This window comes from Paraburkholderia bengalensis, assembly GCF_037126505.1.
GTDB lineage: Bacteria > Pseudomonadota > Gammaproteobacteria > Burkholderiales > Burkholderiaceae > Paraburkholderia > Paraburkholderia bengalensis.
In genome coordinates this window covers 1-54,402 of the sequence record NZ_JACFYJ010000055.1, presented here as the reverse complement: position 1 = coordinate 54,402, position 54,402 = coordinate 1, and the positions used below count along the sequence as shown (strand labels likewise).

The following is a 54,402-nucleotide window of genomic DNA, read 5'->3' as shown; positions in this document are numbered from 1 at the left end:
AGAGCATCGCGCTGAAAAGTTAACAGCTCGGCGCCTCGTTTACAACACCTCCCGCGTCAAAAGCAAAAATGCCGTTCAGTGCTTAACTGAACGGCATTACCGGAAGAACCGGGCTTTTTTGCATGCGCGTCGCGATACGTGCTTACTGCACTGTCACCGCTCCGAAATTCTGCCGGCCGAACGGACTGACGCGATAGCCGCTCACGTTCGTCCGCGTGATGGCGGCCGCCGTCGGGTAACCGAGCGGAATCCACAGCGCCTCGTCGTGGATGATCTGCTGCGCGGCTTCATACGCTTTCGTGCGCTTGCTTTGGTCTGCGGTTTCCTTGCCTTGCGCGATCAGCTTGTCGAGTTCGGGGTCGCAGTACCGCGCAAAGTTGATCCCCGACTTCACCGCGTTGCAGCTGAAAAGCGGCGACAGATAGTTGTCCGGGTCGCCGTTGTCGCCTGCCCAGCCCATGAACAGCGTGTCGTGCTGTCCCTGCTTGGCCTGCTTGATCAGTTCGCCCCATTCGATCACCTTCACCTCGGCCTTCACGCCGATCTTCGCGAAGTCCGCCTGCAGCATTTCGGCGCCCGCCTTCGGGTTCGGATTCAGCACGCTGCCGTTCGGACGCACCCAGATCGTCGTTTCGAAGCCGTTCGGGTAACCCGCATCGGCGAGCAGCTTTTTGGCCTTCTCGGTGTCGTACGGCCACGGCTTTACGGCCTTGTCGTAGCTCCATGTATTCGGCGGATACGGATTGTTCGCAGGCGTCGCCGTGTTGTCGAACACGGCCTTCAGATACGACGTGCGATCGAACGCCATGTTCAGCGCGGCGCGCACTTTCTGGTTATCGAGCGGCTTTTTCTGCGTGTTCAGCGCGACGAACGCCGTCATGAACGCGGGCGTCTGCACGACGGCGAGCGACTTGTCTTTCTTCGCGTCGGCGATATCCTGCGGCTTCGGCGACAGCGCGATCTGGCATTCGCCCGCCTTCACCTTTTGCGCGCGCACGGCGGCGTCGGGCGTGATCGCGTAGATCAGCCGGTCGATCTTCGGCTTCGGCCCCCAGTAAGTCGGGTTCACGTCATAGCGGATGATCGAATCTTTCGTGTAGCTCTTCAGCATGAACGGCCCTGTGCCGATCGGGCTCGCGTTCAGATCGGCCTGCTTGCCCGCCTTCAGCAACTGATCCGCGTATTCGGCGGAATAGATCGACGCGAAACCCATCGTCAGGATCGACACGAAGGTGGCGTTCGGCTCGTTCAGTTCGAACTTCACCGTGTTGTCGTCGACTTTCGATACCGACTTGATCAGCTTCACGAGCCCCATCGACTGCGCATGCGGAAAGCCGCTTGCGCCCGCCACCTTGTGCCACGGGTTGTTGTCGTCGAGCATGCGGTTGAACGTGAAGACGACGTCGTCGGCGTTCAGCGGCCGCGAGGGCTTGAAATAGTCGGTAGTCTGGAACTGCACGTTCGGGCGCAGATGGAACGTGTACGTGAGGCCGTCGGCGCTTACGTCCCACTTGTCGGCGAGCGAGGGCGCGACTTTCTTCGCGGCTTCGTCGTACGACACGAGCGAATTGAAGATCACGTCCGCCGACGCGTTCGTCGTGACGAGCGAGTTGTACTGAACGACGTCGAAGCCGTCCGGGCTCGATTCCGTGCACACGGTAAGCGGTTTTGCGACGGCGAGCGCAGGCGCGGTGATAACGGCCGTCAGCGCCGCGGCGGCGGCAAGCAACTTGAAACGCATAAGATCTCCCGGGATTTCGAATTGTTCGTGGCGGGGCGGCGTGCGATGACGTTGTGTTTCACGCGCTCCGGGCGGGGTGCTTTCACGCTGGTCATTCTGATACGGTTTCTGCGCCGGCGCAGCGCGTCACAGCCGCGTGTCGCGGTTTCGCCGGCTCTGGCGCAAGCTTATCGAACGCTTTCAACAGCGACAACAATTGAATCCGCATATCCATATGGCCGCGGATTCCCGGCTAACGGCTGGCGTAATCCCGAAGATACGCGATGCCGTCGATCGCGCGCGAGCCGTACCACGACACCATTTCGCCGTCGATCAATTCGATCCGCTTGCCCTGAAAACGTGCGTGCCGCGACAGTGCCTCGGCGTGCCGCTGCGTGAAGCGATACGGTTCGCTCGACAACAACACGCGATCGGCGTTGCGAATCCACGCGGCGTCGAGATCGAACGAAGGATAGCGTGCCGCGCCGCGCTCGCCGCCTTGCAGGTCCGGCAATGTTTGCCAGTTCACGAGGTGCAGCATCGCGGCGATGTAGGTGTCGCGCGCGACGGTCATCCATGGTTCGCGCCAGATCGCGTAAAGCACGTTTTGCTGCGGCCACGCGCGGGACGCGCACGCGTCGAGTTGCGAACGAAGCTGCAGGCTCAATTCACGCGCTTCGTCCTCGCGGTCGAAGATCGCGCCGAGCAGCGCGTACAAGGCGAAATTGTCGTGAGGCGCGAGCGGGTGCGTGACGACGACATGCGGCACGAACGCACGCAACCGATCGACGGTGTCGCGCTCGTTCTCGTCGATGTTGACGAGCAGATGCGTGGGCTGCAGCGCGCGCACGGCATCGATTTTCACGGCCTTCGTGCCGCCGACTTTCGGCACGTTGCGCACCTTGTCGTGCGGATGCACGCAAAAGCCCGTGCGCCCGACGATCTGCGCATCCAGCTTCAGAGCAAAGAGAAGTTCGGTGAGGCTCGGCACCAGCGACACGATGCGCGCGCCGCGTTGCGCCTTCGCGTGTTCGATACCGGCTGCATCGACGACACGCGTGGCCATACGCTACTGCGCGGCGCGCGGCTTGCGCGGGCTTTTTCGAACACGGCGTCGTAGAGCCAGCGGGGCGCGACGTGCAGCAGCATCGCCGCGAAACGCATCTGCCACGGGAAGATCGCGAAGCGCTTCTTGCGCGCGATGGCATCGGCGACCTTCGCGGCGAAACGGTCGGCGTCCATCAGAAACGGCATCGCGTACGGATTGTGCGCCGTCATCGGCGTTCGAATGTAGCCGGGCGCGATCGTCACGACCGATACGCCAAACGGCCGCATCTCGACGCGCAGCGCCTCCAGATACTTCAGCGCCGCCGATTTCGACGCGCTGTATGCGCCCGAGCCCGGCAGCCCGCGCACGCCCGCCACGCTGCCGATGCCCACGAACGTGCCTTTGCGCGCGTCCACCATGGCCTGCGCGAAGGGCTCGAAGGTGGCGACCATGCCGAAATAGTTGACGTCCATCACGTCGCGGAACGTCTGCAGATCGCCGTGACCGGTGACCGCGCCACGGCTGATGCCCGCGTTCGCGATCACGATGTCAGGGCAGCCGTGTTCGGCGACGAACTGCTGCGCGGCGCGCACGAGCGCATCCGCGTCGCGCACGTCGACGCTATACAGGGACACGGTGTTCTGGGAGTGGGACTGCTGGAACGCGGCGAGGGCGTCGCCGCGGCGGGCGACGAGCCCGAGAATCGCGCCGCGCCGCGCATATTCGGCGGCGAGCGCTTCGCCAATGCCGCTGGACGCGCCGGTGATGAAGACCTTCAGCGGTGAACTCATGCCGGCGCGCGGGGAATTACATCTTCTTCGCGCGGATCTGGGCGACCAGGTAGTCGAGCACCTGGATCGTGCCCGGCAGGCTATTGGTCTGCGCCGGACCCGTTTCGTACTTGCCCTGTACGGCCAATGTGGGCACGCCGTCGATCTTGAAGTCGTCGATCAGCTTCTTGTCGCGCTGAAGCGCGCTTTGCGTCGAGAACGAGTTGTACGCGTCCATGAACTTCTTCGGGTCGACGCCTTTGGTGGCGAGGAATTTGGCCTGATCTTGCGGCGTCAGCAGATAGTTCTTGTTGGCGTGGATTTCATGGAAGATGTCCGGCGTCAGCTGGTTCGCGAGGCCGAGGGCGTCGACGGCGTGATAGAGCTTCGAGTGCGGGATGAAGTCGTCGCGGAAGGCGACGGGCACGCGCTTGAATACGACGTCCGGGCCCTGCTTCTTGATCCACGCTTCCAGATACGGGTCGAACTCGTTGCAGTGCGGGCAGCCGTACCACATGAACTCGATCACTTCGATCTTGCCGGCGGGTGCCTCGACGGGCTGCGGCGTAGACAGCGTCGTATAGTCCTTGCCGGCGACGGGCGCGGCGGGCGAAGCATGCGCCGCGCTCGCGACGATGCCGAAAGAGAGGAACAGAATGCTCAGCAGTTTTTTCATGTCTTGTGAACCCAATCAGGGAGAGTAACGGCGGCGGGCTGGCGCGCCCCCGCCGCTACAAGTTCGTCGGCAGGCGTCTGCCGCACATGAGACTCGCGCCGCGCGCCGAAGGTTCAGCGGCGGCGCGCGACAACCATTACCGCGTGTGACTCATTGCTTCGTGAAGCGGATCACCGCCGTGTCGACGCCCGCATCCGACAGGCGCTGCCGCGTGGTGTTCATTTCCTCGAACTTCGAGAACGGGCCGATCCGCACGCGATAGTACGTCACACCGCCCGCATCGCGCTGCGTGACCTTCGATTCGAAGCCCTGGAAGGCGAGACGCGCGCGCTGCTGCTCGGCATCGGCGGCTGTCTTGTAGGCGCCGACCTGCAGCAGATAGCCCGTGTTCGCGTCGTTGGCGGAAGGCGGCGTGCCGTTCGCGTTCGGCGTCGAGCCGGCCTTGGGCGGCTGCGTCGGGTTATTCGCGACGCTCGGCGCGCTGGTGGCCTGCGGTGGCTTCTTCGGCTGGTTCATCGCCGTGGTCGCGCCATTGTCCTGAGCGGGTTTCGGTGCGACGGCGACGCCGTTGTTGTTCGACGGCGGCACTTCGACGATCTGCGGCTCTTCGAGCATGCCCGACGACTGCGACTGATTGGTGGTCTGGCCCGGCGCCGTGTTGGTCGGCGCGGGCTGCGCGGCTTGCGGCACCGGCTGGCCGGGGCTCTTGCCTTGCAGCGGACGGTTCGGGTCGTATTGCGGCTGGCTCGCGCCCGTATCCGATGCGGCGGGCGGCGCGACCTTCGCGACGAACGGCGTGGGCGCGCGCGTGATGTAGAGCGCCACCACCACCGCGATGGCCAGGCCGACGATCAGGCCCAGCACGATGCCGAGAAAAGTGCCCCCGGTTTGCTTCGACTGCTGCTTTGTAGTGCGGCGTGGTTTTGCCATCGTCTGATTCACCTGCAAAAGGAGGTCTGGAATGACCGTCGATTATAGCGACGGTCATCCCCTCATCGTCCCGGTTTAAGTGCGATTAAACCGCGCGGAGATTACATTTTGGCGGGTGCCGACACGCCGATCACAGCGAGGCCGTTCGCCAGCACCTGACGCGTCGCGGCAAGGAGCGCGATGCGTGCATTGCGCTGCGTCTGGTCGTCGACGAGAACGCGTTCGGCATTGTAGAACGAGTGAAATTCGCCCGCGAGATCGCGCAGATAGAACGCGACCGCGTGCGGCGCAAGCTCTTCGGCCGCGTGCGTCAGCATGTCGGGGAACTCGGCGAGCTTCTGCAGCAGCGCCATCGCGCGCTCGCTGTCGAGCGGCGACAGGTCGAAGGACGGCAGCATCAGCTCATCGCCGGCATAGCGCGACTTCCATTCGCCGATCACCGAGCAGATGCGCGCGTGCGCGTACTGCACGTAATACACCGGGTTCTCGTCGTTCTGCTTGAGCGCGAGGTCGACGTCGAACACGAACTCCGTGTCGGCCTTGCGCGAGATCAGGAAGAAACGCACGGCATCGCGGCCGCGGCGGATGGTTTCTTCGTCGAGCAGATCGGGCGCGGCTTCCTGGCCCGGCGCGGCGCCGCCCGACCATTCGATCAGGTCGCGCACCGTCACATAGCTGCCCGCGCGCTTGGAGATCTTCACTTCCTGGCCGTCGCGCATCACGGTGACCATCTTGTGCAGCACGTAATCGGGATAGCCCTTCGGAATGCCGATGCCGAGACCCTGCAGCCCGGCGCGCACGCGCGCGATCGTGCCGTGGTGGTCCGAGCCCTGGATGTTGATGACCTTCGTGAAGCCGCGCTCCCACTTCGTCTCGTGATACGCGACGTCGGGCACGAAATACGTGTACGTGCCGTCGGACTTGCGCATCACGCGGTCCTTGTCGTCGCCGTCGTCGGTGGTGCGCAGCCACAGCGCGCCTTCCTGCTCGTAGGTCTTGCCCGCCGCGATCAGCTCGTTCACCGTCTTCTCGACGCGGCCTTCCGTGTATAGCGACGATTCGAGGTAGTACTGGTCGAACTTCACGCCGAACGCCCTCAGGTCCATATCCTGCTCACGACGCAAATAAGCGACGGCGAAGCGGCGGATCGCTTCGAGGTCGTCGGCGTCGCCCGCGCCCGTGACGGGCTCGCCGTCGCTGGCCGACACGGTTTCGCCGTTCAGGTAGTCGCGCGCGATGTCGGCGATGTATTCGCCGTTGTACGCGGCTTCCGGCCAGCCGGCGTCGCCGGGTTTGAGGCCGCGGGCGCGCGCCTGCGTCGAGATGGCGAGGTTGCCGATCTGCACGCCGGCGTCGTTGTAGTAGAACTCGCGATGCACGCCGTAGCCCTGCGACGCGAGCACGTTCGACACGGCATCGCCGAGCGCGGCCTGGCGGCCGTGGCCGACGTGCAGCGGGCCCGTCGGATTGGCCGACACGAACTCGACCAGCACGCGCTTGCCCGCTTCGCGGTCCGAGCGGCCGAACGCTTCGCGCTGCGCAAACACGGCGCCGATCACGGCCTGCTTCGAAGCCGCCGACAGGCGCAGGTTGATGAAGCCGGGACCGGCCACTTCGGCGCTCTCGACGAGGCCCTGCGCGAGCGGGTGGGCGGGCAACGCGTCGACGATCTGTTGCGCGAGCTGGCGCGGATTGGCGCGCAGCGGCTTGGCCAGCTGCATCGCGACGTTGCTCGCGACGTCGCCGTGCGCGGCGACCTTGGGTCGTTCGAGCGTGATGGCGGGCGCGACGAACGCGGCTTCGGATGCACCTTGAGTGGCCTGGGCGACCTGCTTGACCACGTCGGTCAACAGGGTTTCGAGAGTGTGTTTGTGTGCAGGCAGCATGCTTGTTGCGAGTCCAGTGAGGCAGTCCGATGAAGCGGGGCAGCGCCGCGAGCGGCGAAAAAACAGCCGCCGACGGCGTGGAAAGTGCTTGAGCGCCCGCTGCGAAACCGGTGTGGCGCGGGAGCGGCGCAGCAGGCGGCTGTCGCGGCGCGCACCGTGGGCAGCGTTGGCACGCGGCCACGATGCGGCGCAGCGTGCCCGGGCGCACGGCAGCGAGCTTTTTCCGTCAAGCCGGATTTTAGCAGGTGCTAATATGTCCAATGAGATGCCCAGCAAGGGCCGTAGCCGTCAGCCCGCCGTCAGAGGGCGGGTGGGCGCGCCAACGGAAACCGTGCGGCTGGCTGTCGCGAGCGTCATGCGGCTGGCCGCGCGAGAAGCCACCATAACGAAAAGGGAACCGTCATCATGCTGATTACTTTCAAATGCCGCTCCGCGCCCGATGTCGTGATGCTGGAGAATCTCGCCCAGTACCTGCTCGGCATCATCGGCAAGCGGCTTGGCCCGCGCGGCGTGATCAATCACGACGAACTGGGCGTGGCGATCTCCAGGCTCGAAGCGGCCATCGTCACCGACAAGCAGGAGCGCGCCGAGCATGAAGGCCACTTCCACGAAGGCGAAGACGGCCACGAGCACCACGAGCTTCCCGTCGGCCTCGCGCAGCGGGCATTTCCGTTTCTCGACATGCTGCGCGCCGCGCAGAAGGAGAATACGGATATCGTTTGGGGTATCTGACGCGTAGCGGATGCGCCGCCTGAGCGGCATGGGTTCGCGGATCGCGTGATTGCGTTGTGCTGCGCTTTACTGCGTCTTGCGGCGCAAGGTTCGCGGCGCCGAAGCGCTCGACGAGTCCTGCAATGCCCGTCCGGAAATAAAAAGCCCGTCGAACGACGGGCTTTTTCATTGCAGCGCTACTGGCGCGCTCCCGCCCGTTATTGGCTGGCGGCTCCCGGCGCGCTCGCATCTTTCTTCGGCTTCTGCTTTTTCGGCTTTTTCACATGCTTCACGGTGGGCGGCGAGTACGAGCTCACGGCGCTCGATCCGCCGGGCGCGCCCGGTTGAGCCTCGGCGATCGTTCCGAGGGCGGCAAGCGATAACGCGGTCAACATCAGCGTCAGCTTCTTCATACGATTTTCTCCGTTGACGGTTGCAAGTCGTTGGGCCGACGCGTTTTTCCCGTCGCGTCTGGCGGTTCGGCAGATACTGCCCGTCCAGTCTACAAAGCCGAAATTATTCGCTGTGCTTTCAGCCGGAAATATTCAGCCTACGGCGCGCGATATAGTCCTGCCGCCCGACGCCGCCTGCCGCCTGACGCCACGCGTCACAGCAGCGGCGCGAGCGCGCGCTGCGCGTCCGCCTTCGACAGCGCCATGCGCCGCGCGTAGTCCTCCAACTGGTCTTCGCCGATCTTGCCGACTGAGAAGTACGTGCTGTCGGGATGCGCGAGGTAAAAGCCGGACACGCTCGCCGCTGGCAGCATCGCGAGCGATTCCGTCACGCTCATGCCGATTTCGCCGGCTTGCAGCACGTTGAACATGTCGCGCTTGACGAGGTGATCCGGGCACGCCGGATAGCCGGGCGCCGGGCGGATGCCGCGGTATTGCTCGGCGATCATCTCGTCGTTCGACAAGTTCTCGCCCTGCGCGTAGCCCCACAGGTCGCGGCGCACGCGCGCGTGCATCGCTTCGGCGAACGCTTCCGCGAAGCGGTCGGCGAGCGCCTTCAGCATGATCGCGCTGTAGTCGTCGTGATCCTGCTCGAACTGCTTTTCCTTCACATCGACGCCCAGACCCGCCGTGACCGCGAACATGCCGATATAGTCGGCGACGCCCGAATCTTTCGGCGCGATGAAGTCGGCGAGCGACCGGTTCGGCCGCATCACGCCGTCCACCACGGGGCGCACGCTCTGTTGGCGCACGTTGCGCCACGTCATCGCAACTTCGCTGCGCGATTCGTCGGTGTAGATTTCGATGTCGTCGTCGTTGACGGTGTTCGCGGGCAGCAGCGCGATCACGCCGTTGGCGGTGAGCCATCGGCCCTGGATCAGCCGCGACAGCATCGATTTGCCGTCCGAGAACACGCGCCGCGCCGATTCGCCGACGATCTCGTCATTGAGAATGGCGGGATAGGGGCCGGCGAGATCCCACGTCTGGAAGAACGGACCCCAGTCGATGTAGTTCGCAAGTTCGTTCAAGTCGAAGTTCTTGAACACGCGGCGGCCGATGAACTTGGGCTTCATGGGCTGATACGCGCTCCAGTCGATCTTCGTCTTGTTCGCGCGCGCTTCGGCGAGCGTGACGAGGGGCAGCGCTTTCTTGTTCGCGTGCTGGTTGCGGATGCGGTCGTAGTCGGATTTGAGTTCGTCGAGATACTTCGCCGCGCCTTCGTCCGATAGCAGATTCGACGCCACCGACACCGAACGCGACGCATCCGGCACGTACACGACAGGGCCTTCGTAATGCGGCGCGATCTTCACGGCCGTATGCACGCGCGACGTGGTCGCGCCGCCAATCAGCAGCGGAATCTTCTTCACGCGGAAATAGTCGTCGCGCTGCATTTCCGACGCGACATAAGCCATTTCTTCGAGCGACGGCGTGATCAGCCCCGACAGCCCGATGATGTCCGCGCCTTCCACCTTTGCCTTCGCGAGGATCTCGTTGCACGGGACCATCACGCCCATGTTGACCACTTCGAAGTTATTGCACTGAAGCACCACCGACACGATGTTCTTGCCGATGTCGTGCACGTCGCCCTTCACGGTCGCGATGACGATCTTGCCTTTCGCGCGCACGTCGCCGCCCGCTTCGGCGAGCTGGCGCTTTTCTTCTTCGATGAACGGAATCAGGTGCGCGACGGCCTGCTTCATTACGCGCGCCGACTTCACCACTTGCGGCAGGAACATCTTGCCCTGACCGAACAGATCGCCGACGACGTTCATGCCGTCCATCAGCGGCCCTTCGATCACGTTGATCGGGCGGCCGCCCCCGTCCATGATTTTCGCGCGCGCTTCTTCCGTGTCTTCGACGATGAAGTTCGTGATGCCGTGCACGAGCGCATGCGCGAGACGCTGCTCGACGGGCTGGTTGCGCCATTCGAGGTTCTCTTCTTTCTTCGCGGCGCCTGCCTTGAACTTGTCGGCGATTTCGAGCAGGCGGTCGGTGGCGTCGTCGCGGCGATTGAGCACGACGTCTTCGACGCGCTCGCGCAACTCCGTGTCGAGGTCGGCATACACGCCGAGCTGGCCCGCGTTGACGATGCCCATGTCCATGCCCGCCTGAATGGCGTGATACAGGAACACGGTGTGGATCGCTTCGCGCACGGGGTCGTTGCCGCGGAACGAGAACGACACGTTCGACACGCCGCCGCTCACCTTCGCATACGGCAGGTTCTGCTTGATCCAGCGCGTTGCCTCGATGAAGTCGACGGCATAGTTGTTGTGCTCTTCGATGCCCGTCGCGACCGCGAAGATGTTCGGATCGAAGATGATGTCTTCGGGCGGAAAGCCCACTTCATTGACGAGAATGTCGTACGAGCGCTTGCAGATTTCCGTCTTGCGCGCGAACGTGTCCGCCTGGCCGGTTTCGTCGAACGCCATCACCACACTTGCTGCGCCATAGCGGCGAATCAGCTTTGCGTGATGGACGAACTGTTCCTTGCCTTCCTTCAGCGAGATCGAATTGACGATCGCCTTGCCTTGCACGCACTTCAGGCCCGCTTCGATCACATCCCACTTCGACGAATCGATCATGATCGGCACGCGCGCGATGTCCGGCTCCGACGCGATCAGATTCATGAAGCGCACCATCGCCGCCTTCGAATCGAGCATCGCTTCGTCCATGTTGACATCGATGACCTGCGCGCCGTTTTCGACCTGCTGACGCGCGACGGCGAGCGCTTCGTCGAACTGGCCGTTCAGGATCATCCGCGCGAACGCCTTCGATCCCGTCACGTTCGTGCGTTCGCCGACGTTGATGAAGAGCGTCCCCGAAGTGACGTTGAACGGCTCGAGGCCGGAAAGGCGCATCGTGTGATCGGTCATGGTTCGTGTGCGTGGTTCGTCAGTGCTGCGGGTTTCGTGCGATGGATCGTGCTGGCGGTGGCTCAGGTGGCCTCAGGTGACGTAATGCAGCTCAGGCGGCGTCGCGGTACTGGCTCGGCCACTTGCGCGGCTTCACGTCGTTCAGCGCTTTCGCGATTGCCGCGATGTGTTCGGGCGTCGTGCCGCAGCAGCCGCCCGCTATGTTCACGAGGCCCGCTTGCGCGAATTCCTTCAGGAGGCCGGATGTGTCGGCGGGCAGTTCGTCGAAGCCCGTGTCGCTCATCGGGTTGGGCAAACCGGCGTTCGGATAGCACGACACATACGTGTCGCACAGCTTCGCCAGTTCGGCGATGTACGGGCGCATCAGCGCGGCACCCAGCGCGCAGTTCAGGCCGAACGTGAGCGGCTTCGCGTGACGCAGCGAGTTCCAGAACGCCTCGACGGTTTGGCCCGACAGAATGCGCCCCGACGCGTCCGTCACCGTGCCCGAGATCATGATAGGCAGACGCTCGCCCGTATCGTCGAACAGTTCGTCGAGCGCGAAGAGCGCGGCCTTGGCGTTCAGCGTGTCGAAGATCGTTTCGACGAGGAACAGGTCCGCGCCGCCTTCCATCAGCGCCTTCGCCTGCTCGTAGTACGCGGCGCGCAGTTCGTCGAACGTGACGTTACGCGCGCCGGGATCGTTGACGTCGGGGGAGATGCTCGCGGTTTTTGGCGTCGGTCCGATCGCGCCCGCCACGAAGCGCGGCTTGTCGGGCGTCGAGTACTTGTCGCACGCGGCGCGTGTGAGCTTCGCCGATTCGCGGTTCATCTCGACGGCGAGATCTTCCATGCCGTAGTCGCCCTGCGCGACGGTCGTCGCCCCGAACGTGTTTGTCTCGATGATGTCGGCGCCCGCCGCGAGATATTGCTCGTGAATCTCGCTGATGATCTGCGGCTGCGTGATCGACAGCAACTCGTTGTTGCCCTTGATGTCGCGCGGATAGTCCTTGAAGCGCTCGCCGCGATACGCGGCTTCGTCGAGCTTGTAGCGCTGGATCATCGTGCCCATCGCGCCGTCCAGAATCAGGATGCGCGATTCGAGCAACGCGGGCAAATTCGCGCCGCGCGTGTAGGCGACGGCGGACGGGGCGGACGTGACGGCGGGCTGGTTCATGGTCTGATCGGGCTCGTGCCGGCTGGCTTTTGCGGGAAACGCAATATTGTAGCCGCATGGGGCGAGGCGCGCCGGCGCATGCGATTACGGCCACGTGACGCGCATATGGCACGCGAAGCAATAAGGCGCGGCAGTTGCTGGCAATGTAGCGCCGGAAGTATTTCTTTCGCTGCTTGCGCAACGAGCTACCCAAGCGGCCATGAGAAACGCGACGATTCGAACGCGGCTGTGATGGAATGCAGCCGTTTCGAACGCATATAAAAAGGAAAAGCCCCGCCCGGCGAAACCGGACGGGGCGATGCTGGAACGTGTCGCCGCGAGATGGCGCGTGTGGCTGAGTGATCGCCTTAGTGAAGAATGACGGGCTGGTTCATCAGACTGTCGAATTGACCGAGAAACTCGTCCACTTCGTCGAGCGTGGGCTCGTCTTCGATCAGCTTTTGTACATGCTCCCGAAAGCTCGCTGCCATTGCACCGTCGATGTAAATCTCGCGCTGCGTGTTCTTGTCGACGATCTCATACCCGCCGGATTTCATCGAGATGTGGCCGTCCTGCGGCGGGAACTCGACGACGCAGTAGTTGGGGCTGTTGTAGATCATTTGCATGGCGACACTCCTTATTTCCGATGGCTCCGGGCCAGTGTTGCACCGTAGATGGAGCCCTTGGTTTGGAATTCAAGGGGTGGGTCCGGCCAGACGCTTTGAATTCTCCGGACCTGTCGGTTAGACCCGTTTTTGCAGAAACGATTCAAGCAAGGCGGTAAACCGTTGCGACTGTTCGATCGGTGCGAGGTGAGCGGCATCGAGCAACTCGAACCTTGCGTTCCGGATGGCATTCGCAATTGCCTGTGTAGCAGCAGGTGGCGTGCCTGCGTCGTGGCGTCCAGCCACAGCAAGAGTGGGAAGAGCAACCTCGTTCAGTCTACTGCGCACGTCGAAATCGCGCAGCGCAGTGCACGCATGCGCATAACCTTCAGACGAAGTGTTCTCGAATACCTCGCGAATCTGCTCGACGACTTCGGGATGCGAATTGCGAAACCCCGCCGTCAGCCAACGCTCCATCGTGGCCTGCGCCAACGCTTTCGTGCCGTCGCGGCGCACCGTCGCGGCGCGCTCGTCCCACAGCGCGCGGCCCTCGGGCGGCGTGGCGGCATGCGTATCGCAAAGCGTCAGCGTGTCGATGCGCGCCGGGTCATCGAGCGCAAACTGCTGCGCGATCATGCCGCCCATCGACATACCGACAATATGCGTTTTCTCGACGCCAAGCGCATCGAAGAGTCCGCGCAGATCCTGCGACAAATCTGCAACACTGAACTGTTGGTTCGAAACAGACGTCTTCCCATGGCCGCGCACGTCATAACGCAAGACCGTATAGTCGTCGCGGAAATAGCCGGCAAGCTGATCCCAGATCGACAGATCGCCGCCCAGCTGATGGATAAACGTAAGCCAGGGGCCGCCGCCTTCATTGCTGAGGACGTAGCGCGTATCGATGCCATTCACATTGATTTGCATGCGGACTCCATAAATGTTGTCGCAAGGGAGAACGATAGATCGATGGGTCGCGCGGCTCAGTTGTGCGGTCCCGTCTTGCAGTCGGGTCGTGCAACTTGTTGGACCCGCACGAACCATCGGCGCGAACGAGCGCGCTTCGTCATGCGACTCGTCGGTGACGGTGGAAGTTTCAGACGTAGCGTCCCATCGCGGCGTCACGGTGTCTTGCCGCGCAAAGACGATGCCCGTGTCAGGGCTTCGCGGGCGCGGCGCCCGGATCGGTGACGGAAGGCTGCGGCGCGCCCGACGGAGTATCGTCGGCCGAGGCTGTACCGTTTGCATCGGGCGGCGCAATTCTGCCGCGCCAGACAAGTTCGATCTGCGTGCCGTTCGGTTCCGTCTGCACGAGCCGCGCAGGCAGCCAGCCGAGCGACGGCGCAAGCCACACATCGATGCGCCGCCGGTCGCCTTCGCGGCGCGGCAATCGCATGAAATGCCGCGCGTCGATCGTTCCTTGCTCCATATGCACGGTTTCGTCGCCTATCGTTTCGATAGGCCAGATCTCGCCGCTATCGTTATCGGTCACGTAAAACTGGCGCGTGACGCCGGGCTGATACGCGTCGGGATCGCCGCGCACCAGGCTGGCAAGCTGCATCACCATGCTGAAGCGGTCCTGCGCGCCGTCTTGCAGCGGCAGCGTGTTTGGCGTGCGCGTGAAGCCGATCTGCTTCGTATCGCGATGGAAGGTCGTGATGTCTTCGCCGCGCCGGCCGCGCTTTTCGACGTACTGATCGGGCGCGAGCCCGAACGCGTCGACATGTCCGCGGCTCGCATAGCTGAACGTGCCGACGAACGGCAGCGGCACTGAAACGACCATGTCGTACGTGCGTCCGTCGCTCGTCCAGTGAATCGTGCCGGGCTGGTTGCGTACGCCGTTGTAGAACGTGTCGTATTGCAGCTCGCCCGAAGGCGGCACGGAAAACTTCACGCCTGGTGCGGACTGTGGCGCAGTGCCCTCGCCTTGCGCGGTCGTGGCGGTCGAGGCCGATGCTGCCGCCGAAGCCGCCGCGCCCGACGCAGATTCAGCCGCAGCCGCAGAAGCGGCGACCGGCGCGCTCGCCGGCTCAGCCGTCGGCGCCGGCTTGGGCTTGGGACCACCCGGCCGCGTCGCCGTCAGCACGTGCTCGCGTGGCGGCTGCGCCCTGCGTTTTGGCGCGGCGGGCCGGCTCTGCGCGGCGGGCGGCGAACCGGCTGCCTGGGTCTCGATCCGCTCCGGTTTGAGCAGCGCGACCTGCACGGGAATATGTTCGGGCGATACGGGCTTGAACGTGTCGTGATGACGCTCGAACCATTGCGCTGCGATGAAGTGCGCGCCGACGACAGCCGCGATCACGCCCGCCCAGCGCAGACGCGATGCGCGGCGCTGCGCGGCGTTGAGCCGCGCGGGCGAGACGGAACGGACAGCGGGTGCAGACGACATCAGCGACAACCGGAACTTGAAGAAGAGAAAGGGCAAACGGCACAAACGCGAACGCAAAAGCAAACGCGGCAGAGCGCGGGCAGTGTGCATATGGACATTTTTCGACCGCACGCGAAGCGCGCGCGTTCCGCACTCTCACCGAGGCACGGGACTATAGCCGAGTTCGTACGACAGCTTCTGCGCGCACTCTCGCAGCGCCGTGTCGACTGCGCCGCCCCACGCGATATCGAACGCGCCTTCATGGCCCAGCGCGATCAGTCCGAGCGCGAGATCGCCGTTCGAATCGAACACGGGCGTGCAGAACGCGTGAATGCTCGGCAGCAGCATGCCTTCGACGCGCGCGGCACCGTGCGCGCGCACGTCCTCGAGCACGCGCTCGACGTCGTCCCACGTGCGCGGACTGTTGGCGGCTGCCCAGCGCTGCGTCTGCGACAGTTCGCGCTCGATCATGCCGGATGTCTTGCCGCGCGGCAGATAGGCGGCGAACAGCAGGCCCGTCGCCGAACTGAGCATCGGCATCACGTCGCCGAGTTTCAGCGAGGCCTTCGCGGGATAGCTCGACTCCGTCCAGTGCACGACCGTCGGCCCCTGGTTGCCCCACACGGCGATGCCGACCGTCATGTCGAGCCGATCGTGCAGTTGCGCGAGCGCGAGGCGGGCGAGCTTCACGCCGTCGACGCGCGCAAGCCGCGCCAATCCCAGTTGCAGCGCGAAGCCGCCGAGTTCGTAGCGGCCTGTCAGCGGGTCCTGCGCGACGACGCCCAGACGCTGAAAACTCACCAGATAGCGATGCGCCTTGGCGGGACTCATGCCGGCGCGTTGCGCGAGATCGCGCAGCATCATCGCCGCCGGCTCATGCGTGAGCACCTCGAGCAGACGAAAGCCGACTTCGATGGACTGGATGCCCGAGCGCAGTTTCTCTTCGGCGGCATCGTCGTCGGCGGAATCGGGCAGATCGGCGGCTTCGACATCGTCCTTCTGAATCGGACTCGGGCGGGAAGTAGGCGGCATAGGCGGGCGGGTTGAACGATGAAAACCAGCGCGGCGCCTCGTCTGGCTCAAGCCATCCGGCTGGGCAATCTGGACTAGGCCAATTGGTCGACTTGGGTCGCGCGGATTCACCATCGTAGAATAGATTCCTCTTATCGTCATCCACACGCTTTTTCCGACATGAAACTAGCCACGCTGAAGGACGGCACGCGCGACGGTCAACTGATCGTCGTTTCCCGCGACCTGCATACGGCCGCCGTCGCCGACGCCATCGCGCCGACGATGCAGCGCATTCTCGACGACTGGACCTTCTACGCGCCGCAATTGCGCGACCTCTACGACGAGCTCAATCAGGGCCGCGCGCGCAACACCTTTTCGTTCGACGCGAAGCAATGCATGGCGCCGCTGCCGCGCGCGTTTCAGTGGGCGGACGGCTCGGCCTATGTGAACCACGTCAACTCGTGCGCCGCGCGCGCGGCGCGCAAATGCCGCCCGAGTTCTGGACCGATCCGCTGATGTATCAGGGCGGCAGCGACGACTTCATCGGGCCGAAGGACGACATCGTGTGCGCGTCCGAAGGGTTCGGCATCGACTTCGAAGCGGAAGTCGCCGTGGTGACGGGCGACGTGCCGATGGGCGTTTCATCCGAGCAGGCGCTCAAGGGCATCCGGCTCGTCACGCTCGTCAACGACGTGTCGTTGCGCAATCTGATTCCCGCCGAACTCGCCAAGGGCTTCGGCTTTTTCCAGAGCAAGCCGGCCACGTCGTTCGCGCCCGTCGCCGTGACGCTCGACGAACTCGGTGACGCATGGCGCGAAGGCCGCGTGCATCGCCCGATGATCGTCCACTGGAACGGCAAGAAAGTCGGCCAGCCGGATGCCGGCACCGACATGGTGTTCCACTTCGGCCAGTTGATCGCGCACGCGGCGAAGACGCGCAACCTGCGCGCGGGCTCGATCGTCGGCTCGGGCACGGTGTCGAACAAGGACGCAAAGCGCGGCTACTGCTGCATCGCCGAGAAGCGCTGCCTCGAAACGATCGAGCACGGCAGCGCGCAGACCGAGTTCATGAAGTTCGGCGATACGGTAAAGATCGAAATGTTCGACGAAGCAGGCAAGTCGATTTTCGGTTCGATCGATCAGGCCGTCGCGCCGCTCGAAAGCGCGGCTTGAAGCACGTTTTCATGCATGACGTCGGGGCGACGCGTCATGCATGTGCCTGATCAGTGGCACGCGCACCTGCATGTGAGGGGCGCGGACGCAGCGCAAAAGGGTTTCGCCCGATGCCGGCCGCGCCGCGCGCGCCGCTACACTGACGCTCGCGCGGGGCCGCGTCGCCTCGCATGCTGTTCCCGCGTGACGTGAACAGCGCCAGCCACGCAGCATCGCAGAACGCACACAAGAACCACCAAAAAGGAGACAAGGCATGCCGCGATACGGGTCATTTGGATTGTCCACGTTGCGCGCGCGCTCGCTCGCGGGCGCGCTTTCACTCTTTCCGGGACTCGCGCTTGCGCAGGTAAAGATCGGTCTCGTGCTGTCGCTGACAGGGCCGGCCGCCTCGCTCGGCATTCCCGCGCGCGACACGTCGACACTCTTTCCAAAGGAAATCGCCGGGCAGAAGGTCGAATACATCGTGCTCGACGATGCGTCCGACACCACGCAAGCCGTGCAAGACACGAAGAAGCTGATCTCCGAAAACAAAGTGGACGCCATCATCGGTTCCTCGATCACGCCGAACTCGCTGGCGATGATCGACGTGGTCGCCGAAGGGGAGACGCCCGCGATTTCGCTGGCGTCGTCGGCGAAGATCATCGAGCCGGTCGACGCGAAACGCCACTGGATGTTCAAGACGCCGCAAACGGACGCGATGATGGCTTCCGCAATCACCGAGCACGCAAGCCAGCATGGCGTGAAGACGCTTGCCTACATCGGCCAGGCAGACGCGCTCGGCGAGACGTTCTACGCGGAAGTCGCGAAGTTCGCGCAGATCCATCACATCAGCGTCGTGGCCAACGAGCGCTTCAATCGCACGGACCCGAGCGTGACGGGCCAGATTCTGAAGATCATGGCGGCGAACCCGGATGCCGTCGTGGTCGGCGCGGCGGGCACGCCGGCCGCGCTGCCGCCGAAGACGCTGGTCGCGCGTGGCTACAAGGGCAAGATCTATCACAACCATGGCGTCGGCAATAACGACTTCCTGCGCGTGTGCGGCGCCGATTGCAACGGCACGTTCCTGCCCGCGAGCCCTGTGCTGGTCGCCTCGCAACTGCCCGCCGAGTATGCGTCGAAGCGTCTCGCGCTCGACTACATCGCGCGCTTCGAGAAGCTGCGCGGACCGGGCAGCGTGTCGGCGTTCGGCTCGTATGCGTGGGACGCGAGCATGCTGCTGAACAACGCGATTCCCGTCGCGCTGAAAACGGCGCAGCCGGGCACCGTCGAATTCCGCCGCGCGCTGCGCGACGCACTCGAAGCAACCAGAGGACTTGCGGACACCAACGGCGTCGTCAACATGAGCGCGACCGATCACCTGGGCCTCGATCAGCGGGCCCGCGTGATGGTCGAGATCAGCAACGGCAAGTGGGTGTATCAGCCGCGCTGAGCGGTTCAATGGCGGCGCAGCGTCGGCGGCGCTGCGCACGCGATGGATGGGTCGACGCCGACGCGTCGCTTTTACGGATGCCTGCCATGTCTCACGAATCGGAATCGCAAACGGTCGAACCCGCGTTCTACGCGCACTACAGGTCGCTGCGCGTGCGGCGGCATGCGCACGGCATCCTCGAAATCGTGATGAGCGGCGAGGGCGCGAACAAAAGCAAACTCGCCACCGCCGATGCGAACATGCACCGCGAACTCGCCGACATCTGGCGCGACGTCGACCGTGATCCCGAAACGCGCGTCGCGGTGATCCGCGGCGAAGGCAAGGGCTTTTCGGCGGGCGGCGATCTCGGCCTCGTCGAGGACATGGCGAACGACTTCGACGTGCGCACGCGCGTGTGGCGCGAGGCGCGCGATCTCGTCTACAACGTCATCAACTGCAGCAAGCCGATCGTCTCCGCGATGCACGGGCCGGCCGTCGGCGCGGGGCTCGTCGCGGGGCTGCTCGCCGATATCTCGATTGCGACGAAGTCGGCGCGCATCATCGACGGGCACACGCGGCTGGGCGTGGCGGCGGGCGATCACGCGGCGATCGTGTGGCCGCTGCTGTGCGGCATGGCGAAAGCGAAGTACTACCTGATGCTGTGCGAGCCCGTGAGCGGCGAAGAGGCGGAGCGCATCGGCCTGGTTTCGCTCGCCGTCGACGACAACGATCTGCTGCCCAAAACCTTCGAAGTCGCGCGCAAGCTCGCGAACGGCTCGCAGACGGCGATCCGCTGGACCAAGTACGCGCTGAACAACTGGCTGCGCTCGGCGGGCCCGGCGTTCGATACATCGCTCGCGCTGGAATTCATGGGCTTCGCCGGTCCCGACGTGCGCGAAGGCGTGGCGTCGCTGCGCGAGCGGCGCGCGCCCGACTTTCCGGACAAGGAGCCGTTCTGACGGCGCGCGGTTTGCTCGTCTGCACGATCGACGCGAAACCGACATCGCGGCGGCGCGCGATAGCAAACTGGCAAGAGCGGAGCACAAGCCACGCACAAGCGACGAACAAGCGTGGCACAAGCGTCTTGCTGCGTCTGACACACGCGGTATGATCGAAGCGCCCATCCACGCCACAGGCCAGAACCGAATCAAGGAGCGCAGCAATGACCGACAATCCCGGCTCGACGCCACCCTTTCCGGGCTTTCCCGGCTTTCCGCCCGCCGAGATGCTCGACCGCATGTGGGGCATGATGCGCCTCACGCCTTTCGGTGCGGCGTTTCCGGGCGGGGCGTCAGGCGCGACGCAGGGCATCATGCCGTCGCTGTCGATGATGTCCGACATGATGGCGCCGCTCACGAACGTCGAAGAACTCGACAAGCGCATCACCGACATGCGCGCCGTCGAGCAGTGGCTCAAGCTCAATCTCAACATGCTGCAGTCGGCGATCCAGGCGCTCGAAGTGCAGCGCGCGACGCTCGCCACCTTGCGCGCGTTCGGCGCGTTCGCGCAGCAATCGATGACGCAGCCCGCGCACGAAACGCCGCCGAAACAGCCCGAGCCACAGTCCGCGAACGCGCAGGATTCGGGCGCGGCAGGCGAATCGACGCCGCCGCCCGCGTTCGATGCATCCGGCTGGTGGAATCTGCTGCAGGCGCAGTTCAACCAGCTCGCGCAGTTCGCAATGGCGCAACCGGCGGCCACAACGGCGACGGGCGCATCGGAAGCGGGGGCGGGCATCGAACCGAGCGACCTCGAGCCCGACGAAGCCCCCGAAGCGGACGCCGAAGCGGACGCAGAAGCTGCGTCGCAGGACAGCTCAGGCGAGGCGCAGCGTCGCGCCGCCAAACGATCGGCGGGCTCGGCAGGCACGCGCCGCACGAGCGGTGCGTCGGCGGCGAAGAAGACCTCGTCGACGTCCGAGTGAGCGCATAGCGAACTTTTTAGCGACACGGCCGCGCATCGGCATCGCATCTGTGGCGAGCAGGCGCGGGCTGACGCTTGATGCGCGCGGCCGCGTCGAATTGGCGCAGCCCGCATTAGCACATTCTGTTGACGCCATGCTGGCAGTACGCGCCCGCGTTGTTTTACGTCAATCCCGAAGCGGTTCGACAGCCCGGTATTCGGACGCGTCAGGCCCGCATGCTATTATTGTGTAAGCTTTTTCTGGCCCGCGGACGCGTGCGAAATCGCCAGATTCGCCGCCTATTCCGGTGCCACGCGGTGCCGGTTCGTCCACAGCGGACCCCAAATGCCGTCGTTCGGGCGGCAAGCTGGCACGACCTCAGGCACAGGTTCCCCCTCACCCACGGTTGGCCGCGCATGCGAGGCATGAAAATCGCGTACGCATACGAACCGCAGTAGTTCTTTTGCCAAAGCTTGCTTCTTGGCAGCCGATTACCGCGTAAAATTGCAGGCTGCACTGACGACGGTGAAAGTTCCCGAAATTCTTCGAATTTTCACGTTCACCGGCAGCACAGTAGCACCAGACATAACAGACGTCGCCTTGCGCAGAACAGGGGTGGGATCATGAACACCATGCTTTATCCGGAACTTTATAAATCGCTCGAATCCGTTCGATGGGACATGGAGAAGGACATTCCCTGGGACAGATTCGACGCGTCGCTGCTCACCGACGAGCAGGCGGCGACCATCAAGATGAACGCGATCACCGAATGGTCGGCGCTGCCCGCCACGGAAATGTTCCTGCGCGATAACCACCACGACAGCGACTTTTCCGCCTTTATGAGTGTGTGGTTCTTCGAAGAGCAGAAGCACTCGCTGGTGCTGATGGAATATCTGCGCCGCTTCAGGCCGGAAATGGTGCCGACGGAAGAAGAACTGCACGCGGTGCGCTTCGAGTTCGATCCGGCGCCGCCGCTGGAAACGCTGATGCTGCATTTCTGCGGCGAAATCCGCCTGAATCACTGGTATCGGCGCGCGGCTGAATGGCACACCGAGCCCGTCATCAAGGCCATCTACGAAACCATTTCGCGCGACGAAGCCCGTCACGGCGGCGCGTATCTGCGCTACATGAAGAAGGCGCTGACCAACTTCGGCGACGGCGCGCGCGCCGCGTTTGCAAAGATCGGTGTGCTGATGGCGTCCGCGCGTCGCACCGAAAAGCCGCTGCATCCCACCAACCTGCACGTGAACCAGTCGCTGTTCCCGCGCGATACCGTGCAGTCGCGCCTGCCCGATCCGGAATGGCTCGAGCGCTGGCTCGACGAGCAGATCCGTTTCGACGACGGCTGGGAAAAGAAGGTGGTCGAGCGCATTTTGCACAACCTGTCGATTCTTTTTGAGCGCTCGTTCACGACGGCTCAGGAACTGAACCGTTATCGCAAGGAAGTGACGACGCGGCTCGCGGCGACGCAGCCCGCGCAACAGCAGCCGGCCTGACGGCGACAACGCCGCATGCCGCTTTCAGTAAAGCGGCGCGCCGCACGAAAAAGCAACGGCCCGGCAGGTGAGAACCGCCGGGCCGTTTTTCTGCCGGACCGTTCCGCCAAATCTTTCTGCCGGACCGTTCCACCTGCGCTTTCCGTCTGAATTCCGGCACGCGCAGGTGTCCTGTGCCCGACGGCGCATCATCCCAACCCCCGCTAAACGATCTTTCTCATGGCCGCTACCTTCGAACGCAAGCTCATGACGCGCGATGCCCTCGCGCAACTTCGTCCGTCGCTGACAGGCCCCGTGGTCTTCACGAACGGCGTCTTCGACATCCTGCATCGCGGGCACGTCACGTATCTTGCCGATGCAAAGGCGCTGGGCGCGACGCTGATCGTCGGCGTGAATAGCGACGCCTCCGTGCGCATGCTCGGCAAGGGCGACGACCGGCCGATCAACAACGAAGCCGACCGGATGGCGCTGCTGGCGGCGCTGGAAAGCGTCGACTGGGTCGTGTGCTTCGAGGAGCAGACGCCCGTCGCGCTGATCGAGGCGCTGCATCCCGACGTGCTCGTGAAAGGCGGCGACTACGACATGGACAAGCTGCCGGAATCGGCGCTCGTGCGCGGCTGGGGCGGCAGGGCGCTGGCGATTCCGTTCGAGCACGACCGCTCGACCACCGCGCTGCTGAAGAAGGTGCGCGCCCAAGGTTGAGCGCCTGGGCGCGTCGTCGAAGCGGGTTATTGACGCAGCGCCGAAGCGGCGATCGGCGCAATGGGTGCCGGACCGCCGACCACGGCCAGATCCGTTGCATCGGCCGCGGCCATCGGCTGCACGCGTAATTGATCCGGACGGACCTGGCGGTTCAGATGATTCGGCTCGCGCGGCCCGGCGGCGGGCGACGGGCCGAACAGCCCGCGCATCGTGACGAATGCGAGGATGTTGGCGAGCAACAGCAGGGCGAGTAGCCAACGCAGCATCATGCAAATTTCTCCAGCTTGCTTGTTCGTTGGCCCGGCGTTCAGGCCGGGCGCGTGTCGGTCGCAGGACCGGCCCGATCGCGGGCTTGCGCCGCGATCAACGCCAGTCCCGCCAGCACGAGCGAGTCGTGACGCGTGAACGGCACGGCTAGCGCCTGCGTCAGCTCGCCCGCGGCGCCGCCGCTCACCACAAGCCGGACGGGCACTTGCCATTCGTCCTGCAGATCGCGCCACATCCGCTCGATCAGTCCCGCCTGAGCCAGCGCGCATCCCGACGACAGCGAGCGCGGCGTGTCCTTCGCGAACCACGCAGCGTGCCTGACCGCGCCGCTCTCATGGGCGCCCGCGGCGTTGCCGGCGAGCAGGCCGCGCGCGGCTGCCGCATCCAGCGTCGGCAGTTGCGCGGTGTTCTCGCCGAGCGAGCGCATCATCAGCGACCAGCCCGGCGCGATCAAACCGCCGATAAACACGCCGTCAGCCGTCAAGGCTTCGAGCGTCGTCGCCGTGCCAAAGGTCGCGATCAGCAGCGGCTCGCCCGGAAACGTGGCGCGCGCGCCGATCATTCCCGCCCAGCGGTCGCTGCCGAGCTGCGAAGGCGTCGTGTACGCGTTGGTCACGCCGCACTGCTGCGCGGCCGAGCGGATCATGGTGCGCGGCAGATCTCGCCAATACCGGTCGATAAACGTATCGATACGGCGCCCCACCGCCTCTCCAGCGACATTCGATAACCATGCAGAACCGGGTGTAGGCAGATGGGACCAATCGGGCTCGTGCCGTGATTGCAACGGATCGCCGGTACCTTTGACCAGTTGACCGCCGTGCGCGAACGCGCCAGAGTGAGTCTGTGTACCATCTTCCTGAGCCAGCGCCCACTTGACGCGGCTATTGCCCGCGTCGATCAGCAGATACGGCGCGGCGCTCATGCCGTCACGCTTCCATCATCGGCGAGACGCAGCGATACGTCTCCCGTCGCAATTGCCTGCGTGCCCGCCGGCGTTTCGAGCAGCAATTGTCCGAGTTCGTCGACGCCGGCAGCCACGCCGCGTCCCACTTCGACGCCTTGCTCGAACAGCACCACATCGCGGCCCGCATAGGCGTGACAGGCGTTCCAGCGCTGGCGGAACGGCGCGAAGCCTTCGGCGCCGAAACGCTGCAAAGCCGGTTCGAGCGCGTTGAGTTCGGCGGCGAGCGTATCGGTGAGATTCGCATTCGGCAGCGCGCGCGACAGCGCCGTGGGCGCCGCGCCGCGCGCCTGCGCGGGCACGTCGGCGTTGAGTGCGCCGACCTTCGCGGCGAGTTCCTCCGCGCCCTTCACGTTGGTGCCGATACCGATCACGACAGCGCTCGCGTCCGCCGTGCTCCAGGCGGTTTCGATCAGGATGCCGGCCAGCTTGTCGCCTTCGAGCAGCACGTCGTTCGGCCATTTCAGCGCGATCTGGCCGGGTCCGGCGACAGGCAGCGAGCGCAAGCCGTCGACGAGCGCGACGCCGACGGCGAGGCTCAGTCCCGCGAGCCCTTCGAGCGGCACGGGCAGCACGCAGGCCACGGAAAACAGCAGCGCGTTGCCGGGTTCGGCATACCAGGCGCGGCCACGCCGGCCGCGGCCGGCCGTCTGGAGATAGGCGACGCGCACGATCGGGCGCGCGAGCGCGCCCGCCTCGCGTGGCAGCGCTTTCATGCGCGCCATCAGGTCGGCATTGGTCGAGCCCGTCTCTTCGACGATTTCGATCGGCCAGTCGTGCGCGGCCGGGCCGAACAGCGCGACGGCGCGCTGCCGGTCGATGCGCCAGTCGCCCGGCGGCTGGAAGGAGGCAGAGGTAGTCATGACGCGTATTTTAGCCACTGCGCCTGACAACGGGAGCAGGACATTGCCGCGCCCAAGGTTGCGTGCGCGCCCGCACGCACGGCGCGCCGGCACGGGCGGTCCACGACGGCCCAATATCGATCCCTTCGATACAATGCCCGTTATTCCGATAACCCCATCAAGCGATCCTTGAACTACGACACTCCTCCCGGACTCGAAGTCGCGGCAGGCAGCCGGGGCAAGATCGTCCGCCTGTCGGGCCAGTGGACGGCGCTCGCGCTCGCTCGCGACCGCTTGCATGGACAGGCGCTGCCGCGTCTGCGCGAGCTGATCGACAGCCGCGCGCAGGTGGCGCAATGGGATCTGTCGCGGGTCGAGCGGATGGATCATGTGGGCGGCCAGGCATTGTGGCGCGTGTGGGGCTACAAGCTGCCCGCCGATCTCGTCGCGTTGAACGACACGCAGCGCGACATCTTCGACCGCATCGCGCTGCTCGACACCGCGCGCGAAAACCCCGAGCCCGTGCAACGCTTCGATCCGTTCACGCAGCTCGGGCTCGGCATCTTCGCGTTCTTCGAGCATCTGTACGGCGGCGTGGCGATGTTCGGCCGCGTGATCCTGGATCTGCTGGCGATCGCGCGCAATCCGAGGCTCGCGCCGTGGAAGGAGATTTCGGCGAACGTCTATAGCGCGGGCACGCAGGCGCTGCCCATCACGGCGCTCGTCGCGTTTCTGATCGGCATCGTGCTGAGCTATCTGTCCGCGCAGCAGTTGCGGCTCTTTGGCGCGAACCAGTTCATCGTGAACATTCTGGGGATGTCGGTGTTGCGAGAGCTTGGGCCCGTGCTCTCGGCCATTCTCGTGGCGGGACGTTCCGGTTCTGCGATCACCGCGCAGATTGGCGTGATGCGCGTGACGGAAGAACTCGACGCAATGCGCGTGATGGGCATCCCGCACGGCCTGCGTCTCATCTTGCCGCGCGTGCTGGCGCTGTCCCTTGCGATGCCGCTGCTCGTGATGTGGACCAATATCGTCTCGCTGGTGGGCGGCGCGCTCGCCGCCAAGATCGTGCTGCAGATCGACATGTCGTACTTCGCGCGCGCGCTGCCGGGCGTGGTGCCCGTCGCGAACCTGTGGATCGGTCTCGGCAAGGGCATGGTGTTCGGCATGCTGATCGCGATCGTCGGCTGTCACTTCGGCTTTCGCATCAAGGCCAATTCGCAGAGTCTCGGCGAAGGCACGACGACCTCGGTCGTCACGTCGATCACCGTCGTGATTCTCGCCGACGCCGTATTCGCGATTCTCTTTCAGAACGTGGGGTTGTCATGATTGCGCCGCTCACTACCGCCGTGCGGGACCAGCCGCTGCCGCAGATCGCCGAAACCGTGATCGAGGTGCGCAATCTCACCAAGCGCTACGGCCGCAACGTCGTGCATCAGCATCTGGATTTCGACGTGCGGCGCGGCGAGATCGTGTCGATCGTCGGCGGCTCGGGCTCGGGCAAGACGACGCTGATGCGCCAGATACTCGGCCTTGAGAGGCCCACGTCGGGCACGATCAAGGTGTTCGGCGAAGACATGTCCGAACTCGACAAGGACGAAGCGCGCCTGATGCGCGTGCGCTCCGGCATGCTGTTCCAGCACGGCGCGCTGTTTTCGTCGCTATCGGTGTTCGACAACATTGCGCAGCCGCTGCGCGAACTCGGCAAGGTGCCTGAAGACCTGCTGCGCGACATCGTGATGCTGAAGCTCGAAATGGTCGGGCTGCCGTGCAAGAACGCGTCGAAGATGCCGGCGGCGCTGTCGGGCGGGATGGTCAAGCGCGTCGGCATTGCGCGCGCGATCGCGCTCGAACCGGAACTGCTGTTTCTCGACGAGCCGACGGCGGGCCTCGATCCGCAGGCTTCCGACGAATTCGTCGAGCTGATCAGCGCGTTGCATCGCGCGCTCGGGCTGACTGTCGTGATGGTGACGCACGACCTCGACACGATGGTCGCGCTGTCCACGCGCGTGGCCGTGATCGCGGACCGCAAGGTCATCGTGGCGGCGCCCGTCGAAGAGGTGGCGGGATACGATCACCCCTTCATCCGCGAGTATTTTCTCGGGCTGCGCGGGCGGCTCGCGTTGCAGGGTTTGTCGCCGGAGCGACGCGCGAAGCTGCCGGCGGAAGCGCTGGAGCCCGCCGCTGAAGCGATTCCGCTGCGCACCGCGCTGTGAGCGCCGACGCTGCACGCCGCCTGCGCGAGCGCGGCCTCGACCGACAGCAGGCGCAGCGCGGCCGCATGACGGGCGCATGCGCAGCGCATCGCGCGCTTCGACGCGCGCTTCGACGCGAGTTGCGCCGTGATGCAAACGGAATCGCTGTGGCGAACCAGGGAACCTGACAATGGAAAACAAATCACACGCCTTCTGGGCCGGGCTCTTCACCGTCGTCATGGTGGTCGCGATCGCCGTGGCGGCATTTTTGTTCAACGTGGACCGATCGGTGCGCATCCCCTTCGATCTGATTGCGCGAACCAATGTCACAGGCCTGTACCCGGATGCTGCGGTACGATATCGCGGCCTGGACGTCGGCAAGGTGCAGTCGATCAAGTTCGATCGCACGCATCCGGGGCAGATTCTGATCCGGATTCTCGTCGACAAGAACGCGCCCATCACGCATTCGACGTTCGGCACGCTCGGGCTGCAGGGCGTGACGGGCCTCGCGTTCGTCCAGCTCGACGATACGGGGCGCGATCTGACGCCGCTGGCGTCGTCCGCGAAGAACGTGGCGCAGCTGCCGATGCGTCCGGGCCTGTTCGATCAGCTGCAGGCGCGCGGCGACGTGCTGCTGCGGCAGATCGAAAAGACCGTGCGCGACGTCGACGCGCTGCTGTCGCCGGAAATGCGCGACCAGCTGATGTCGACGGCGTCGAGCCTGCAGCACGCCGCCGACGGCGTCGCGACGCTCACGGCACAGATGGGCCCGGCCGTCGGCAAGCTGCCGAACACGCTCAGCCAGCTGGACGAGACGCTGGCATCGACGAACCGGATGATCACCAGCCTGAATCGTCCGGACGGTCCGCTCGAAGGCACGCTGAACAAGGTCGGCACGGCCGCGCAGCAGGCGGGCACCGCGCTCACGGCGATGAACGCGACGCTGCAGGACATCTCGGCGCGTGTCGGTTACGACACGCTGCCGCGCGTCAACTCGCTGGCCGACGATGTGCGCACGGCCGTGCGTTCCGTCGATCGCGCCGCCCGATACGTTCAACGAGGCGCCCAACAGCGTGCTGTTCGGTGCGCCGCGCCCGGCGCCCGGACCCGGCGAGCCGGGCTTCGTGTGGCCCGCGCCGTCGGCGCGCGCCGCGAAATGAATTTCAAGGAAATACAGAATGACACGCTCGATCAACCGTCTTTTCACTTCCCGCGCGGCGCTCGCCATGCTGCTGCTCGCGCTCGGCGCGCTGGCGGGCTGCGCGGGCAATCCCGCCGCGCTCGCCGACATCCGCTACGACCTCGGCCCGCCGCCGCTGCCCGCCAGCACGGGCACGATGCCGGCCATCAAGGTGCTCGAAGTCACGGCGCCCCCGACGCTCGGCTCCGACAAGCTGATCTATCGGCTGTCGTATGCGGACTCGCAGCAAACCGCCTCGTACGCGACCAGCCACTGGACGATGCCGCCCGCGCAACTGGTGACGCAGCGCCTGCGCAACGCGCTGTCGTCGCGCGGTACCGTGCTGACGGGCGGCGACGGCGTGTCCGCGCCCGTGCTAAAGGTGGATCTCGACGAGTTCGAGCAGGATTTCGACGGTCGGTCCGAGAGCCACGGTTCGGTGACGGCGCGCACGACGCTGTTCGTCGACGGCAAGGTGGTCGGGCAGCGCACCTTCATCGCGCGCGCGCCCGCGAGCTCGGCCGATGCCGCGGGCGCGCGCGCGCGCTCGCCGCCGCCACCGACGATCTCGTCGCGCAGATTTCCGCGTGGCTTGGCGTGCAGGCGCTCGTCGCGCAGCAATGACGGTTCGCCGCGCCGCTCCGGGAGCACCGGATGGCTGACAAGCCGTGGCAGCGCCGTCCGTCGGCGTTTGCGAGGCAGGCGGTGGTGCTGTATGCGGCACTGATCGCCTATGGGTCGTGGTATCCGTTTTATGGCTGGCGCTCGCTCGGCATCGGTCCCCTCGACTATCTGTTCGATCCCGTCCCGCAGTATCTGACGGCATTCGATGTCGTGACGAACGTGCTCGGCTACATCCCGTTCGGCGCGCTCGTCGTGCTGGCCGTCTATCCGCGCTGGCGCGGCGCGATTGCCGTCGCGTTCGCGTTCGGGCTCGGCACGCTGCTGTCGGGCCTGATGGAAGCCGTGCAGACATACCTGCCGACGCGCGTCGCATCGAATCTCGATCTCGCAGCGAACGCGCTGGGCGCCTTGCTCGGCGCGACCGCGATGTCGCCGTTGACGGGCGCGCTGCTCGATCGCGGCATGCTGCGGCGCATGCGCTTTCTCTGGTTCGAGCGCGACAGCACGGCCGTCATCGGACTTGCGGCGTTGTGGCCGTTCGCGACGATGTATCCGTCGCCGCTGCTGTTCGGCCTCGGCACGTGGCCGCGCGAATTGTGGCAGCGCTTCGATCCGTCGATGCAGGACGCGCTGCTCGCATGGGCGCCCGCCGTGTGGCACGTGCAGGCGTGGGCGGATCGCGCCGCCGCATGGATGCCCGACGACGCGTGGGAAGCCGTGATCGCCGCGCTGAACCTGCTGGCCGCGGGCGCGCTCGCCACGCTGCCGATGCGCGAGCGCGCGCCGCGCGTGCGCCTCCTGATCGCGTTCGTCGTCGCGACGCTCATCGTCAAGACGGGCGCGACGTTTCTGCAGTCGCAATCGGGGCTCGCGTTCAACTGGGCGACGCCGGGCGGGCTGATCGGCCTTGCCGCCGGCTTTGGCGCGATGCTGCTCGCGCGCAAGCTGCCGCGCCGCTCGCGTGTGGCGGTAGCGGCTGCGGCGCTCGTCGTGTCGCTCCTGTTCGTCAATCTGCTGCCCGTGAATCCGTACTTCGACGTCGTGCTCGCCGACTGGCGGCAAGGCCGCTATCTGCATTTCAACGGGCTTGCGCGCTGGCTCGCGTGGATGTGGCCGTATGCGGCGCTCGTGTGGGTCGCGCTGTCGGCGGAACGCGCATTGCTCGCCAGCAGGCGCGGCTCGGGCGGCTGATGCGTGCGTTGCGTGTCGCCGCGCGCCGTGCGCCCGTGCCGGGCCAGCGTTCTGCGGTGTCGCAGCCCCGTCGTTATAATCGGCGGAACCTCTCGTCCCTGCTCGCGGCAGGCTGCGCACTGCGCGACATGCCGCGCCGACCGATCTCACACACCATCATGGATTCGTTCTTCAAATACCACGTGTTTTTCTGTCTGAACCAGCGCGAACCGGGCGCGTCGCGTCCGAGCTGCGCAAACTGCGGCGCGCAGGAAATGCAGGAATATGCGAAGAAGCGCGTGAAGCAGCTCGGCCTCGCCGGTCCAGGGCAGGTGCGCATCAACAAGTCCGGGTGTCTGGACCGCTGCGAGGAAGGCCCGACCGTCGTCGTGTATCCGGAAGGCGTCTGGTACACGTATGTCGACAAGAGCGACATCGATGAAATCGTCGATTCGCATCTGGCGAACGGCAAGATCGTCGAGCGGCTCCTGATCGACCGCTGATCCACGCTCATTCACGCTGATCCAAGCTGATCCCGCTGCGACCACACACAAGATGAACGTACACACGCAGAAGTACCTGATCGACGGCCCGGTGGGCAAAATCGAAGTCGCCGTCGATGTGCCCGACGGCAGCCGCGAAGCGCAAGGCAACGCGGGCGCCGCGCCGCGCGGCATCGCGCTCGTCGCGCATCCGCATCCGCTCTTTGGCGGCACGATGGACAACAAGGTCGCGCAAACACTGGCACGCACGCTGGTGCAGCTGAACTACGTCACGTATCGCTCGAATTTTCGCGGCGTCGGACAGACGGAAGGCACGCACGACGCGGGCGTCGGCGAGCGCGACGACCTGCGCGCCGTGCTCGACCACATGCGCGCGCAACCAGGTTACGCCGATCTGCCGCTCGTGCTGGCGGGCTTTTCGTTCGGCACGTTCGTGCTGTCGCACGTCGCGGCGCGGCTGCGGGAAGAAGGCAAGGACATCGAGCGCATCGTGTTCGTCGGCACGGCGGCGAGCCGCTGGGAAGTCGCGCCCGTGCCCGAAAACACGCTGGTGATTCACGGCGAAATCGACGACACCGTGCCCATCCAGTCGGTGTTCGACTGGGCGGCGCCGCAGGAACTGCCCGTCGTCGTGATTCCGGGCGCCGAGCATTTCCTGCATCGCAAGCTGCACATTCTCAAGCGCATCATCGTCGACGCCTGGCGCTGATCGCGTGTCGTTTCGACACCGTCGGCCGCGCGCCGCCGGTGTTGTAAAAACCCGCGAAAATGCGGGAAAACTCCATGACGTAGGGCTAATTGTCAGGCAGCCGCTTGTATAATGAGCGCTCTTTTTTTGGGCGCAGCGTTGCCCGTCTGGTGGATCGAATCGCCTCGCTCGTGAGTTCATGGCGGCGGATTCGGCGCGAGATGCGAGGCGCGCTGTGCGAACCGACCGCGTGACAGAGTCTGACAAGCAGTCGAAACACCGCCGCGCCGGTTGTGCGCGGCGGCGGCTGCCGTCCGGCATCACACGAACCATTCGAACCGCGCGTTCTTGCGCACCCAGCACACTCTGCCCGAATCGATCCTATGCGCTTTTCGAACCACGGCTCTTTCAGCCTTTCCAGCATCGCTTCCCTCGTTCCGCAAACCTTTGCCAGCAAGCTCGCGTTTGGAATCGCGCTGCCCGCGGCGCTCGTCGCGAGCAGCGCTTTCGCGCAGGTGCCGCCGCCGGGCGTGAACGCGCGCTCATGGGTGCTCGTCGATGCCACCAGCAACCAGGTGCTCGCCTCCGCCAACGCGGATGAGCGCGTGGAACCGGCGTCGCTGACCAAGCTGATGACGGCTTACCTCACGTTCGAGGCGCTGCAGTCGAAGAAGATCACGATGGACCAGTCGATCAATCCGAGCGAGGCCGTGCGCCGCGTGCGCAACGACGAGTCGCGCATGTTCATCGAGGCGAACAAGCCCGTCACGGTGCACGATCTCGTCTACGGCATGATCGTGCAGTCGGGCAACGACGCGGCCATCGCGCTGGCGGAACTGGTCGGCGGCAGCGAAGCGCAGTTCGTCAACATGATGAACGCCGAAGCGCAAAAGCTCGGCATGAAGAACACGCACTTCGCCGACGTGAACGGCATGCCCGACGCGCAGCACTACACGACGGCGGGCGACCTCGCCATCCTGTCCGCGCGCCTGATCCGCGACTACCCGGACTACTACAACATCTTCTCGGTCAAGGAATTCACGTACAACAAGATCAAGCAGCCGAACCGCAACCGTCTGCTGTGGATCGACCCGACCGTCGACGGCCTGAAGACGGGCCACACGCAAGCGGCCGGCTACTGCCTGATCGCGAGCGCGAAACGTTCGCTGCCGGGCGTGCCCGATGCGTCGCGCCGTCTCGTGTCGGTGATGATGGGCGAGGAGAAGGAACACGACCGCGTGCAGGACAGCCTGAAAATGCTGAACTACGGCTACTCCGCGTATGACGCGGTGCGTCTGTACAAGGCCAATCAGGTGATCGAGACGCCGCGCATCTACAAGGGTTCGCAAGATACCGTCAAGCTCGGCGTGACGACGGATCAGTACATCACGCTGCCCAAGGGCATGGCCGACAAGGTGAAGCCGCAGGTCGAGCACGCCGATCCGCTGATCGCACCGATCGCGCAAGGCCAGCAGGTCGGCTCCGTGAAGTTTGTCGCCGACGGCAAGACGCTCGCGCAGGTGCCGCTGGTCGCGCTGCAGGCGGTGCCGCAGGCGGGCATCGTCGGCCGCGTGTGGGATTCGATGATGTTGATGTTCAACAAGAAGAAGTAAGCCGGCAGCAGCATCTTGCCTGGCACGGGCGTGAGGCGCGAAGGCGCCGCCTGGGTCGGCAGGAGACAGTCTGCGGCTTGCTTTTTCGCCGCGCGCAATCATATAGGTGTGATTGCGTGCGGTGCATGAAGGAGCCGAGATGAGTCCCGTGAATGAATCATTGATCGATTTTCCGTGCGATTTCCCTATCAAGGTGATGGGCAAGTCGCACCCTGAGTTTCAGACGACGATCGTCGAAGTGATCCGCCGGTTCGACGGCGAGTTCGACGCGGCGCGTGTCGAAGTGCGGCCCTCGAGCGGCGGCAACTACACCGGCCTGACGGTGACGGTGCGCGCGCAGAACCGCGAGCACCTCGACGATATCTACCGGGCGCTAACCGGGCATCCGATGGTGAAGGTCGTTCTGTAAGCCGCTTCGAGGCGAGCAGGCGGGCGTTTGCTAACGCTGCGTCTGCGCCGCCGGAAGCTGGACGTGCAATGCGTCCGGCGCAGGTTGTGTGTCTCTTTTTCCCCGTGTTTCGCGGCTCACCGAGCGCATCGCGCTCTCGGTGCACGCGCTTTCGAACAGTTGCCGAAAGCGCGCGACTTCGTCGAACACCCAGTCGCGGAAGGCTTTCACGCGGGCCGTCTGCAGCATCTGCGGCGTGCAGATGAAGAAGTACTGCCACGGGCTCGGACCGTCGATATCGAACAGCCGCACGAGCCGCCCCGACGCGACTTCGTGCATCGCGAGCGAGCGGCGCGTGAGGGCAATGCCCTGGCCATCGATGGCCGCCTGCAGCAGATTCGACGAATCCTGATACAGCACGCCGCGCTTCGGCTCCGGCCAGTCGGTCAGACCCGCGGCGTCGAACCACGGGCGCCATAACTCGTCGTCGGAACGCAGCAGCGGCGCCTTGGCGAGATCGGCGGGCGTTTTCGGCAGATTGCCGCCGTTGAATGTGGGCGAGCAGGCCGGGAAGAACACTTCTTCGAGCAGCAACTCCGTGTGCAGGCCGGGGTAGTTGCCGTAGCCGAAACGGACGGCGCAATCGACGTCGTCGCGCGCGAAATCGGTGAGCGCGTTCGTGGACAGCAGTTCGAGGTCCCATTGCGGATTCGCTTCGATGAAGCTGCCGATGCGCGGCGTCACCCAGCGCGCCGCGAACGACGACAGCATCGACACGACGAGCCGCCGGTCGCGATCGCCTGCGCGAATCTCGCGCGTTGCTTCCGCCAGCGAGATCAGCGCCGTGCTCACCTGGGCGGCGTAGCGGCGACCGATGTCGGTGAGCCGCACGCGCTTGCCGTCCCGCGCGAACAGCTTCACGCCCAGCTCTTCTTCGAGCGCGCGAATCTGATGGCTGACGGCGCCGTGCGTGACGTAGAGCTCGTCGGCCGCGCGCGAAAAACTCTCGTGGCGGGCGGCGGCCTCAAAGGCCTTGATCGCGTTCAGGGCGGGCAATTGACGGAGGTCCATCGCAATTTTTCTCACATAAGGGTGAAAATTGATCGTTTGGCGTAAGCCCTTGTCCCGTCTACGATTGTAGCCATGAAACGATTTTTGGCGAGGCCATCATGCGAGAAATTTCCTCTAGCATCACGTTCGAAATCGTAGCCGGCGAAACTGTTCCGATGAAGGTCACCCGCAGCACGCGGTTGGCCGTCTCCGGCGCTGCGGTCTGGGTAACACGCAGCGACGACGTCGAGGACTACTGGCTCGAACCGGGCAAGACGCTGCGTTTGCGGCGCGGTGAGCGGCTGTGGTTGTCGGTCGAGCGCGGCACGCAGGCGCGCGTCGCGTTCCATGTACCGATGCGTCCGCGGCAGAAGGCGCTGAACTGGTTTGGCCGCGTCAGCGAGCGTTTCGCCGCGTGGCTGCGTGCCGGCTGGCGCACCGTCTGATCGTCCGGGCGATTGCCCTCGTGGCCGGCGAGGCGCGCAGGATTTCGGTAAACTGCCGGAATCATGTGTGCTACGCCGGTTTCATCGTCCCCCGAATCTTCAAGTCTTGTTCAGCCTGACGCCGCAGCCGACAACGCCGCCGTCAGCCATGTGGCGCAGCCTGTGATCGTGCGCTGGCGCGGCTCGGAAAACTATCAGACGAGTTTCGACGCGATGCGCGCGTTCACCGATTCGCGCACCCCGGAAACCTCAGACGAAATCTGGCTGGTCGAACATCCTGCTGTTTTCACGCTCGGCCAGGCCGGCGATCCCGCGCACCTGCTCGCCGCCGACAGCGGCATTCCCCTCGTCAAGGTCGATCGCGGGGGGCAGATCACGTATCACGGTCCCGGTCAGGTGATCGCGTATCTGCTGCTCGACTTGCGACGCCGGAAGCTGATGGTGCGCGAACTGGTGACGCGGATCGAGCAGGGCGTGATCGACACACTCGCGGCGTATAATCTCGCCGGTGAACGCAAGGCAGGCGCGCCCGGCATCTATGTCGCGCCTGAGCAGCCCGATCAGCGTACGAATGCGCAGTTGCACGCCGGCGCCAAGATCGCGGCGCTGGGTCTGAAAATCCGTCACGGCTGCAGTTATCACGGTGTGAGCCTCAACGTGAAAATGGATTTGCAGCCGTTTCTGGCCATCAATCCGTGCGGGTACGCGGGGCTCGAAACAGTCGACATGGCGACGCTCGGCGTCGCGGCCGGCTGGGACGACGTAGCCCGAACCCTTGCAGCAAGCCTCATCGCCAACATCGACGGCAGTCCCGCGGCCGTCGGCCAACCGCAGGCCGGTCTCCCCGCCGCCTGAATGGAACGAACGAATGACTGACGTTACCGCGACTCCCGCCGCTTCCGACTCCGCCAACCTCGCTGTCAGCAGCGCTGCCAATGCAGCTGCCGCGCCCTACGACGCCACCGCGAAGCAAAAGGCACAGGCCAAGACGGCACGCATTCCGATCAAGATCGTTCCGGTCGAAAAGCTGAAAAAGCCCGACTGGATTCGCGTGAAAGCGGCGACGGGCAATTCGCGTTTCTATGAGATCAAGCAGATTCTGCGCGAGCACAACCTGCACACGGTGTGCGAAGAAGCGAGCTGCCCGAACATCGGCGAATGCTTCGGCAAGGGCACGGCAACGTTCATGATCATGGGCGACAAGTGCACGCGCCGCTGCCCGTTCTGCGACGTCGGCCACGGCCGTCCCGATCCGCTCGATCCCGATGAGCCGCTCAATCTCGCGCGCACCATCGCGGCGCTCAAGCTCAAGTACGTGGTGATCACGAGCGTGGACCGCGACGATCTGCGTGACGGCGGCGCGGCGCACTTCGTCGAATGCATCGAGAAGACGCGCGAGCTGTCGCCGGAGACGCGCATCGAAATCCTCACGCCCGACTTCCGCGGACGTCTGGACCGTGCAATCGGCATTCTGAACGCCGCGCCGCCCGACGTGATGAACCACAACCTCGAAACGGTGCCGCGCCTGTACAAGGAAGCACGTCCTGGTTCGGACTACGCGCATTCGCTGAAGCTGCTGAAGGACTTCAAGGCGCTGCATCCCGATGTCGCGACGAAGTCGGGTCTGATGGTCGGCCTGGGCGAAACGGAAGAAGAGATTCTCCAGGTGATGCGCGATCTGCGCGAGCACAACGTCGACATGCTGACGATCGGCCAATACCTGCAGCCGTCCGAGCATCACTTGCCCGTGCGCGCGTATGTGCATCCCGACACGTTCAAGATGTATGAGGACGAGGCGTACAAGATGGGCTTCACACATGCGGCTGTCGGCGCGATGGTGCGTTCGAGCTATCACGCCGACGTGCAGGCACATGATGCCGGCGTGGTCTGAACGCATGCAGCAGTAGTTACCGGATGAAGCAAAAAATGCCCGCGCAAGCGGGCTTTTTTGTTTTTGGACTCGTGGATGGCGCTGCCTACCGTGCCGGATCTGTTGCAAACGCCACAAAAAAACAAAACGCACAAAATTACAACAACGCAAATATATGCAACACTAGGCGGCATGGGTTCGGGACGCACGTGGGGCGTTCCGGCATCGCGGAAGTCCTGAAGCGTCGTGCCTATGGTGATCCTGCTGAACTTGTTGTCGGGTGTCGCTTTGCTCGTGTGGGGCACGCATATCGTGCGCACGGGCATTTTGCGCGTGTGGGGCGCCGACCTGCGGCGCACGCTCGCACGCAGCACGAATAGCCGCCTGAAGGCTTTCGCCTCCGGTGTCGGGGTGACGAGTCTCGTGCAGAGCAGCAACGCAACGGCGATGATCGTCACGTCGTTTGCGGCACAAGGGATGTTGCCGCTCGCCAGCGGCCTCGCCATCATGCTCGGCGCGGACGTCGGTACGGCGTTGATGGCGCGCATCCTGACGCTCGATCTGACGTGGCTGTCGCCGCTTCTCATCATTGTCGGTGTGCCAGTCTTTTTGTCGCGCAAGCAGAATCGCTCGGGTCAGGTCGGACGCACGGCGATCGGCCTCGGGCTCATTCTGCTGGCACTGCATCTGATCGTGCAGAGCGCGCAGCCGATCACGCACGGCGCGGGCGTGCGTGTGATGTTCGGCGCGCTGACGGGCGACACGATGCTCGACGCGCTGGTGGGCGCCACCTTCGCTGTCATTTCGTATTCGAGCCTCGCGGCCGTGCTGCTGACGGCGACGCTCGCGTCATCGGGTGTGATTTCGTTGAAGGTCGCGCTGTGCCTCGTGATCGGCGCGAACCTGGGCAGCGGTCTGCTCGCGCTGGCGGGCACGCTCGCGCAAAACACGGCCGCGCGGCGCCTTGCGCTCGGCAGTCTGGCGTTCAAGCTGGCGGGCGCGTTGCTGATCCTGCCGTTCGCGTCGCTGCTCGCGAGCGCCTTGCCTGCGCTGATCGCCAATCCGCGCGAAGCGGTAGTCGGCTTCCATGTGATCTACAACACGCTGCGCTGCTGCGCCTGCATGCCGTTGATCGACGCCGTCGCGCGCGCGTGCTGCCGCGTGTTGCCGGAGCGGCCCGATCCGAACGGGCAATTGCGCCCCGTTCATCTCGATGCCGCTTCGCTCGCTACACCAGCGCTCGCACTGTCGAATGCCGCGCGCGAAGTGCTGCGCATCGGCGACATCGTGCGGGCGATGCTCGACAACGTCTCGCATCTGATCCATCACAACGATCTCAACAAGGCGCGCGAAACGATCCGCATGGACGACGACGTCGATCACCTGTATGCGCAGGTGAAGGCATACCTCGCGCGCATTTCGCGCGAACAGCTCGACGATGCGGATAGCCGACGCTGGACCGACATCATCGCGCTGACGATCAACCTCGAACATGCAGGCGATATCATCGAGCGCATCGTTACCGATATCGTCGAGAAGAAGATCGCGCACCGCCTCGCGTTCTCCGAGCAAGGCTTGAGCGAACTGGACGATCTGCATACGCGGCTCGTCGGCAATCTGCAGTTGGGGTTGTCAGTCTTCCTGAACAACGATTTACGTTGTGCGGAATTGCTGCTTGCGGAGAAGGAGCACTTCCGCGATCTCGAACGCGCGTATTCGTACAAGCATCTCGATCGGCTGGCGGGCCAGACCTTGCGCAGCGTCGAAACGAGCGCGCTGCATCTGGACGTGATCAGCGACATGAAGCGGCTCAACTCCCTGTTCTGCTCGACGGCTTATCCGGTGCTCGATGCAGCGGGTGCGCTGCACGACTCGCGGTTGCGCAAGCGCATGCCTGAAGCGATGCCTGCCGTCACGGAACCGAATCAGACGTGATGGGTGCGGGACTCACGCCAGTATCACCTTGCCCACCTTGCGCTTGAGTGCGGCGAACGTCGCGATTTCCGTCGCCTTGCGATTGGTGATCAGCAGATCGATCTTCTCGGGCGCGCAGTACGCGATGCGGCTGCGCTGTCCGATCTTGCTGTGATCCGCGAGTATCACGACGCTGTCCGCATTGGCGACCATCGCGCGCGCCACTTCCGTTTCCGCGCGGTCGTAGTTGCTCGCGCCATTTTTTGCATCGACGCCGACGGGCGACAGCAGCGCGATATCCGCGCGATAGCGCTGGATGTCGAGAATCGTCGTATCGCCCGTGGTCGACAATGCGCGGTCGCTGATCGAGCCGCCTAGCAGGATGACCTCGTTGGACCACGACTCGCGCTGTTCGGGCGCGCCGCGCATCTTCGTCGCGACATCGATCGAGTTCGTGATGATCGTGAGATTCGCGAGCTTCGCGAGTTCGTCGGCGAGCGCGGCTGTCGTCGTGCCTGCGTCGACGAACAGCGTCTGCCCGCTGGCGACGACGCCCGTCGCCGCCTTCGCAATGGCCTTCTTCGACTTGACGTGCGACTGCGCGCGCTCGGCAATGGGCGCTTCGTCGGCGGGCCGGATTGCGCCGCCGTGAACCCGGCGTAATTCGCCGAGCGCTTCGAGATCGAGCAGATCGCGCCGGACCGTTTCGCGCGAGACGCCCAGATCCGCCATGATGCGCTCCGTCGACACACGGTTTAGCGTGGACAGCAGCGCGCGTATTCTCTGATGACGGTCTTCCTGCCACATGCGGATCGTTCCTCGCCTGTTCGACGTTTTAATGGCTGCTACTCCGTGCCTTCACGCAAAGCATCACTATCAATTCTTTATGTCGGACGCATGTCAAAACGCTTGGCGGATGTGCCGTGTGTGGTCTTTCAGGTTGTATTTTTTTGGGTACTTGCACATTTGGGTACTTGTGTTTAGCCTTCGCATTTTGAGGCATTCGCGCCCGATTTGAAACTTCGCGAACAGCGCATTTTCGAAAACGAAATGAAGTATGCGCTGCACCACGTTTCGAGGCCGACGAATGTTGCACAATGACAAGGCCGCGTCGTAACGCCAACGGAAGACCGGCCGTTCGCGATCCTCAGAACAAGATACTACGGCGCACGCCGGCGCCCATGAACGCAGGCGGCGGTTCCATCAGATCTTTGTGAAGGCAAGCACGATGGGCAACGGGATCGATCAGGCACTATCCGCGGACTGGCCATATCCACGGCTCGTCGCGCATCGCATCGGCGGCAAGCTCGCGCCGGAGAACACGCTGGCGGGCTTCGAGGTATGCGGGCGTCTCGGCTACGGAATGGTCGAGTTCGACGCGAAGCTCTCCGCCGACGACCAGATTTTCCTGCTGCACGACGACGATCTCGACCGCACCACGAATGGCCACGGACCCGCTGCGCAACATACGTGGCAGCAGCTGGCATCGCTCGATGCAGGCGCATGGTTCGATGCGCGTTTCCGCGACGAACGTCTGCCCACGCTCGCGCAGGTGGCCGCGCGCTGTGCGAGCGATGCGATCGCCGCGAACATCGAAATCAAGCCGTGCCCGGGCCGCGACGAAATCACGGGGCGACTCGTTGCGCTAGCGGCCAAAGACTTGTGGCGCGCGCAAAAGCCGCTGCTGTCGTCGTTCTCTTTCGAAGCACTGAGGGCCGCGCGCGACGCCGCGCCGTCGCTGCCGCGCGGCATGCTGTTCGATGCCTTGCCGGACGACTGGCTCGGCACCGTGCGGGAACTCGCGTGCGTGTCGCTGCATGCCGATCACCAACATCTGACGCAGCACAACGTGCGCACCATCCGCGATGCGGGGCTGCGCGTGCTCGCGTACACGGTGAATGATCCCGTGCGCGCGCGCGAACTGGCGAAGTGGGGCGTTGACATGATTTGTACCGATCGCCTCGATATCATCGGCGCAGACGTCGTCGGCTGAATGCGCGTGCGTGCGGCCAACGCCGGCAAGAAGACATCAATAAGCAGTTTTCCTAACGTAGCAATTTTCGGCAGAGGATGAGAACACTATGAAACCGACCACGTTGCGTTATTTCCTTATGGCGTGCGGCGTGGCCGCCGCAGGCAATGCCCTGGCAGCGCCGCCCGATGCGCTCGTCGCCGCCGCGAAGCAGGAGGGGCAGCTCACCGTGATCGCGTTGCCGCATGACTGGTGCGGTTATGGTCCGATGCTCGCGGACTTCCAGAAGAAGTACGGCATCAAGATCAACGAGCTGAATCCCGATGCCGGCTCGGGCGACGAGATCGAAGCGATCAAGGCGAACAAGGGCAACAAGGGTCCGCAGGCACCCGACGTGATCGACGTCGGCCTGTCGTTCGGTCCCGCAGCGAAGGCGCAAGGCCTGCTGCAGCCGTACAAGGTCGCGACGTGGAAGTCGATTGCCAACGAGAACAAGGACCCCGAAGGCTACTGGACGGGCGACTACTACGGCGTGCTGTCGTTTGAAGTGAACGCCGACATGATCGACAAGGTGCCAACCGACTGGAGCGATCTGCAAAAGGCCGACTACAAGAACGCCGTCTCGCTCGCAGGCGATCCGCGCTCGGCGAACCAGGCCATTCAGGGCGTGTACGCGGCGGGCCTGTCGGCATCGAAGGGCGATGCGAGCAAGGCTGCGCAAGCCGGCCTGAAGTACTTCGCCGATCTGAACAAGAACGGCAACTTCGTGCCCGTGATCGGCAAGGCGGCGTCGCTGGCGCAAGGCACGACGCCCATCATCGTGCGCTGGGACTACAACGCGCTCGCCGACCGCGACACGCTCAAGGGCAACCCGAAGGTACAGGTCGTCGTGCCGAAGACGGGTGTCGTCGCGGGCGTCTACGTACAGGCGATCAGCGCGTACGCGCCGCATCCGAACGCCGCGAAGCTGTGGATGGAATACCTGTACTCGGATGAAGGCCAGCTGGGCTGGCTCGCTGGCTATTGCCACCCGATCCGCTACAACGAACTGGTGTCGCAGAAGAAGGTGCCGCAGGCGCTGCTCGACAAGCTGCCGCCCGCTTCCGCCTACAAGAACGCCGTGTTCCCGACGCTGCAGCAGCAGGACGCGACGAAGGAAGTCGTCACCAAGCAGTGGGACCAGGTGGTCGGCGCGAACGTCAAGTAAGGTCGGCTGAGTGCAAGCAAGCGCGGCATGATCCGGCGATGCGGACTTCGTGGTCCGCATCGCGCGGACGCAACAGGTCGTTCAGTTCGAGGATGAGTTATGAGCGCTTCATCGGAAGCCGGGCCGGGCGGCCAGGCGGACCTGATGGTTCCGTCCGTGCCGCAGCCGGCGCCGAAGGTGGATGGCCCGGGAAGGTCGTCGCCCGTCTGGACGTGGATCGGCGTGATGCCGTTCTTTATCTTTGCCTTGTTGTTCCTGATCCTGCCGACAGGCTTCCTGATGATCGGCGCGTTCCAGGACGCGCAAGGTCACTTCACGCTCGCCAACATTCGCGACCTGTTTCGGGAAGGCACGCTCGACGCGTACTGGATCAGCTTCAAGGTCAGCGCGGCATCGGCGATCGGCGGCGCGGCGCTTGGCTCGCTGCTCGCGTGGGCGGCCGTGCACGGCAAGCTGCCCGGCTGGATTCGTCCGACGCTGCTGACGTTTTCCGGCGTCGCGTCGAACTTCGCGGGCGTGCCGCTCGCGTTCGCGTTCATCTGCACGCTCGGGCGCGTCGGTCTCGTGACGGTGCTTTTGAAGAAGTACACGGGCGTCAATCTCTATTCGACGGGTTTCAGCATTCTGAGCTTCTGGGGCCTGACGATCACGTATCTGTATTTCCAGATTCCGTTGATGGTGCTGATCATCACGCCCGCGCTCGACGGTCTGAAGCGCGAGTGGCGTGAAGCGTGCGATTGCCTCGGCGGCACTGCGTATCAGTACTGGCGCTACGTCGCGTTGCCGGTGCTGTGGCCGAGTGTGCTCGGCGCGACGCTGCTGCTGTTCGCGAATTCGTTCGGCGCGGTGGCGACGGCGTATGCATTGACGGGCAGTTCGCTGAACATCGTGACGATCCTGCTGTACGCACAGATTCGCGGCGACGTGCTGCACAACCAGAACCTCGGCTATGCGCTCGCGCTCGGCATGATTCTCGTGACGGGGCTGTCGAACGGCGGCTATATCTGGCTGCGCTCGCGTGTCGAAAGGGGGCGGCGATGAAAGCGTCGATGAACAAACAGTCGCGCGTGGGCGCGTGGACCGCGATGATCGTTGGTTCGCTGTATTTTCTGATTCCGCTGATCGCGACTTTCGAATTCAGCTTGCGCATGCGGCGCGGTACGTACAGCTTCGATGCATACAAAGTCGTGCTCGGCGATCCGCACTTTCAGGCGTCGTTCGGTTACTCGATATTGATGGCGCTGCTGACGATCGTCGTGGGCGTGCTGCTTGTGGTGCCGACGGCCTACTGGGTGCAACTGCGTTTGCCGAAGCTGCGCGGCATCGTCGAGTTCATCACGCTGCTGCCGCTCGTCGTGCCCGCCATCGTGATCGTGTTCGGCTATCTGCGCATCTACAACAGCAGTTCGATCCTGCCGCTGACCGCGAACGAACGCGCGACGGATCTGCTGCTCGTGTTCGGCTACGTGACGCTGTCGCTGCCGTACATGTATCGCGCGGTCGATGCGGGCCTGCGCGCCGTCGACGTGCGCTCGCTGACGGAAGCGGCAGAATGCCTCGGCGCGAACTGGCCGACCATTCTGTTCAAGGTGATCTTTCCGAATATCCGCTCGGGCATTCTGTCGGGCGCGTTTCTCACCTTTGCTGTCGTGATCGGCGAGTTCACGTTGGCGAGTCTGCTCGACCGGCCGGCGTTTGGTCCGTATCTGCAGCTGATCGGCGCGAACCGCGCTTACGAGCCGTCCGCGCTCGCGATCATCGCGTTCGCCGTTACGTGGGCGTCGATGGGGCTGATCCAGGTGTTCGGCTCCGCACGCGCGCTCGCCGCGCAAAAACCCTGATGTTGAACTGAGGCATCGTCATGGCATTCCTTGAAATCGACAGTCTGCACAAGACGTTCGGCGCGAACACCGCGCTGCATCACTTCGACATGCAGATCGAGCGCGGCGAATTCATCACCTTTCTCGGGCCGTCGGGCTGCGGCAAGACGACGGTGCTGCGGATGATCGCCGGCTTCGAGACGCCGACGCGCGGCACGATCCGGCTCGATGGCCGCGACGTCACGCATCTGCGCACGCGCCAGCGCAACGTCGGCATGGTGTTTCAGTCGTATGCGCTGTTTCCGAACATGACGGTCGCAGAGAACATCGGCTTCGGGCTGAAGGTCGCGAACCGGCCGCAGGGCGAGATCAAAAGGCGCGTCGATGAAATGCTGCAACTCATCAAGCTGCCGCATCTCGGCGAGCGGTATCCATGGCAATTGTCGGGCGGCCAGCAGCAACGCGTCGCGCTGGCGCGCGCGCTCGCGAGCAAGCCGCAGGTTCTGTTGCTCGACGAGCCGCTGTCGGCGCTCGACGCAAAAATCCGCATTTCGCTGCGCCAGGATATTCGCGCGCTGCAACGCGAGCTTGGCATCACGTCGATCTTCGTCACGCACGATCAGGAAGAGGCGCTGTCGATTTCCGACCGCATCGTCGTGATGAACGAAGGGCGCGTCGAGCAGGTCGGCACGCCGCTCGATATCTACAACTACCCGCGCACGCGCTTTGTCGCGTCGTTCGTCGGCACGCTGAACATTCTGTCGGGACATGTGATCGATCCCGTCACGGGCCGCATGGCCGTCGATGGCCAGGAACTGCGCACCACACAACCGCTGCCCGCCGACGACACCGGCAAGAAGCGCATGCTCGCGCTGCGTCCGGAGGCGATCGTGCTGGAGGCGCCCGCCGCGGGCCGCAACACGCTGACGGCGACGGTGGAGGAAGTGAGCTTTCTCGGCGCGATCGTGCGTATCCGGACGCGCGTGAAAGACGAAGTCATTTCACTCGATGTGTTCAACGATCCGAACCGCCGTTTGCCCGAGCGCGGCCAGCCGGTGGCGCTCGGCTTTTCGCACGAGAACCTGCTCGTGCTCGAAGAAGGCGTCCAATAGGTTAGGGTTAGCCCTAAGCCTTATGGGATAAGGCGTTCGGGAATCCGGACGCCCCGATTCCGGATTTCCGGAAAGCTGGAAGCGTGGTCGCGCGCGCGCCGTGAAATTTCCTTGTGAATCAAGAGATTAAGCGCGAAACAAAGTCTGGCATCGACCTTGCGAATAGAAAGTGCGGCCAACATGGCCCGACCATTAAAAAAGCAAGCCTTGCATAAGACCAGAGTAAGGCGCAAAAGCATTAACTCTGGTCGATAGGAGACAACGATGCCCAAGTTCCTGTATTGGTTCTTCTGATTTCGTCGTCTGTCGCGGCTTGTTCACCGCGCGTGACGCACGTTCAGTCGTACGTGATGCGCTGAGTGGCCGGCCGCCGGTCCACCCTGGCTTTACTCCATTGCAGGAAACACCATCGTGAAGAAACCCATTTATAAAGTCCTCTACGTGCAGGTGATCGTCGCGATCATCATCGGCATTGCCCTGGGGCACTTCTATCCCGCGCTCGCCACCGACATGAAGCCGCTCGGCGACGCGTTCATCAAGCTCATCAAGATGGTGATCGGCCCGATCATCTTCTGCACCGTCGTGACGGGTATCGCGGGCATGGAAGACATGAAGAAGGTCGGGCGCGTCGGCGGCAAGGCGCTGCTGTACTTCGAAATCGTGTCGACGTTCGCGCTGATCCTCGGCCTGGCCGCGACGCACCTGCTTCGCCCCGGCGTCGGCTTCAACGTCGATCCTGCGACGCTCAACGGCAAGGAAGTCGCGTCGTATGCCGCAAAGGCGCACGGCCAGACCACGGTCGACTTCCTGATGCACATCATTCCGGACACGCTGGTGTCGGCGTTCTCGCAAGGCGAAATCCTGCAGATCCTGCTGATCGCGCTGCTGTTCGGCGCGGTGCTCGCGCATGTCGGCGAGCGCGGCAAGCCGGTGACGAGCTTTATCGAAAGCCTGTCGAGCATCCTGTTCGGCATGGTCGGCATCATCACGAAGCTCGCGCCGATCGGTGCGTTCGGCGCGATGGCGTTCACCATCGGCAAATACGGCATCGGCTCGCTGCTGCCAATGCTCAAGCTGATCGGCACGTTCTATCTGACGTCGATCGTGTTCGTGGTCGTGGTGCTCGGCCTGATCGCGCGCATGGTGGGCTTCAACATCCTGCGTTTCGTCGCGTACATCAAGGAAGAAATGCTGATCGTGCTGGGCACGAGTTCGTCGGAAGCGGCGCTGCCGCAACTGATGCTGAAGCTCGAAAAGCTCGGCTGCTCGCGTTCGGTGGTCGGCCTCGTCGTGCCGACGGGCTACTCGTTCAACCTCGACGGCACCAACATCTACATGACGATGGCTGTGCTGTTCATCGCGCAGGCGACCAACACGGATCTGACATGGGGCCAGCAACTGACCCTGCTTGCCGTGACGATGCTGACGTCGAAGGGCGCGAGCGGCGTGACGGGCGCAGGTTTCATCACGCTGGCCGCCACGCTCGCCGTCGTGCCGACCATTCCGCTGTCGGGCATGGTGCTGATTCTCGGTATCGACCGCTTCATGAGCGAATGCCGCGCGCTGACGAACATCGTCGGCAACGGCGTGGCGACGGTTGTCGTGTCGGCGTGGGAAAAGGAACTCGACCGGTCGAAGCTGCGCGCTGCATTGCGTCGCGACGTCGCCGTCACCGAAGCGGCCGAGGTCTGAGCCATGAAAGCGGCGCCGCGGCAACATGGCGGCGCGGCGCCGCATGCAACGCAGGCGCCGTCTGAACCGATGAACGGGCAGACAGAATCACAGACGGGCGGGCCAACCCCCGACCCGTTCGACGATGGGGCGCGATATGCCACAATAGGCGATCCCCATCGACCGACTTCCGCCATCGTGACGCGCCGCCTGCTGATCCTGTTCGCGCTCGTCGCCGGGCTCGTGGCGGCTTGCGGGCTCACGTGGACCATCACGTGGCAGCACGGCATCGATACGCTGCGGCGCAATGCGGCCGTGCGGGCGGACCGCACGACGAACGCGCTCAAGAGCACGCTCGAACGTTACGAATCCCTGCCGTATCTGCTCGGCGAACATCCACTCGTGCAGGATGTGCTCGTCGATCCGAGCGCCGCCAACGTGGCGCGCGCCAATCAATATCTCGAAGACCTGAACCGCCGCGCCCGCGCGAACGTCGCGTACATCATCACGGCGGCGGGCAAGTGCGTCGCGGCGAGCAACTGGAATCAGCCCGACAGCTTCATCGGCCAGGAGTATCTGTTCCGACCGTATTTCGTCGAGGCGGTGAAGGGAAACGTCGGGCGCTTTTTCGGGATCGGCACGACGTCGCTCGATCCCGGCTACTACATCTCGCAGCCCGTGAAGCGCGACGGCAAGATTGTCGGCGTGGCGGTCGTGAAGCTGAATCTCGAATGGTTTCAGGGCGCCGATGCGTCCGAGCCGATGATCGTCACCGACGATCACGGCGTGATCTTTCTGTCGTCGGTGGCAGCGTGGAAGTACCACACGGTCAAGCCGCTTTCGAGCGACGTGATCGCGTCGATCTTCGATACGCGCCAGTACGCGCGCCAACCCATCGCGCCGCTGCCGATGACCGTGATGCGCACGCTCGAAGGCGGCGCGCAGATCGTGCGCATCGGCGGCGGGCGCGGCGGCAATTACGCGGCGCCGCGCTTTCTCTCGTCGCAGCGCGCGCTCGGCGAGCCGGACTGGCGTCTCATCACGATGGCGCCCATCGATCCCGTCAATGCCGATGCGCGCTACGCAACGATCGTGACGGGCTTCGGCTATGTGTCGCTGTGCCTGCTGCTGTTCTACTGGCGCATGCGCCGCGCGCGCGTGCGCGAAGTGATGCGCAGCCGCGCGCTGCTGCAAAAGGCGTATGCGGAACTGAACCAGCGCGTCGCTGAACGCACGGCCGATCTGTCGCAAGCCAACGAGCAACTGAAGAAGGAAGTGAGCGAGCGCACGCGCGCCGAACAAGAACTGCGCGCCGCACACGACGAACTGATCCAGGCGAGCAAGCTCGCCGCGCTCGGCCAGATGGCCGCGGGCATCACGCATGAACTGAATCAGCCGCTCGCGGCATTGCGCGGCTTCTCGGATAACACGCGTGTGTTTCTCGAACGCGGCGATCATGAATCCGCGAAGGACAATCTCGAAGCGATCGCCGCGCTCACCGAGCGCATGGGCAAGATCACTAATCAGCTGAAGCTGTTCGTCGGACGCGCAAGGCCGCGCAATGCGCGCGCGGGCGTGGCGCGCGCATTGCGCAACGTGCTGACGTTGCTGCAAAAACGCTTGCAGGATGTGAGCGTCGATGTGTCGCTGATCGACGAAGGCGCGGCGCCCGTGCGTTTCGATCTCGACCGCGACGATCCGAAACGGGTCGCGCATTGCGACGACTTGCGGCTCGAACAGGTGCTGATCAACCTGCTCGGCAATGCGCTCGACGCTGTCGCGGCGACGCCCGCGCCGCGCATCGCGATTGCCGTCGAAACGTCGCAGGCGTCGCTGACGATCACCGTGAGCGACAATGGCCCCGGCATTCCCGACGACGTATTGCCGCATCTGTTCGAGCCCTTCTTCACGACGAAGGAAATGGGCCAGGGCCTCGGATTGGGGCTCGCGATCTGCTCGTCGATCGCGCGCGATTGCGGCGGCTCGCTCACCGCGCGCAACAACGCGCAAGGCGGCGCCGAGTTCGTGCTGACGCTGCGCCGCGCGCGGGCGCCCGCCGCGGATATCGCGGATTCCGTCGCGACGGGCTCGTGATTCGTCGCGCGCATTCAACGCACATTCAACGCGCACTCAACGCATTCAGGCGGTACGAAACATGAACAAGGGCTTGCAGGTCCTCTATATCGAAGACGACGAACTCGTGCGGCGCGCGAGCGTGCAAAGCCTGCAACTCGCGGGATTCGAAGTGGTCGGGCACGCGTCGGTGGAATCGGCGGCGAAGCTGATCAACGCGGAGTTTTCGGGCGTGATCGTCAGCGATATCCGCCTGCCTGGCGCGAGCGGCCTCGATCTGCTCGCGCAATGCCGGGAGCGCGCGCCCGACGTGCCCGTGATTCTCGTTACGGGCCACGGCGATATTTCGATGGCCGTGCAGGCGATGCGCGACGGCGCATACGACTTCATCGAAAAGCCGTTTGCGTCGGAGCGCCTGATCGAAACCGTGCGCCGCGCGCTGGAGCGCCGCACGCTGGTGCTCGAAAATCTCGCGCTGCGACGTGAACTCGCGGAGCAGGGCACGCTCGCGCCGCGCATCATCGGGCGCAGTCCTGCCATCGAGCAGGTGCGTAAGCTGATCGCGAACGTCGCGCCGACGGATGCGTCCGTGCTGATCAACGGCGACACCGGCGCTGGCAAGGAATTGATCGCGCGCAGTCTGCACGAACTGTCGCCGCGCCGCGACAAGCCGTTTCTCGCCGTGAACTGCGGCGCGCTGCCGGAGCCGATGTTCGAATCGGAGATGTTCGGGTACGAGCCGGGCGCGTTCACGGGCGCGGCCAAGCGGCGCATCGGCAAGCTCGAACATGCGTCCGGTGGCACGCTCTTTCTCGACGAGATCGAAAGCATGCCGCTCGCGTTGCAGGTGAAGCTCTTGCGCGTACTGCAGGACGGCGTGCTGGAGCGGCTTGGCTCGAATCAGCCGATCCGCGTCGATTGCCGGATCATCGCGGCGGCGAAGGGCGACATGACCGAGCACGTCGCGGCGGGCACCTTCCGGCGCGACCTGCTGTATCGGCTGAATGTCGTGACCATCGCGCTGCCGCCGCTTTCCGAGCGGCGCGAGGATATCGCGCCGCTGTTCGAGCATTTCCTGCTCGATGCCGCCGTGCGCTACCAGCGTCCTGCGCCAATTCTGACCGATCGTCAGCGCACGAACCTGATGCAGCGCGACTGGCCCGGCAACGTGCGCGAATTGCGCAACGCGGCGGATCGCTTCGTGCTGGGCGTCGGCGACGACACGATGGCGAATCCCGCCGATAACGACCTGACGTCGATCACGCAGCCGCTGAAGGAGCGCGTGGAGCAGTTCGAACGCGCAGTGATCGCCGAGGCGCTGGAGCAGACGGGCGGCGCGGTGGCTGTCGCCGCGGACCGGCTTCAGGTCGGCAAGGCGACGCTTTACGAGAAGATCAAGCGTTACGGCCTGGCGGCGCGTGGAGAAGGCGAGAGGTGAGGTGCGTTGGACAGACGGGCGCGCGGCGGGCATATCACGGCGCGACGCCCGTCGCGAGGAGAGGCGGGTGCGGATCAGGTCGTGCCCAGCGCTTTTGCCAGCAACTGATCGAGTTCCGCGAATTGCGGCTCGCCGACATAGCGCTTCAACACCTTGCCGTTGCGGTCGATCACGAACGTGGTCGGCGTCAGCTGCACATTGCCGAACTGCTTCGCGGCGGAACCGTCGTCCATCGCGACCTTGAACGGCAGGCGGCGCGTTTCCGTGTAGTTGGTGACGTACATCGGCGCGTCATAGCTCATCGCGACGGCGACGAACTCAAGACCCTTGTCCTTGAAGCGGTTATACGTCTGCACCATCTGCGGCATTTCCTTCATGCAGGTGTCGCAGCTCGTCGCCCAGAAATTGACGAGGTACACCTTGCCCTTCAGATCGGCGGTCGACACCTTCTGGCCGGACAGCAGCGTGAACGTCGCGTCGGGCACGTGCTGCTGGCTGCCGAACGCGAAGTAACCCGCGACGGCAATCGCGCCGGCCACGACGGCGGCAGCGATATAGCGGATCGGGCTCGAACGCCGGGAAACGGTAGTTTGGCTCATGAAAGGACCTCGGGAAACGCGTGAGACACGTTTTGAGGCGCTGCCGGGCTGCCAGAACAGCAGCGCGGACGAACGCCGCGAACAGCATCCCACATTCTACCGTCAATCCTGTGACATGGCTGGCCACCGGGTTAAGCAGCGGATAACGGGCTTCGCATGGGATCGGACGGATAATGTGAGTTTCCGTCATGTCATGTTTACGCCGCGTCATGGTCCGTTCCCCGTTCTCCCTTGCTCCGTTTCGCTCGCTGATTTCGACCGTTGCCGCCTTGCTTACGGCGGGGTTTCTGCTGGCCGCGTGCTCGCCCACCTATGACTGGCGCACCATCATGAACAACGACAACGGCTACACCGTCGACCTGCCCGCGAAGCCCACCACCGACGAGCGGCAGATCGACATCGGCGGCACGCCGATGAAAATGTCGATGCAGATTGCCGAGGCGGGCGACGCCGTGTTCGCCGTCGGCACCGTGATGCTGCCAAGCGATGATCCTCAGGTGCAGCGCACTGCGCTCGATTTCCTGCGCTCGGGCCTCGCGCACAACCTGGGCACGCAGCCGGATGCCCGCGCGGCGGAGATTCCGCTTGCCGTGGGCGGCCAGGTGCCGGGGCTCGAGATGACGTTCACGGGCAAGGCCGGGCCAAAACAGGAACTGCGAACCATGCACGCGCGGCTCGTTGCCAAGGGGCGGCATGTGTATCAGGCGGCCGTGATCGCTAGCAAAGAGCCGCCGCCGGAGCAAGTGGAGCAATTCTTCGGATCGTTCAAACTTTACTGATTCAGTGACAGACAGGTCGCCTCAGAGACGTTTCACGAGTGAAAGTTCCTTCGCAAAAAAGAACGCTAGGCTGCGGTTTACATGGAAGTTTTTCGGTTACCCACAGGATCTGTGGATAACTTTGTTGGTAACTCTGTGCGGTAGCCCGCAAATCCCCAGCGGACGGGCGATTTGTCACTTTGCCCTGAATCGCGGCATTTTGAAAAAGCCAATAAAATCAATGGCATCGCGCAGATGCCTCACAGCTGGCTTTCAGTTGTATCAAAATATGTCGCGGAGCGGGAAATGTGCATAAGTCAAGTCTTGACATGCATTTTTTGTCGTCTGCACGTTTTACTGCGTGCTAAACGCACGCCGGTACTGGACCGCCTCGGACAGCTGCGCGGCGTTCGGCACATCGTCGCCGGCGAGATCGGCAATCGTTCTGGCGACCTTCAATACTCGATAGTAAGCGCGCGCTGACCAGCCGAAACGCTCGCCCGCTTCTCTCAACAGACGCTCGCCTTCCGCGTCCGGGCGACAGACTTCGTCCACCTCGCGCCCGCTCAACGCCCGGTTCGTTTTGCGCTGCCGCAACAATTGCCGCTCGCGTGCCGCTTGGACCCGCTGCGCGATCGCGGCGCTCGGTTCCCCGGACGTCGTCTTGCGCGCCGACAACTCGGCCGGCGAGAGAGCAGGAATCTCGATCTGAATGTCGATGCGATCGAGCAGCGGCCCCGACAGCTTGCGCAGATAGCGCGCCGCCACTTCGGGCGTGCACCGGCAACGGCCGCCGGGATCGCCGCGCCAGCCGCATGGACACGGATTCATCGCGGCGATCAACTGGCACGCGGCTGGAAAGTCCGCCTGCAAAGCGGCACGCGAAATCGTGATGCGGCCGTTCTCCAGCGGTTCGCGCAGGTTTTCGAGCACATGGCGGTCGAATTCCGGAAGTTCGTCGAGGAAGAGCACGCCCAGATGAGCGAGCGTGATCTCGCCGGGCTGAGGCGGATTGCGGCCACCGACCAACGCAGCCGCACTCGACGAATGATGCGGCGCGCGAAACGGCCGTTGCCGCCACTGCATCGGCGTGAAGCCGAGTGCACTCGCGGACAGCAGTGCGGCGGAGGTCAGCGCCTCGTCGTCGGTCATGGGCGGCAGCAGGCCGGGCAGACGCGCTGCGAGCATCGACTTGCCCGCGCCAGGCGGACCGATCATCAACACGTGATGGCCGCCAGCGGCAGCGACTTCGAGCGCGCGCCGCGCGCCGCGCTGGCCGATCACATCGGCCATGTCGGGCGGCGCGGCGATGGCGTCGTCGGGTAATGTGGCGGCCGCGACGGGATAGAGGCGCGCGTCGGCATCGCCGGCAAGATGCGCGCATAGAGACGGCAGATCGGCGGCGCCATACACGGCGACGCCGGGCACGAGCGCCGCTTCTTTGGCGCTCGCGAGCGGCAGATAAAGTTCCGGGGTACGGTCGGTCTGCGCCGCTTCGTGTATGCCGGAACTCGTGTCAGAAACCGACGGCAGATGCCCGCGGGCCGTGCCGCACGCCATCGCGAACGCGCCGCGCATCGGCCGCAGCGCGCCCGTCAGCGACAACTCGCCTGCAAACTCGCGATGTCCCAACGATTCGACAGGAATCTGGCCGCTGGCGGCGAGGATGCCGAGCGCGATGGGCAGATCGAAACGGCCGGATTCTTTGGGAAGATCGGCGGGCGCGAGATTCACGGTGATCCGGCGCACGGGAAAGTCGAGCCCGCAGTTGAGCAGCGCCGCTCGCACGCGTTCGCGGCTTTCGCGCACTTCGAGATCGGGCAGGCCGACGATGGAAAAAGAAGGCAGCCCGTTGGCGAGATGAACCTCGACGGTAACTTCGGGCGCGCGACCAGAGGCCGGCGCGCGACTGCGCACCACGGCAAGCGACATGATTTCTCCCGTCCAGACGCGCGCCTGGCGCGCGCACACCTCAAAACGCTGACGACGTCACGGGCCGCTTGCCGGTGATGTGCAGATCAGAGGCGCGTAATCAGGATGACTGAACCGGCAGCTTCTGTTCGAGTTCGGCGACGCGCCGCTCGAGTTCCTCGAGCCGTGCGCGGGTGCGTACGAGCACCTGGGTTTGCGTGTCGAATTCCTCGCGCGTGACCAGGTCGAGCTTCGAAAAGCCCTGCGACAGCATGGCCCGCACATTGCGTTCGACATCTTTGGCCGGCGAGTTTTTGAACAGCTCCGAGACCTTCGCCTGAAAGTCATTGAAGACGTCGTTTGGTTGTTTCATTTCAATCCCCTTAACTGCACAAAAAATGTGCATGTGTCGATGCGTGCGTGCCTCGTCGCACCGAATGATCGTTTGTGGTGCAAAGTCGGCGGCCGCCTAGCGGGGCGTGGGCCCCTTTGGTGCGCACGCCCGTGGTCCAAGCCTGCAAACACTCTAGCAACGATCCCGATGCCGCGCCACAGTGCCGGGCCTGAACTGGCCATTCGGACAAGACAACGCGCAAACCCTTGTGCCACAAGCGTCGGCGGGAGTCTGCCACAAACATGGCATGGACGTTGCTGTTACTGCCCCGCGCACCGGCGGGACGCCGTCTGGAGATGCGCCACGAGCTTGCGGTTTCGGGGAATGACCGAAAGCGGGGCGCAAGGCAAATGCAAGTCACGCAAACGGGTTGAGTCACTACAGCGAGGATTTCATGAAACTCATTACCGCAATCATCAAGCCGTTCAAGCTCGATGAGGCGCGCGAAGCCCTGTCGGCAATCGGCGTCTCGGGCATCACGGTGACGGAAGTGAAGGGGTTTGGTCGTCAGAAGGGCCACACGGAGTTGTATCGGGGAGCCGAGTACGTCGTCGACTTTCTGCCGAAGGTGAAGATCGAGGCTGCGGTGTCGGACGACATCGTCGACCAGGCGATCGAAGCCCTCGAGCGCGCGGCGCGTACGGGCAAGATCGGTGACGGAAAGATCTTCGTCACACCGATCGAACAGGTGATTCGTATTCGCACCGGCGAGACCGGCGCGGACGCACTGTAAAAAACAGCGACAAGAGGAAACTGAAGATGCGTAAATTATTGGGCTCGATGTGGACGTCGCTCGCACCGTACGCGTGGGCAGCTTCGATAATGTCACGGAAGTTACCAATCGCGCGTGATGCCTCGCGCTCCCCACCCTTG

The 54,402-nt window shown here is 64.3% G+C and carries 48 protein-coding genes and 3 pseudogenes; 30 read left to right on the top strand and 21 right to left on the bottom strand.

Annotation, left to right across the window (positions count from 1 at the left end):
• Window positions 1–142 precede the first annotated feature (142 nt).
• The 6 genes from H3V53_RS27130 to argS form a co-directional block, all read right to left on the bottom strand.
• Complete coding sequence (locus H3V53_RS27130; protein WP_336600558.1) at window positions 143–1,741, bottom strand: ABC transporter substrate-binding protein; 1,599 nt, start codon at window positions 1,739–1,741, stop codon at window positions 143–145.
• A 232-nt stretch (window positions 1,742–1,973) separates the two neighbouring features.
• Complete coding sequence (locus tag H3V53_RS27125; protein WP_336600557.1) at window positions 1,974–2,786, bottom strand: helical backbone metal receptor; 813 nt, start codon at window positions 2,784–2,786, stop codon at window positions 1,974–1,976.
• The gene (locus tag H3V53_RS27120) at window positions 2,678–3,559 is read right to left on the bottom strand and encodes an SDR family oxidoreductase (RefSeq protein WP_336600556.1); all 882 of its coding nucleotides are present in this window, start codon (window positions 3,557–3,559) and stop codon (window positions 2,678–2,680) included. The genes H3V53_RS27125 and H3V53_RS27120 overlap by 109 nt, the downstream gene beginning before the upstream one ends.
• A gap of 16 nt (window positions 3,560–3,575) precedes the next feature.
• Window positions 3,576–4,214: a thiol:disulfide interchange protein DsbA/DsbL gene (locus H3V53_RS27115; RefSeq protein WP_336600555.1), complete on the bottom strand. Its 639-nt coding sequence runs from the start codon at window positions 4,212–4,214 to the stop codon at window positions 3,576–3,578.
• 150 nt (window positions 4,215–4,364) lie between these two features.
• Window positions 4,365–5,144, bottom strand: coding sequence for an SPOR domain-containing protein (locus tag H3V53_RS27110; RefSeq protein ID WP_336600554.1), 780 nt, complete (start codon window positions 5,142–5,144; stop codon window positions 4,365–4,367).
• A gap of 101 nt (window positions 5,145–5,245) precedes the next feature.
• Window positions 5,246–7,030, bottom strand: a complete 1,785-nt coding sequence (gene argS / locus H3V53_RS27105; RefSeq protein ID WP_336600553.1) for an arginine--tRNA ligase — start codon at window positions 7,028–7,030, stop codon at window positions 5,246–5,248.
• Between the two features lie 405 nt (window positions 7,031–7,435).
• Between argS and H3V53_RS27100 the strand changes: the two genes are divergently transcribed.
• A complete protein-coding gene (locus tag H3V53_RS27100; RefSeq protein ID WP_054917663.1) occupies window positions 7,436–7,762 on the top strand; it encodes a DUF1840 family protein in 327 nt (108 codons plus the stop codon).
• Window positions 7,763–7,959: 197 nt separating this feature from the next.
• On the opposite strand, the gene H3V53_RS27095 is transcribed toward H3V53_RS27100, so the two are convergent.
• The 7 genes from H3V53_RS27095 to H3V53_RS27065 form a co-directional block, all read right to left on the bottom strand.
• The gene (locus tag H3V53_RS27095; protein WP_336600552.1) at window positions 7,960–8,154 is read right to left on the bottom strand and encodes an acid-shock protein; all 195 of its coding nucleotides are present in this window, start codon (window positions 8,152–8,154) and stop codon (window positions 7,960–7,962) included.
• Window positions 8,155–8,348: 194 nt separating this feature from the next.
• On the bottom strand, window positions 8,349–11,132 hold the full coding sequence (gene metH, locus H3V53_RS27090) for a methionine synthase (protein ID WP_336600561.1): 2,784 nt from the start codon (window positions 11,130–11,132) through the stop codon (window positions 8,349–8,351).
• Between the two features lie 25 nt (window positions 11,133–11,157).
• Window positions 11,158–12,222 carry a homocysteine S-methyltransferase family protein gene (locus tag H3V53_RS27085; RefSeq protein WP_336600551.1) on the bottom strand — a complete coding sequence of 355 codons (1,065 nt, stop codon included), beginning with the start codon at window positions 12,220–12,222 and terminating at the stop codon, window positions 11,158–11,160.
• A gap of 347 nt (window positions 12,223–12,569) precedes the next feature.
• A complete protein-coding gene (locus H3V53_RS27080; RefSeq protein WP_054917658.1) occupies window positions 12,570–12,827 on the bottom strand; it encodes a BTH_I0359 family protein in 258 nt (85 codons plus the stop codon).
• A gap of 117 nt (window positions 12,828–12,944) precedes the next feature.
• Window positions 12,945–13,733, bottom strand: coding sequence for a 3-oxoadipate enol-lactonase (gene pcaD, locus H3V53_RS27075; protein WP_336600550.1), 789 nt, complete (start codon window positions 13,731–13,733; stop codon window positions 12,945–12,947).
• Between the two features lie 229 nt (window positions 13,734–13,962).
• Window positions 13,963–15,192, bottom strand: coding sequence for a DUF3108 domain-containing protein (locus H3V53_RS27070; RefSeq protein WP_336600549.1), 1,230 nt, complete (start codon window positions 15,190–15,192; stop codon window positions 13,963–13,965).
• Between the two features lie 135 nt (window positions 15,193–15,327).
• Window positions 15,328–16,344 carry an IclR family transcriptional regulator gene (locus tag H3V53_RS27065; protein ID WP_419539584.1) on the bottom strand — a complete coding sequence of 339 codons (1,017 nt, stop codon included), beginning with the start codon at window positions 16,342–16,344 and terminating at the stop codon, window positions 15,328–15,330.
• Between the two features lie 18 nt (window positions 16,345–16,362).
• On the opposite strand from H3V53_RS27065, the pseudogene H3V53_RS27060 reads away from it, so the two are divergent.
• From H3V53_RS27060 to rfaE2, 6 genes and pseudogenes are all read left to right on the top strand, one after another.
• A pseudogene (locus H3V53_RS27060) lies at window positions 16,363–17,354 on the top strand (fumarylacetoacetate hydrolase family protein).
• Between the two features lie 253 nt (window positions 17,355–17,607).
• On the top strand, window positions 17,608–18,783 hold the full coding sequence (locus tag H3V53_RS27055) for an ABC transporter substrate-binding protein (protein WP_336600547.1): 1,176 nt from the start codon (window positions 17,608–17,610) through the stop codon (window positions 18,781–18,783).
• Window positions 18,784–18,869: 86 nt separating this feature from the next.
• On the top strand, window positions 18,870–19,721 hold the full coding sequence (locus H3V53_RS27050) for an enoyl-CoA hydratase/isomerase family protein (protein ID WP_336600546.1): 852 nt from the start codon (window positions 18,870–18,872) through the stop codon (window positions 19,719–19,721).
• Between the two features lie 203 nt (window positions 19,722–19,924).
• On the top strand, window positions 19,925–20,686 hold the full coding sequence (locus H3V53_RS27045; protein WP_336600545.1) for a PhaM family polyhydroxyalkanoate granule multifunctional regulatory protein: 762 nt from the start codon (window positions 19,925–19,927) through the stop codon (window positions 20,684–20,686).
• Window positions 20,687–21,288: 602 nt separating this feature from the next.
• On the top strand, window positions 21,289–22,161 hold the full coding sequence (locus tag H3V53_RS27040; protein ID WP_336600544.1) for a ferritin family protein: 873 nt from the start codon (window positions 21,289–21,291) through the stop codon (window positions 22,159–22,161).
• 219 nt (window positions 22,162–22,380) lie between these two features.
• A complete protein-coding gene (rfaE2, locus tag H3V53_RS27035) occupies window positions 22,381–22,863 on the top strand; it encodes a D-glycero-beta-D-manno-heptose 1-phosphate adenylyltransferase (RefSeq protein ID WP_054917644.1) in 483 nt (160 codons plus the stop codon).
• 26 nt (window positions 22,864–22,889) lie between these two features.
• Here the strand turns inward: rfaE2 and H3V53_RS27030 are convergent, their stop codons facing one another.
• Genes H3V53_RS27030 through H3V53_RS27020 form a run of 3 tightly spaced genes read right to left on the bottom strand, consistent with a single transcriptional unit; the run spans window position 22,890 to window position 24,954 of the window.
• On the bottom strand, window positions 22,890–23,129 hold the full coding sequence (locus tag H3V53_RS27030; protein WP_336600560.1) for a hypothetical protein: 240 nt from the start codon (window positions 23,127–23,129) through the stop codon (window positions 22,890–22,892).
• A gap of 41 nt (window positions 23,130–23,170) precedes the next feature.
• Window positions 23,171–24,052 carry a type III pantothenate kinase gene (locus H3V53_RS27025; RefSeq protein WP_336600543.1) on the bottom strand — a complete coding sequence of 294 codons (882 nt, stop codon included), beginning with the start codon at window positions 24,050–24,052 and terminating at the stop codon, window positions 23,171–23,173.
• The gene (locus H3V53_RS27020; protein ID WP_336600542.1) at window positions 24,049–24,954 is read right to left on the bottom strand and encodes a biotin--[acetyl-CoA-carboxylase] ligase; all 906 of its coding nucleotides are present in this window, start codon (window positions 24,952–24,954) and stop codon (window positions 24,049–24,051) included. Before H3V53_RS27020 ends, H3V53_RS27025 begins: the two co-directional genes overlap by 4 nt.
• A 168-nt stretch (window positions 24,955–25,122) precedes the next feature.
• On the opposite strand from H3V53_RS27020, the gene H3V53_RS27015 reads away from it, so the two are divergent.
• The 9 genes and pseudogenes from H3V53_RS27015 (at window position 25,123) to H3V53_RS26975 (ending at window position 33,315) form a co-directional block, all read left to right on the top strand.
• The gene (locus tag H3V53_RS27015) at window positions 25,123–26,262 is read left to right on the top strand and encodes an MlaE family ABC transporter permease (protein ID WP_336600541.1); all 1,140 of its coding nucleotides are present in this window, start codon (window positions 25,123–25,125) and stop codon (window positions 26,260–26,262) included.
• Window positions 26,259–27,149, top strand: a complete 891-nt coding sequence (locus H3V53_RS27010; protein ID WP_336600540.1) for an ABC transporter ATP-binding protein — start codon at window positions 26,259–26,261, stop codon at window positions 27,147–27,149. The genes H3V53_RS27015 and H3V53_RS27010 overlap by 4 nt, the downstream gene beginning before the upstream one ends.
• Before the next feature lie 169 nt (window positions 27,150–27,318).
• A pseudogene (locus H3V53_RS27005) lies at window positions 27,319–28,288 on the top strand (MlaD family protein).
• Between the two features lie 18 nt (window positions 28,289–28,306).
• Window positions 28,307–28,932: pseudogene (locus H3V53_RS27000) on the top strand (ABC-type transport auxiliary lipoprotein family protein).
• Between the two features lie 30 nt (window positions 28,933–28,962).
• Window positions 28,963–30,123, top strand: coding sequence for a VanZ family protein (locus tag H3V53_RS26995; RefSeq protein WP_336600539.1), 1,161 nt, complete (start codon window positions 28,963–28,965; stop codon window positions 30,121–30,123).
• A gap of 158 nt (window positions 30,124–30,281) precedes the next feature.
• A complete protein-coding gene (locus H3V53_RS26990) occupies window positions 30,282–30,605 on the top strand; it encodes a hypothetical protein (RefSeq protein ID WP_054917629.1) in 324 nt (107 codons plus the stop codon).
• Between the two features lie 52 nt (window positions 30,606–30,657).
• Window positions 30,658–31,314, top strand: coding sequence for an alpha/beta hydrolase (locus H3V53_RS26985; RefSeq protein ID WP_336600538.1), 657 nt, complete (start codon window positions 30,658–30,660; stop codon window positions 31,312–31,314).
• A 362-nt stretch (window positions 31,315–31,676) separates the two neighbouring features.
• Window positions 31,677–32,906 carry a serine hydrolase gene (locus H3V53_RS26980; protein ID WP_054917626.1) on the top strand — a complete coding sequence of 410 codons (1,230 nt, stop codon included), beginning with the start codon at window positions 31,677–31,679 and terminating at the stop codon, window positions 32,904–32,906.
• Window positions 32,907–33,045: 139 nt separating this feature from the next.
• Complete coding sequence (locus tag H3V53_RS26975; protein ID WP_336600537.1) at window positions 33,046–33,315, top strand: DUF493 family protein; 270 nt, start codon at window positions 33,046–33,048, stop codon at window positions 33,313–33,315.
• 30 nt (window positions 33,316–33,345) lie between these two features.
• Here the strand turns inward: H3V53_RS26975 and H3V53_RS26970 are convergent, their stop codons facing one another.
• Window positions 33,346–34,365, bottom strand: coding sequence for a transcriptional regulator GcvA (locus tag H3V53_RS26970; RefSeq protein ID WP_336600536.1), 1,020 nt, complete (start codon window positions 34,363–34,365; stop codon window positions 33,346–33,348).
• Window positions 34,366–34,463: 98 nt separating this feature from the next.
• Here H3V53_RS26970 and H3V53_RS26965 point away from each other — a divergent pair, with 98 nt between their 5' ends.
• The 4 genes from H3V53_RS26965 to H3V53_RS26950 all read left to right on the top strand — a co-directional run bounded on the left by H3V53_RS26965 (window position 34,464) and on the right by H3V53_RS26950 (window position 38,595).
• The gene (locus tag H3V53_RS26965) at window positions 34,464–34,790 is read left to right on the top strand and encodes a DUF2917 domain-containing protein (RefSeq protein ID WP_336600535.1); all 327 of its coding nucleotides are present in this window, start codon (window positions 34,464–34,466) and stop codon (window positions 34,788–34,790) included.
• Window positions 34,791–34,853: 63 nt separating this feature from the next.
• A complete protein-coding gene (lipB, locus tag H3V53_RS26960) occupies window positions 34,854–35,645 on the top strand; it encodes a lipoyl(octanoyl) transferase LipB (protein WP_336600534.1) in 792 nt (263 codons plus the stop codon).
• A gap of 13 nt (window positions 35,646–35,658) precedes the next feature.
• Window positions 35,659–36,681: a lipoyl synthase gene (gene lipA / locus H3V53_RS26955; protein ID WP_336600533.1), complete on the top strand. Its 1,023-nt coding sequence runs from the start codon at window positions 35,659–35,661 to the stop codon at window positions 36,679–36,681.
• 231 nt (window positions 36,682–36,912) lie between these two features.
• Window positions 36,913–38,595: a Na/Pi cotransporter family protein gene (locus H3V53_RS26950; protein ID WP_336600559.1), complete on the top strand. Its 1,683-nt coding sequence runs from the start codon at window positions 36,913–36,915 to the stop codon at window positions 38,593–38,595.
• Window positions 38,596–38,607: 12 nt separating this feature from the next.
• On the opposite strand, the gene H3V53_RS26945 is transcribed toward H3V53_RS26950, so the two are convergent.
• Window positions 38,608–39,381: a DeoR/GlpR family DNA-binding transcription regulator gene (locus tag H3V53_RS26945; protein ID WP_336600532.1), complete on the bottom strand. Its 774-nt coding sequence runs from the start codon at window positions 39,379–39,381 to the stop codon at window positions 38,608–38,610.
• A 421-nt stretch (window positions 39,382–39,802) separates the two neighbouring features.
• Between H3V53_RS26945 and ugpQ the strand changes: the two genes are divergently transcribed.
• The 8 genes from ugpQ to H3V53_RS26905 all read left to right on the top strand — a co-directional run bounded on the left by ugpQ (window position 39,803) and on the right by H3V53_RS26905 (window position 49,867).
• On the top strand, window positions 39,803–40,567 hold the full coding sequence (ugpQ, locus tag H3V53_RS26940) for a glycerophosphodiester phosphodiesterase (RefSeq protein WP_336600531.1): 765 nt from the start codon (window positions 39,803–39,805) through the stop codon (window positions 40,565–40,567).
• 88 nt (window positions 40,568–40,655) lie between these two features.
• Window positions 40,656–41,753 (top strand): extracellular solute-binding protein, encoded by a 1,098-nt coding sequence (locus H3V53_RS26935; protein ID WP_054917614.1) that lies wholly within the window; start codon window positions 40,656–40,658, stop codon window positions 41,751–41,753.
• Between the two features lie 99 nt (window positions 41,754–41,852).
• Window positions 41,853–42,794, top strand: a complete 942-nt coding sequence (locus H3V53_RS26930; protein WP_336600530.1) for an ABC transporter permease — start codon at window positions 41,853–41,855, stop codon at window positions 42,792–42,794.
• 8 nt (window positions 42,795–42,802) lie between these two features.
• Window positions 42,803–43,594, top strand: coding sequence for an ABC transporter permease subunit (locus H3V53_RS26925; RefSeq protein WP_054917691.1), 792 nt, complete (start codon window positions 42,803–42,805; stop codon window positions 43,592–43,594).
• A 20-nt stretch (window positions 43,595–43,614) separates the two neighbouring features.
• Window positions 43,615–44,685 carry an ABC transporter ATP-binding protein gene (locus H3V53_RS26920; RefSeq protein WP_336600529.1) on the top strand — a complete coding sequence of 357 codons (1,071 nt, stop codon included), beginning with the start codon at window positions 43,615–43,617 and terminating at the stop codon, window positions 44,683–44,685.
• A 411-nt stretch (window positions 44,686–45,096) separates the two neighbouring features.
• Window positions 45,097–46,377, top strand: coding sequence for a C4-dicarboxylate transporter DctA (locus H3V53_RS26915; RefSeq protein WP_054917609.1), 1,281 nt, complete (start codon window positions 45,097–45,099; stop codon window positions 46,375–46,377).
• Window positions 46,378–46,380: 3 nt separating this feature from the next.
• A complete protein-coding gene (locus tag H3V53_RS26910) occupies window positions 46,381–48,450 on the top strand; it encodes a sensor histidine kinase (RefSeq protein ID WP_336600528.1) in 2,070 nt (689 codons plus the stop codon).
• Between the two features lie 61 nt (window positions 48,451–48,511).
• Window positions 48,512–49,867, top strand: a complete 1,356-nt coding sequence (locus tag H3V53_RS26905) for a sigma-54-dependent transcriptional regulator (protein WP_336600527.1) — start codon at window positions 48,512–48,514, stop codon at window positions 49,865–49,867.
• A 74-nt stretch (window positions 49,868–49,941) separates the two neighbouring features.
• On the opposite strand, the gene H3V53_RS26900 is transcribed toward H3V53_RS26905, so the two are convergent.
• Window positions 49,942–50,466 (bottom strand): TlpA disulfide reductase family protein, encoded by a 525-nt coding sequence (locus H3V53_RS26900; protein WP_336600526.1) that lies wholly within the window; start codon window positions 50,464–50,466, stop codon window positions 49,942–49,944.
• 209 nt (window positions 50,467–50,675) lie between these two features.
• Between H3V53_RS26900 and H3V53_RS26895 the strand changes: the two genes are divergently transcribed.
• Entirely contained in the window at window positions 50,676–51,245 is a 570-nt protein-coding gene (locus H3V53_RS26895) for a hypothetical protein (protein ID WP_336600525.1), read from the top strand.
• A gap of 333 nt (window positions 51,246–51,578) precedes the next feature.
• On the opposite strand, the gene H3V53_RS26890 is transcribed toward H3V53_RS26895, so the two are convergent.
• Together H3V53_RS26890 and H3V53_RS26885 are read right to left on the bottom strand one after the other, a co-directional pair.
• On the bottom strand, window positions 51,579–53,156 hold the full coding sequence (locus H3V53_RS26890; RefSeq protein WP_336600524.1) for a YifB family Mg chelatase-like AAA ATPase: 1,578 nt from the start codon (window positions 53,154–53,156) through the stop codon (window positions 51,579–51,581).
• Window positions 53,157–53,256: 100 nt separating this feature from the next.
• Window positions 53,257–53,508, bottom strand: a complete 252-nt coding sequence (locus H3V53_RS26885; RefSeq protein WP_054917498.1) for an accessory factor UbiK family protein — start codon at window positions 53,506–53,508, stop codon at window positions 53,257–53,259.
• A gap of 415 nt (window positions 53,509–53,923) precedes the next feature.
• On the opposite strand from H3V53_RS26885, the gene H3V53_RS26880 reads away from it, so the two are divergent.
• Complete coding sequence (locus H3V53_RS26880; RefSeq protein ID WP_006048089.1) at window positions 53,924–54,262, top strand: P-II family nitrogen regulator; 339 nt, start codon at window positions 53,924–53,926, stop codon at window positions 54,260–54,262.
• Window positions 54,263–54,402 lie beyond the last annotated feature (140 nt).

Coding starts and splice junctions, on each gene's coding strand:
- H3V53_RS27125 (WP_336600557.1), bottom strand. CDS start 2,786: ATGGCCACGCGTGTCGTCGATGCAGCCGGTATCGAACACGCGAAGGCG.
- H3V53_RS26970 (WP_336600536.1), bottom strand. CDS start 34,365: ATGGACCTCCGTCAATTGCCCGCCCTGAACGCGATCAAGGCCTTTGAG.
- H3V53_RS27070 (WP_336600549.1), bottom strand. CDS start 15,192: ATGTCGTCTGCACCCGCTGTCCGTTCCGTCTCGCCCGCGCGGCTCAAC.
- argS (WP_336600553.1), bottom strand. CDS start 7,030: ATGCTGCCTGCACACAAACACACTCTCGAAACCCTGTTGACCGACGTG.
- pcaD (WP_336600550.1), bottom strand. CDS start 13,733: ATGCAAATCAATGTGAATGGCATCGATACGCGCTACGTCCTCAGCAAT.
- H3V53_RS26930 (WP_336600530.1), top strand. CDS start 41,853: ATGAGCGCTTCATCGGAAGCCGGGCCGGGCGGCCAGGCGGACCTGATG.
- H3V53_RS27045 (WP_336600545.1), top strand. CDS start 19,925: ATGACCGACAATCCCGGCTCGACGCCACCCTTTCCGGGCTTTCCCGGC.
- H3V53_RS26925 (WP_054917691.1), top strand. CDS start 42,803: ATGAACAAACAGTCGCGCGTGGGCGCGTGGACCGCGATGATCGTTGGT.
- H3V53_RS27025 (WP_336600543.1), bottom strand. CDS start 24,052: ATGAGCGCCGCGCCGTATCTGCTGATCGACGCGGGCAATAGCCGCGTC.
- H3V53_RS26945 (WP_336600532.1), bottom strand. CDS start 39,381: ATGTGGCAGGAAGACCGTCATCAGAGAATACGCGCGCTGCTGTCCACG.
- H3V53_RS27115 (WP_336600555.1), bottom strand. CDS start 4,214: ATGAAAAAACTGCTGAGCATTCTGTTCCTCTCTTTCGGCATCGTCGCG.
- H3V53_RS26920 (WP_336600529.1), top strand. CDS start 43,615: ATGGCATTCCTTGAAATCGACAGTCTGCACAAGACGTTCGGCGCGAAC.
- H3V53_RS27020 (WP_336600542.1), bottom strand. CDS start 24,954: ATGACTACCTCTGCCTCCTTCCAGCCGCCGGGCGACTGGCGCATCGAC.
- H3V53_RS26890 (WP_336600524.1), bottom strand. CDS start 53,156: ATGTCGCTTGCCGTGGTGCGCAGTCGCGCGCCGGCCTCTGGTCGCGCG.
- H3V53_RS27120 (WP_336600556.1), bottom strand. CDS start 3,559: ATGAGTTCACCGCTGAAGGTCTTCATCACCGGCGCGTCCAGCGGCATT.
- H3V53_RS26935 (WP_054917614.1), top strand. CDS start 40,656: ATGAAACCGACCACGTTGCGTTATTTCCTTATGGCGTGCGGCGTGGCC.
- H3V53_RS26985 (WP_336600538.1), top strand. CDS start 30,658: ATGAACGTACACACGCAGAAGTACCTGATCGACGGCCCGGTGGGCAAA.
- H3V53_RS27050 (WP_336600546.1), top strand. CDS start 18,870: ATGTCTCACGAATCGGAATCGCAAACGGTCGAACCCGCGTTCTACGCG.
- lipB (WP_336600534.1), top strand. CDS start 34,854: ATGTGTGCTACGCCGGTTTCATCGTCCCCCGAATCTTCAAGTCTTGTT.
- H3V53_RS27040 (WP_336600544.1), top strand. CDS start 21,289: ATGAACACCATGCTTTATCCGGAACTTTATAAATCGCTCGAATCCGTT.
- H3V53_RS26975 (WP_336600537.1), top strand. CDS start 33,046: ATGAGTCCCGTGAATGAATCATTGATCGATTTTCCGTGCGATTTCCCT.
- H3V53_RS27065 (WP_419539584.1), bottom strand. CDS start 16,344: ATGACGATAAGAGGAATCTATTCTACGATGGTGAATCCGCGCGACCCA.
- H3V53_RS26980 (WP_054917626.1), top strand. CDS start 31,677: ATGCGCTTTTCGAACCACGGCTCTTTCAGCCTTTCCAGCATCGCTTCC.
- H3V53_RS27055 (WP_336600547.1), top strand. CDS start 17,608: ATGCCGCGATACGGGTCATTTGGATTGTCCACGTTGCGCGCGCGCTCG.
- H3V53_RS27095 (WP_336600552.1), bottom strand. CDS start 8,154: ATGAAGAAGCTGACGCTGATGTTGACCGCGTTATCGCTTGCCGCCCTC.
- H3V53_RS26950 (WP_336600559.1), top strand. CDS start 36,913: ATGGTGATCCTGCTGAACTTGTTGTCGGGTGTCGCTTTGCTCGTGTGG.
- H3V53_RS27100 (WP_054917663.1), top strand. CDS start 7,436: ATGCTGATTACTTTCAAATGCCGCTCCGCGCCCGATGTCGTGATGCTG.
- H3V53_RS26905 (WP_336600527.1), top strand. CDS start 48,512: ATGAACAAGGGCTTGCAGGTCCTCTATATCGAAGACGACGAACTCGTG.
- H3V53_RS26895 (WP_336600525.1), top strand. CDS start 50,676: ATGGTCCGTTCCCCGTTCTCCCTTGCTCCGTTTCGCTCGCTGATTTCG.
- H3V53_RS26990 (WP_054917629.1), top strand. CDS start 30,282: ATGGATTCGTTCTTCAAATACCACGTGTTTTTCTGTCTGAACCAGCGC.
- H3V53_RS27110 (WP_336600554.1), bottom strand. CDS start 5,144: ATGGCAAAACCACGCCGCACTACAAAGCAGCAGTCGAAGCAAACCGGG.
- H3V53_RS27085 (WP_336600551.1), bottom strand. CDS start 12,222: ATGAACCAGCCCGCCGTCACGTCCGCCCCGTCCGCCGTCGCCTACACG.
- H3V53_RS26910 (WP_336600528.1), top strand. CDS start 46,381: ATGAAAGCGGCGCCGCGGCAACATGGCGGCGCGGCGCCGCATGCAACG.
- H3V53_RS26995 (WP_336600539.1), top strand. CDS start 28,963: ATGGCTGACAAGCCGTGGCAGCGCCGTCCGTCGGCGTTTGCGAGGCAG.
- H3V53_RS26880 (WP_006048089.1), top strand. CDS start 53,924: ATGAAACTCATTACCGCAATCATCAAGCCGTTCAAGCTCGATGAGGCG.
- rfaE2 (WP_054917644.1), top strand. CDS start 22,381: ATGGCCGCTACCTTCGAACGCAAGCTCATGACGCGCGATGCCCTCGCG.
- H3V53_RS26900 (WP_336600526.1), bottom strand. CDS start 50,466: ATGAGCCAAACTACCGTTTCCCGGCGTTCGAGCCCGATCCGCTATATC.
- H3V53_RS27030 (WP_336600560.1), bottom strand. CDS start 23,129: ATGCTGCGTTGGCTACTCGCCCTGCTGTTGCTCGCCAACATCCTCGCA.
- H3V53_RS26885 (WP_054917498.1), bottom strand. CDS start 53,508: ATGAAACAACCAAACGACGTCTTCAATGACTTTCAGGCGAAGGTCTCG.
- H3V53_RS26965 (WP_336600535.1), top strand. CDS start 34,464: ATGCGAGAAATTTCCTCTAGCATCACGTTCGAAATCGTAGCCGGCGAA.
- H3V53_RS27010 (WP_336600540.1), top strand. CDS start 26,259: ATGATTGCGCCGCTCACTACCGCCGTGCGGGACCAGCCGCTGCCGCAG.
- H3V53_RS27080 (WP_054917658.1), bottom strand. CDS start 12,827: ATGCAAATGATCTACAACAGCCCCAACTACTGCGTCGTCGAGTTCCCG.
- lipA (WP_336600533.1), top strand. CDS start 35,659: ATGACTGACGTTACCGCGACTCCCGCCGCTTCCGACTCCGCCAACCTC.
- H3V53_RS27130 (WP_336600558.1), bottom strand. CDS start 1,741: ATGCGTTTCAAGTTGCTTGCCGCCGCCGCGGCGCTGACGGCCGTTATC.
- ugpQ (WP_336600531.1), top strand. CDS start 39,803: ATGGGCAACGGGATCGATCAGGCACTATCCGCGGACTGGCCATATCCA.